A 57,671-nucleotide genomic window follows, 5' to 3' on the forward strand; every position below is an offset into this window, starting at 1 on the left:
AAGAAAACATAATACGGCGTCTGATCCTTTAACGTATGACGAAACCATTGCATCGGGTTCTGCCCCCTTCATCTGCTTGTTTGTCCAAAAAACAACCGTAGTCCGACGGCTGATGGCTAGAAATGGGGCAGCTTTCGCTACAAATCTAACATCACGAATGATGCGCCAAGCCAACGGCAGAGATATTTTATGGTTATGAACAAGCAGACGCTGATATGCCTTTTTAGGGAGACAAGACTTGACTAGGACACTTTACTAGGATTTCGCTATTTTTCCGTATGTTCCACCACCACCGGATACCAGCGCCAGGCGTCCTTCGCGTGAAAGCACAATCTGCTCTGCCAACACTTTACCAACGACCTCTGACAGTTCCTCCTGCGTAACCTCATGTAAAATATTCATTTCTGTTCCGAAGGCTGCTAACAGCTGGTTCAGCTTGGCTTTACCCAAGCCTGGAATAAATTCTAGCGGAATCTGGTAAATGTACGGAGGACGATGGGAGGGAATTACGGGCTGTTCACGATCGGCAATGCTCCAGATTCGATCGAGCACACCCCGCACCAGCTTGGTATGGCCACAGTTAGGGCAACGTTCGTCCGCCATCTGCTGCTCATCAATAATCGTACCGCAGCTTTGACAGTAAGAGCGATGGTATTTTCCAAGTTTGGGATTCAAACCGTAGTTGGCACACACTCGCCGTCCTTCACGCCGCTCCAAAGCCATCCTGAATTCATCAAAACTCGGCTTCGCCAATGATAATTTGTTGTACTCTCGTCCAATTTTCCCGAGTGAATGGGCATCTGAATTTGTGAGAAAGCTGAAACGATCCAGCTCCGAAATCAAACCAGCCATAGATGAATCTGCACTCAGCCCCAGTTCCACCCCGCTAATGAGCTCCATATCCAGCAGTTCCTCCATACGGGCTGCAGAACTGCCGTAAATGCCCTTATGCGGAGTGAACACATGCGCAGGCACCATAATGCCTCCACGACCGTAAATTTGCTGCTGCAACTCACGTGGCGGTGCGTAGATCCGTTGTGAGCTGAGATTGACATTTTTCATATGCTTACTCAGCCATTGGGTAAAATCCTCCATCGCAGCCAGATCAGGAAAATAGGCCAGTACATGTGCTTCGGGACGACCTTCAGCCCGTATTTCCAGCTCCGTGCCAAGTAGAATCACTGTATCCCTGTATGCGATGCCACCACCGCTGATTTCTTCCATTTCACCTGTATGCAAATAGCTACGAATATCTTCCTGTACATTAGGCGCATGGCAGTCAATAATCCCGATAAGCCCAATCCCTTTGCGACCGGAGGCTTCCTTGGCTATATTGGCAAACGTTAGATCACGGCTACCACTAATTTTGACTGGAGCTCCTTTCTCCGTTCTGCCAATATGAATATGCAAGTCTGCAAAGTAGTTGTTAAGTTCTATTATATTTGTATCCATCCGCTTAGAAGCTCCCTGTTTGTTGGCGAATTTGCCATGCATAGACGGCCAGAATCGTTTTGGCATCACTAATGCGTCCTTCACGAATAAGCGTGTGCGCTTCTTCCAGGGTCACCTCAAATAGCTCCAGAAATTCATCCTCATCCGGTTCCATCTCACCTCGCTCCAGGTCTTCGGCCACATACAGATGTATGATTTCATCCGCAAAGCCAGGAGATGTATAAAAAGAGTGAAGCAGCTTCAACGATTTGGCTGTATAACCTGTTTCTTCTCGCAATTCACGTCCCGCTGCTTCCATCGGGTCTTCACCTTGCTCCAGCTTGCCTGCGGGGATTTCAACCTCACATCGCCCCATAGCTTGTCTGTACTGATCCACCACCAGCATTTTCCCTTCATGCAGAGCCAAAACTGCCACCGCACCTGGATGCTTTACGATTTCACGCTTTCCAGTGGAACCATCGGGAAGCTCTACCGTGTCTACCTGTACCGTAATGACCTTTCCTTCAAAAATAGGCTGTGTGGACACGGTCTTTTCCTCCAGCGCAGGATTGGAAAAAGGCTTGCGAAGTGTATTGTTTGTTGGATTGTTCACTTGTTCGTTCGTTTGGTCGTTCATCAGACATGTTGCCTCCTTCGTCTTCTATCTTTCTTTCATTATTAATTATCTCCAACATTAGTCTAACTTGTCCACTTGGGACATATGCTGGGGGTAGTATATCAAAACTTCTGCTATAAGGAGATTTCAGAACATGAAAAGTTACCGAACTGAAACCACCCTTCATATTGTTGGCAAAGCCTGGCAGATACAAGCCCTCCTGCGTCAATGGCAAAAGGAATACGGACCTACAGCCACTATTGCTTCGCTAACTGTTCCAAAAAAGGTTCAGATCTAAAGGAGGAACACCGTTCCTGTCTTTAGCCTGAACCCTTTTTTCGGTATATTGTAAATGTAAGAAGTAAGTCTTACTTTGTAGTTTCTTGGATCAGAGCTACGACTACTTCAGCAACCTTCACTAGATCATCGGCCTTGATCTTTTCCTCTGTGGTGTGGATGTTCTGGTAGCCTACCGCCAAATTCACCGTTGGAATACCAAGCCCGTTGAATACATTGGCATCTGAGCCGCCACCGGAATGGAAGGTTGATGTTGCCATTCCCAGTCCTTGAATGGCACGCTGTGCAACCTGTACAACTTCATCATGCTCCGTAAAGCTGAATGCTGGATAGATGACTTCACTGCGGAACTCTCCCTGAGCACCAAATTCACGCGTAGTGGTTTCGAGCGCTTCACGCATATGCTGAATCTGATGATTAACCTTTTCCTGTACAATACTGCGAGCCTCCGCACGGATCAATACAAAATCGCAGACCACATTCGTCGCGCCGCCGCCCTCGAAACTGCCGATGTTAGCAGTCGTCTCCTTATCAATGCGTCCCAATTTCATTTTAGAAATTGCTTTAGAAGCGACTTGAATGGCACTAATGCCATCTTCAGGATTGACCCCCGCATGAGCGGACTTTCCAGTAATTCTCATTTCAATACGTGCCTGTGTGGGAGCAGCTATACAAATAGAACCGACTTCACCGTTCGAATCCAAAGCGTATCCGAAGTCAGAATCCAGGACTTCCGGCTTCATCGCCCGTGCACCCATTAAACCAGATTCCTCGCCAGCCGTAATCACGAACTGAATTTGACCATGGGGTATGTTCTGCTCGCGCACGACACGAATCGCCTCGAACAAAGCAGCAATCCCAGCCTTGTCGTCCGCACCCAGAATTGTTGAACCATCACTGCGAATCCAGCCATCCTCACCCAACTGCGGTTTGATTCCTTTGCCTGGAGTCACGGTATCCATGTGACAGGTGAAAAATATTTTGGGTGCTTGCTCCACACCTTCCGCTTTCCAGGTAACAATCAAATTGCCCGAACCATGTCCCGTTCTTTCGCGAGAATCATCTTCTACGACTTCCAGTCCTAGTGCATTAAACTTTTCTTTCAGAACACGTGATATTTCCTGTTCATGCTTCGTTTCACTATCCACCTGTACGAGTTCCACAAATTCCTGTACGATTCGGTCTTTTACTATCTCTACTGTCATTAAACTTTCCTCTCTTTCCCGATTACGTTACAATACGGATAGATGTTCTTATCTATGACTTAAACCTATCCTAAAGGAGTTACACATGTCTAACAAAAAATGGGTTCGTTTTTTCGTCTACGTTATGCTCGCAGCTATGATTGGTTCTACACTGTTCATGGTGATTGAGCCGTTTATTATGCCACTATAATAGCTATACCGCTCAAGGTTGAACTACTTCAAGATCCGTTGAAGCTATGTGTAGACGAGCTGCTGCACAAGCAAAGAGGCGGGCTCCCGTGTTAATTACACAATTGCCCGCCTGACCTTTATTGGAAGGAATGCGTTTGCCATTGCGCAGCAAATGAAAATTGCTGTTCAAAGTACGGTACAATTTCCTTCGCAATCTGTTCCACCGAAAAAGACTGCTGTGTACAGTCCTCTAATGATGTCACACCGTATTCCTGAATTCCGCACGGAACAATGCCTTCAAAGCCCTCATGCTGTATTCCTGACTTGATGTTAAAGGCAAAGCCATGGCTGGTTACGAAGCCTCGACGGTGCTTACATTTGTTAAATTTGACACCAATAGCCGCAATTTTAAGATTCCCGATCCATACCCCCGTATATTCAGGCTTACGGCTCCCTTCAATCCCATAAGATGCCAGCAACTGAATGATCACTTCTTCCAGACTTCGAAGGTATCCGTGCAGATTTAACGCCTCTCGGTTGCCAAGCACAAGTAGGGGATATCCGACAAGTTGCCCTGGTCCATGATATGTAATGTCTCCCCCACGATCAATCTGAAAGACGCTGATTCCCTGCTCTTTCAGCTGCTCTGGTGTAAGGAGCAAATGCTCAGGATGCCTCTGGGAACCAATGGTGTAGGTTGGTGGATGCTGGAGAAGCATAAGCGTTTCTCTCGCCTCCCCCGCATCCAGCTTTCCCACAATCTCCTTCTGGACATCCCAAGCATGGGCATATTCCATCCTATTCGTATAGGTTACATCAAGCGGTCGTCTATTCACGGCCTGTCACTTCCTCTCCGTCCATTTACCTAACTGTTCGGATGATTAGTACAGCTTCGTATCCAAGGTGTAGCCTTCTAGATTTTCTTTAACCCGTTGCAGGAATCGTCCGCAAATCACTCCATCTAAAATACGATGATCCAGCGACAGACACAGATTAGCCATTGAGCGCACCGCAATCATATCATCAATAACCACTGGTCTTTTGACAATGGATTCAAAGGTAAGAATTGCAGCCTGCGGATAATTAATCACCGGATAAGATAAAATTGAACCAAAGGAACCTGTGTTGTTGACGGTGAACGTTCCACCCTGCATGTCGTCCAGTTTGAGTGTACCTTCGCGAGTTTTACGTGCCAAATCGTCAATTTCACGAGCTAAGCCAGCAATATTTTTCTGATCGGCCTTTTTAATAACAGGAGTAAGAACGGAGTCCTCTGTACCTACGGCCAACGAAATATTGATGTCTCTTTTGATGATAATTTTATCCACTGCCCATACCGAATTCATGATCGGATATTCCTTGATTGCATTCACGACTGCTTTCATGAGAAAAGCAAGATACGTAATATTGATGCCTTCTTTTTGTTTGAACTCGTTTTTGATCTTGTTGCGGAGCATCACCAGATTGGTCACATCCACTTCAATCGTCGTCCAGGCATGAGGAATTTCCGAAACACTTTGCCGCATATTGCGGGCAATTGCACTACGAATGGGTGTAACATCAATAAAATACTCGGATCTGTTATTGTTGCCACCCTCAACTTCGATCATAGGAACTTTTGGAGCTTCCGTTAAATGAATGCCGCTGTTGCGCACCGGAATCGCAGGGTCCATATTTTGAACTGGTGCACTATGCTGAACGGCAGACTGCTGGAGTCCTGTAAAAGGAGATCCTTGTCCTTGCGTGGTTCCACTCGTCTGACCAGTCACTCCAGTTGGAGCAGAGCCGCCCTGCTGCACAAAATTCAACACGTCTTTGCGGGTAATTCTTCCCCCCATGCCTGTGCCTGGCACTCTGCTTAGGTCTACATTGTGCTCAGCAGCCAGTGTTTGGACCGCTGGAGAAAAACGTCCGCGCATGGACTGATCCGATCCAACACTCTGCTGGGATTGTGCTTGCACGTTGCTTTGAGATGCTGGTGCCGCAGGTGTCCCTCCTGTTGATGCTGTAGGTGCAGCCGACTTCGTCTGGATACGGCAAATCAACTCGCCTACCGCTACCGTCTGACCTTCCTCTGCCAACAGGTCACCCATAATCCCATCCAATGTGGAAGGAATTTCTGCGTTCACTTTATCTGTAATGACCTCGCAAATTGGCTCGAATTGCTCTACTGGATCACCAGGTTGTTTCAGCCATTTGGCGATTGTCGCTGATACGAGCGATTCAGCCAATTGCGGCATGGTCACGTCGTTCCATTGTGTTTGGTCTGACATTTTTTTCAACTCCTTAACATCATAGAAGGGCGCGTTTTATCGCTGCCCCACTACACTTTTGGAATGCTTTCGCCCGAATCTGCTCTATATTAATACATTGCGAGACGACGCATGGCTTCCTTCACTTTATCCTTGTTTAACATATAAAACTTCTCCATCGGTGGACTGATCGGCATGGCTGGCACATCAGGAGCGCACAGACGCTCAATCGGTGCATCCAGTTCGAACAGACACTCTTCATTAATAATAGCCGATACTTCGGCACCGATACCGCCCGTTTTGTTGTCCTCATGAACGATTAAAACCTTACCTGTATGTCGTGCAGCCTCAATAATGGCTTCGCGATCCAAAGGCTGGAGTGTGCGCAAATCCACAACATGTGCGGTAATGCCCTCTTCCTTCTCCAATTCCTCAGCTGCCTGCATAACAAAATGCAACGGCTGGCTATATCCGATGACCGTAATATCGTCACCCTCACGTAGCAGATTAGCCTTGCCAATTGGAACGATATAATCATCCTCAGGCACTTCACCCTTAATCAGCTTGTAGGATTTTTTATTTTCAAAAAACAGCACTGGATCAGGGTCACGAATGGCTGCTTTCAACAATCCTTTGGCATCATAAGGTGTAAATGGAGCAACAATTTTTAAACCCGGTGTACCAAAAAAGATAGATTCTGGACACTGAGAATGATATAAACCACCAAAAATACCGCCACCGATGGGGGCGCGGATCACCACAGGGCAATTCCAATCGTTGTTAGAGCGGTAGCGGATTTTAGCCGCTTCACTAATAATCTGATTCGTCGCTGGCAGCATGAAATCCGAATATTGCATTTCGGCAATCGGCTTCATTCCGTACATTGCCGCACCAATTGCAACGCCTGCAATCGCCGACTCTGCCAATGGCGTATCCATGACACGTTGCTCACCGAATTGGTCCATGAGCCCCTTAGTCGTTGTAAAAACACCGCCTTTTACGCCGACGTCCTCACCTAATACAAAAACCGTTTCATCCTGCTCCATTTCTTCTTTCATAGCAAGACGTATCGCATCAATATATTCCATAATCGCCATCGTTACCGACCCTCCCCATCGCTATCAGCATACACATGCAGCAGCGTATCTTCAGGCTTTGGAAAAGGCGCATTGTCTGCATATTCAATGGCTTCCTTGACTTCGAGCAGCAGCTCGGCCGACAGATCTGCATCTTTGGCCTCGTCCCAAATGCCGCATTCAATCAAGTAACTCTTCATGCGGGCTACGCCGTCCTTGGCCCAGTTTTCATCCACTTCCTCCTTGGTCCGGTAAGCCAGATCATTATCCGAGGTGGAGTGAGGGGACAGACGGTACATCATCGCTTCGATTAGCGTAGGACCTTCACCGCGGACAGCACGTTCACGTGCTTCCTTCACCGCGGCATATACGGCTAGCGCATCATTACCGTCGACACGAATACCAGGGAATCCGTAACCCAATGCCCGGTCGCTTACCTTGCCTGCCAACTGCTTATGAATCGGAACCGATATTGCATATTGATTGTTCTCACACATAATGATGACTGGCAGCTTCTGTACACCTGCAAAGTTACAGCCTTCGTGAAAATCCCCCTGATTGCTGGAGCCTTCCCCAAACGTAACAAACGATACAAAATCCTTTTTCTGCATCTTGGCGGCCAACGCTACCCCCACTGCATGTGGAACCTGTGTCGTCACTGGGCTGGAGCCTGTCACAATACGCAGCCGTTTACTACCAAAATGCCCTGGCATCTGGCGCCCTCCACTATTAGGGTCATCTGCCTTGGCAAATGCCGACAGCATCAATTCCCGCGGCGTCATGCCGACTGCAAGCACAAATCCGTAATCCCGGTAATAGGGAAGGAAATAGTCCTTTTCCCGGTCCAGAGCGAAAGCTGCACCTACTTGTGCCGCTTCCTGTCCAATGCCGGAAACGTGGAAATTAATTTTCCCTGCCCGTTGCAGGAGCATGTTGCGCTCGTCAAATCTTCTTGCGAGCAACATATATCTGTACATATCAATTACTTGTCCGTGAGTAAGTCCCAGCTGCTCATGTCTGAAGCCAGCGTCTACAGCGCCTTTAGAACTCATTGAGGCACCTCCTTAAATGTCAAACATCCTACTTTCAGCACCTAGTACCATCTTGTCTTAAAACCTGGTACTAAACTCTGACTAACCCCATTATAATCCTTTTCGCCCCAAAAAGAAAAGTACCGATTTATTTCGAACGTTTATATGCCTATCGCTTGTCCATCGACTGCCAGCATCGCTTCTCCCAAAATCTCCGACAACGTTGGATGCGGATGAATAAGCTGTCCGACTTCCCACGGCGTAGCATCCAGCAATTGCGCAAGAGCGGCCTCGCTGATCAGATCCGTTACATGCGTACCAATCATATGTACACCGAGAATATCATTGGTTTGCTGGTCCGCCACCACTTTCACGAAGCCGTCTCGACTACCGTATACTAACGATTTTCCGATAGCTTGGAAAGGGAACTTCCCTGTTTTCACCTGGTGCCCACGTTCACGGGCTTCCTGCTCCGTCAAGCCGACGCTTGCGGCTTCAGGACGTGTGTAAATACACCGCGGAATCATATAGTTGGGTACGCTGTGAAACTCTTCGCCCGCCAAATGATGAACTGCCTGCAAGCCTTCATGACTCGCGGCATGGGCCAGTTGTAAGCCGCCGATGCAATCCCCGATGGCGTAGATATGTGGCTCATTTGTCTGCAAATGCTCATTAACCGAGATAAAGCCACGCTCCACGCGGATATCCGTATTTTCCAACCCGATATTTTCGACATTCGCCTGACGACCTACAGAAATGAGCAGTTTGGAAGCACTGAGGGTTTCGGTTTCTTCACCTTTTTGCACGTCAATCTGTACGCCTTCCTCATCCTTGCCGTAGGTTTCAGCCTTCACCTGTGCCCCCGTCAGCACCTTGACACCACGCTTGGTTAACAAGCGCTGCATTTCACGCGAAACGTCCTCGTCCTCCGTAGGAATAAGTCGATTGGCGGCCTCAACCACCGTAACCTCCACGCCAAAATCATTTAGCATGGAAGCCCATTCCACGCCAATGACCCCACCACCTACGATAATCAGGGATGCTGGCAGGTTCTCCATAGTCAATGCTTCGTCACTACTCAGAATAAATTCGCCATCTGGCTCCAGTCCAGGCAGCACACGCGGACGTGATCCTGTTGCAATAATGAGGTGTGCCGGAACAATCGTCTCCATCTCACCATCTTCTAGCTCCACAGCCACTGCACCGCTTTTAGGAGAAAATATAGACGGTCCAATCACGCGTCCCTTACCGCTAAGCACCGTAATTTTATTTTTACGCATCAAAAATTGAACGCCCTGGTGTAGCTGCTCCACAACGGCTTCCTTACGTTCCTGAACCTTGGGAAATACAAGCTGTGCTCCAGATGTCTCAATACCATATTGCGCACTTTCCTTAATCGTTGCATATACTTCCGCACTGCGCAGCAAAGCCTTGCTCGGAATACAACCACGGTGCAGACAGGTTCCGCCGAGCTTGTCCTTTTCGATGATCACCACTTCCTTGCCGAGCTGGGCTGCGCGAATTGCTGCTACATACCCTCCGGTTCCTCCACCCAAAATAGCGACATCACAATGTATAGTCATGTTTCTCCTCCATTAACATTGATTATATATAGCTTATTGTACTCTCTTTATTTCACTGTACAAAATTTAGCGTTTAGGCATAGGCTGCAAATCATCATCTACCTAATCTAGATATCTCTCCATATCATTCATACAGTGCATCTCGTAATTTGGTAGACATTCTTGGACTTTGTGCTGATTTGGCTCGCAACGCCTTGCGAAACGATTCATTTTGCTTGCTCAGAAAATCAAGCTCTGTTTCCAACTCAATGATTAGCTCCAGAGCTTGCGGGCTAATCAGTCCTTGTTCCAGTAATGCTCTTTTTTTGGCACTATAATCCGTGTTTTTTTCGTCCATGCCTTCCACTCTTCCCTTCATTCCACTACGCTTCACCATATCATGCCCGCGGCGGCAGAGCAATGACGACCACATTTACGATTTAAGAATAGACATACAAAAACATGTCGAAAAACAATATATTTTCTCTAGTCTGTATGTGGCTCGTTATGGTAATCTATAATGGCGTTTTCTTTCGGAGATGAAGATTTACAGCGTTATGTACATGTTAAGAGAGGGGAATTCGCTTTGCCTACAGGACGAATTACGATTATTACAGGCCCCATGTTCAGCGAAAAATCCGGCGAATTGATTCGCCGTTGTCAGAAACTAATCCAATACGGGCATCGCAAGGTGGTCGCTTACAAACCAGCTGAAGATAACCGTTATGCAGAGGATGAAATTGTAAGCCGGATCGGATATCGGCTGCCCGCTATCTCTATTCCAAGAAAACTCACGGATGAGCTCGTTCAGCGTATTTTGCAAGAAACGAAAGATGCCGATGTGGTTGCCTTTGACGAAGTCCAGTTTTTCAGTCGGCATATTATGTCGCTCATACAAGAGTTAGCTTATTGCGGAAAGCATGTCATTGCCGATGGGCTAAATCTGGATTACCGAGGCAAGGAGTTCGGCTATGTCGGTGGTCTGCTCGCTATGGCAGATGACATCGAGAAACTGACTTCCTTCTGCGCTGTATGCGGCAGCTCGGAAGCAGTATTTACGCAGCGTATGGTCAATGGAAAACCTTCCACTGTAGGACCTATCGTGATGATCGGTGACTCTGAGGCTTATGAGCCTCGTTGTCGTAATTGCTTTATACCTCCTCATAAAGTGAACTGCGATTAGTAAGCTACATGGGTCGGCAAACTCCATACGCCCACTTGTTTTCCATTACTTTTTTCTTGCATTTTTTTTGGAACGGTTCAAGCTATTTCCCCGTATATCCGTTAAGCTGTACAAGTTTTTATTTTTTTTGTGCATAACATAACCATAAGATTATCGGGGGGACGGAATGATGAGTTTCTTTAACAAGATCTTAGCAAGTGCAGGAATCGGTTCAGCCAAAGTCGATACGTTGGTGGATCAGACTGTATATGTGCCTGGAGAAGAACTTAGTGGCATCATACGCATCAAGGGCGGTAAAATTGATCAGGAAATCGGCAAAATTGATATTGAACTCAAGACTGAATATATCGTAGAGCACGATGATAAAAAAACCGTCACCACCTGCTGCATTGCGCGGATCAAGGTATCTGATGGCTTTCATCTAAAGCAAGGACAGGAGCTTGAAACTCCCTTTTCCTTTAGGTTGCCTTTGGAAACCCCTGTTACTCATGCCAAACAGCCTGTCTGGCTGGAAACAGCATTGGACATTGGCATGGCTTTGGACCCGACCGATCGTGATTCACTCAAAATCGAGCCACATCCTTATATGAGTACGGTGTTTGAGGCGGTTCATCTGTTAGGCTTTCGATTCCGTTCCTCCACCTGTGAACGTCACCCCAAGCTTGGACGCGGTGTTCCATTCGTGCAGGAGTTTGAGTTTACGCCTGGCTCGGAGTATGCACGGGATATCGAGGAGCTAGAGCTGATTATGCAGTTGGAACCCGAGGGTGTGCATGTGCTTGTAGAAGTAGATCGTAGAGGCAGAGGCTTGTCCGGTTGGCTGGAAAATGCCTTTGATATGGATGAGCGTCATGCCTGGTTGAGCTTAAGCCGAGAAGAACTATCCTATGGACCAGATCATATAGCTGATGCGCTAGAGGAATTGATTGACAGGCAAATTCGCTAACAATGTAGTAAAACACTAACAAAAAAACTCCTAACCAATTTACTTACATACGGTTGGGAGTTTTTATTAATTATAAGAATTATTTAATGATGGTTCTCCATAGTCTGTATAGACTAAAGTGGCAGCATATCCTGTCTTTCCGCCTTATACTTACACTCTTTACATACCCCATACAGCGAACCATTATCATCGGCATAAAAGGTTAATTTTTCTTCTTTTTTACAAAAGGAGCATTTTTGTTTACTCGTGCTCTGAATGGAGTCAGACAGTCCAAATCCAGCTTGGGCCTGAATATCTACCGCTTTTGTATTAGCGCGTGTACCCGAAGACACTTTAGACTTCATTTCATTGCCAATGCGGGATTGTCGGGCGGGCTTACGAGGGCGAAATTCAACAACATTACTGTCCCGATGTTCATCCGCTTGTTGTTGATTGCCGCTACGTCCACGCCATGCCATAACAATCCAACCCAACGCCACCAACAACACGCCGACGATCACCCAAGTCAGACTATTCCACATGCTCTCATCCCCTCTTTGCTTTAAAATCTTTTACATCCATACCACTAGCCCGTTCAATGCGATGACTTTTGCCTATAACATATGATTGTATATATCCGTGTATACAGCCTCTGTGTTGTTCATTCGATTGATACCCATGTAAAAATCTACCCTCCAGGGCAACATCCGACTCTCCTCTTAACGAGACATTGATCACGTTCGGTAAATCTTGTTATGCCGAGGAGTATATTGATCCTTTTTACAAATTGTACATGATTCTTTTGAAAAACGGTAATATCCACTCCATGGACAGCGTTCTCCTTATTCATAATGCTTATCTACTTTCCAAAGGTGAGGACAAAAATGTCCCAGATGGCTACATTACTCCCCTTGATAATAAAAATCAATGAATCTTTTCGTCAACGGATTAAATTTATCAAAACGTTTGCGATGCGGTAAAAAGCCTGACTTATGTACTTGTTCTGCTAATGTTTCTACTTGTTCAAATCGCTTGAAAAAGGGCAACGTGAAAATGTAGATATCTGCCATAATCTCTTGGATCACTCGTTCTCTTTCTGCTTCTGTGGACACAAGGTAATCCCTGTTGCCCGTATATTTCTTGGTTAGAGCGATCAACTCACTGTGAAAACAAGCCCCTGTACTATACTTCTTTTTTATACTTTTGGATTCCACGGTAATGTAAACTTTTAATGCACTATATTGGGTCGCGCCGAAACAAATTTCAAATATAAATTCCTTGTTTTCTTTTTTCAAAACTTTTCTGCTTTTCAGATATTTAAAATCATTCAAAAATGGTGTAGCTATGATTTTGTCTACCGCTAACTGACGCAGGTCGCTTGCTTTAAGTTCAGTTTTATTGTCCATGATATCACTCCAACCCAAAAGAATTTCCCACCATTGTATCATATCTTTCCAATTACAGGCTCCGCATATCTCCATCTTTTAATCGCAAATATATTTATTAAAAAATGAATAGAAAAAGCCGCTCACAATAGAGCGGCTTTTCCCCTGAAATATAGAACCGGTATACGATTTATACTTTAAATTTACCAATTTGTCCTTGTAGGTCTTCTGCCATTTTGGACAGGTTTCTTGCAGAGGAAGCAATTTCCTCCATCGATGCCAATTGCTCTTGAGTCGCGGCAGATACGTGCTGCGTCCCAGCTGCAGCCTCTTCAGCAATCGCTGAAATTTGTCTAACAAAGCCAACAATCTCATCGGTACTTGCAGACATTTGCTCCGATCCAGCAGAGACCTCTTCAATTTCACTGGCCACTTTATTAACGGTTTCCTGAATAAGCTCAAAGGACGCACCCGCATTTTGTACGACTTCCCGACCTGTCATGACATCTCGCCCATTGGACGCTACCGCCTCAATAGCATGCGAGGTATCCTTTTGTATCAATCCCACCAGCTCCGTAATTTGTTGAGCAGAATGAGCCGATTGTTCAGCCAACTTACGCACTTCACCTGCAACTACAGCAAATCCGCTACCGTGATCTCCTGCGCGGGCTGCTTCAATAGCAGCGTTCAAGGCAAGAAGATTAGTTTGACTTGAAATATTGGTGATGACATCAATAATCTTCCCGATTTCATCTGAACGCTCTCCCAATCCAGCCATAAGATCAGCCAAGCTATTCATAGAGTCATTCACACTATTCATTTGGACAACAGCCTGCTGGATCATCTGATTACCTTCAGCTGATTTGTGAGCCGCATCCTGAGCTGATGCAAAAACATTTTGCGCACGGATTGCAATTTGTTCTACACCGATGGACATTTCCTCAATAGCCTGGGACGATTTGGTCACCATATCCACCTGGTCACCTGTCCCTGTAGCAACTTCTTGCACTGTTTCGGTGATTTGCGCAGTTGCTTGGCTATTTTGCTCTGCGCTGGCCGTCAATTCCTCCGAGGAAGTGGTTACCAGCTCGGTCGTACTACTTACAGACTGAATCAGTTGACGAAGATTTGCAACCATCGTATTAAAAGAATGGGCCAAAATACTAATCTCATCCTTGCCTTTCACGACAATGGCTTCCCCAGTAAGGTCACCGGACGCAATGCTTTCAGCAGCACGACTGATGCGCAAAATGGGCTTAGAAATAATTTGGGCTATAATGATCGCCATGATCAATGCTAGTATAACGGCTGCAATACTCAAAACGATAACTAATTGTCTGCCTGAAATAAAGTTGTCAACAGCTTCTTTCGTAATCAGTTTTGATCCATCTGCATTCAACTTAATGAGCTGACTGATCATATCGTTTGAACTATACCATAACTTATAGGATTCTTGGTGAAGGATGCTTGATTGAGTGTAATCATTAGCTCTCCCTGCTGCAATCATTTCTGGTAACTTAGTCAAATACTCCGTATAAGTTTTGGAGAATTGTTCATACATTTCACGTTCCTTAGGAGTAGCAATTAATTTTTCGTATGTTTTTCGGTCTTCTTCAACTTTCTTTAAAACCTTATCATATTCGGCCTGAACCTTCTCCATTTCCTCCGGGTCACGTTCTACAATAATGTTTAATGAGAGCCGCTCTACATCAGATACATCACCATTTAGTGTTCCGAGGATGGTCACACTTGGCATCCAATGGCTATCAATTTCCATTGAAGTATCGCCTAACTTTTTCATTCGCGAGATCGATACTGTACTAATCACAACCAACAGGATTATTACCGCAAGGAAACCCAATAACAATTTTGTTCGAATGTTAAATTTCATATATTCGCTCCTCAGTTCTCTTTATAATAGATATTATATCGACAAGAATCGACACATTGTTTATATCAAAATTAAAGAGAATTTCAGAACTGTTTACAAAAGGAAAATTTCTCTTCGTGATCGTTATATAATGATTGACGCTTATTTTATAAACCGCGTGAGAGTATTATTTTTCGTCCATCCAATTCATCCGTTAAAGCATTGCAAGCAAAAAAGAGATACCCCAAAGCGGGTATCTCTTTATGTTTTACTTCCTAGCTATAATCATAAATCGTTCTGCATTTGTCCTAATTCCTTTTGGAGTTTGGTTGTCCAGAATGAATTGTTGGAGTATTTCAAAATCCATTTGTTTTTGTCCAAAGTCAGGAATAATGGGAGTGTGTTTCAAAAGAAAACTAAGTCTGCAGGAGTCTGATAGTATTCGGTTGCATTAAATTCAAATGACTGAATATCGTTAAAGCCCGCTTCATTGAGATCTGTAATACATTGAGTTTTCAACGAGTCTTTCTTAGTACCCAATGCCTGCCCTCTTCCAAACGCTTTTTTAATGTTTAATTTGTCATTTTCGCTCACTTGCTGTGTTAAAAATATACCACCCTTAACTAACACCTTAGCTATTTCTTTTGCAGAGAAACACGAATGTCGAGAAGAGATTACATTAAAGAATTCCTTGGGAAAATTCAGATTTTCAGCATCCATCTGTAGAAAACGAACATTCGCTATGTCTGCTTCAGTAGAATTTTTTCTTGCCGTATCAATCATTCCAGCAGATTGGTCAATTCCGACTAAAAGTAATGCAGAAGCCGCTATTGACAAAATAGCTTCCCCGCCACCCGTGCCGATATCAAGCAATATGTCCGACTTCTCGCACGTCTTCGACACTTCATTATAGAAGTCCCATTTTACTCCTTCAGAAATACATTTCACATTGCTAAAATCCCATCCGTTGATTTTTCCAACCTTATCATAAAACTCTTTATATTCAATTGAATTCATTTTTATCCACCTTCAAATAAGATAATAAACTACAGAATAGCAGACCGAGATCATTCGAAATTTTAGTTTTGTAGTCAATGAGGCAGACTCCCCCCTTGACAGCTGGTACGCGTTTTTTCCAGCCCGGAAACTAAATACTTCGAACAATACGGAAAGACATCCATTCACCTCATTTGAAAGTTTGCTTTAATTATATTTCTAATCAGACATGCCACAGTAACCCATATAGAGACAAGTTTAACATAAAATTATAAAAATTTATTAAAAAAGTCTAAAGTAACCTGCGTAGAAAACTCATGTGTTACACCTCAACGTAATGTGAATACAAAATGTCCTCAAAACCCGCAGATGCGACAGAATTGCCTACAATAGTCGCTGACCGCATCTTACCTGTGATAGTATTGCCAGCTATTGAGATATTTTCTAGTCTGTTGGCTGTATTGGCCACTAGATTAACCCCTACACTATTTGCATTATTGAGTTTTATTTGATTGTTTTTAATGTTTGCAGTCAATATTGATGTATCTTCGTCCTTACCGATTGCTATTTGTGCTTTAGCTTTATTCAAGCAATTTATTGCATTTTTTACTACACGTATATCTCCTGCAATAGATTGATCATGCCCAAGTTGTAACACCAGTTCGGACATTGAGTTGATTTTGTTATTCTCTATAGTTATATTTTTTGGATTAGTTCCGTCAAGTAGCAACCCCCATATCCCTAGGTTTTTAGCTCGATCAACTTGAATTGTGGCCGTCCCATAGGTGTCTTGAAGATTATTACTGATAGAATCTCTCACGGTTATATTTCTCGAACCGCAAATGTCTACGAAATGTTGATCATGATTTAACGATTGGACACGCTCAATAAGTACATTATTCGCATGTCCCAACGCAATCAAGTCCCCGTAAGTCCTCGGCTTGGAGGTAACATCACCGTCTGTAATCGTGAAATTTCGTAACACGATATTTCCAGCTGCTTTAAATCCACCCTTTGTGTCGTAGCCTTTATTAACGAGCAATACGCCGTTTTGCTTCCGTTCACTACTAATCCGTTTGATGATGGTGACACCCATACCAGAGCCTTCTATAATCACTCCGGCGGGTATGACAATACATGCCTTACTGTGAATACTCTTAGCGATACTTAGGAGATACGTACCTTTGCCAAGGATAAGCTTACCGCCTCCCACTCTCTCGAGGTAGTCAAGTGCAGACTGGATAGCTTTTGTCTGATCAGTCCCGTCTCCACTGGCACCAAACATATTAGATGTAACCGTGTTTTTTATTCCTCTATCCAGTTTAGCTTGTAGATCAGAAATGCCGGTAGTGAAAAACCAAACAATCACTAACAAAATTATTGAAATTTTTACCCGCATCATCTAACAACCTTCCCTAGTAATAGTGTATGTTAATACCTTACATTTTAATGGGAAGTAAAGTCAATAATATAATAATATTGGCAGATTTACACTCTGATGCGCATAAGGAGATAGATTAGCATCATTTCGAAGTACGGTTTTGCTTAATGATATTCCTACTATAAATAAACTCTCCGCAATTACCTCGCTCGTAGTCTCTCCATAACCTTATTCATTAAATGCTTGGTATAATTCAACCTTGCATCTCTTAATTGCTCTTTGAACGTTCATACGATCAATCCAAGTATAGGGGCCCTCTATCGGTGAGTTACCCTAATTTGATGGATTTGCAAATTTGCGACATCTTACAAAAAAATAACGCCCACCTCCGAAGAGATAAGCGTTATTCAAATAATTTTTATTTTTTTAGTATTAGTTTCAGCAAAAATACCTATTGATATGTGTGTAAAGCGTAAAATTCAACTCAATTGCGAAGAGCTTCATCGGAACCTCCGCTGCAACGGCCGATAAATTATCGCGAACCTAAGTTCCCCTTACGTCCAATTTCCCGCGCCACGCCTACTTTCAGGACACCTTATTCTCAATCCGCAGCTTGTCTGCGACCATCGCTATAAATTCTGAGTTGGTTGGTTTGGACTTGCTGATATTGATAGTGTAACCGAACAGGTGGGAGATGCTGTCGATATTTCCACGGGTCCATGCTACCTCGATGGCATGGCGAATGGCGCGTTCTACGCGAGATGCCGTCGTTTTGAACTTTTCGGCAATTGCGGGATATAGGGTTTTGGTGATGGCTCCCAATATTTCGATATTATTGTACACCATCGTAATGGCTTCGCGTAGATATTGATAGCCCTTGATGTGAGCTGGTACGCCAATCTCATGGATGATAGCCGTGATGCTGGCATCCAGGTTTTTCGTCTTACCCATAGGCACAACGTTGGACCGCATGGATGAAACGGTTACCGGGCTATTGCTGACTAATTGCGGTCCTACCAATTGGCGTATACGGTTAGCAAGCACTTCCATGTCAAACGGCTTCAAAATATAATAAGATGCCCCGAGTTGAACGGCCCTCTGTGTAATATTTTCTTGACCGAATGCAGTCAGCATAATGATTTTCGGTTGTGGAGTCAGGTTCATTTCTCTTAAACGCTCCAATACACCGAGACCATCCAGATGAGGCATAATAATATCTAAAATAAGTACATCAGGTATGTTGCGGGATTCTGCGATGCGTTGGAGTACTTCTTCACCGTTGAAGGCGATTCCTGTAACTTCCATATCCTCCTGATCGGAAATATATTCAGCAAGCAAATTCGTAAATTCCCGGTTGTCATCAGCCAACAATACCTCAATTTTTTGCAATGTACTTCCTCCTTATTGAGTGTTATTCCATTGGGACATCTGTTTGCATTAAATAAATATTTCTTGTCGGAGTATATGATTTCGACATCGAATTATGAATTCCTTCTGTCGAAAATTATTTTTATTTATTTTTTTTATTAATTCAATTATAATTGAATTTTTATCTTGCAATTCTGAGTTATTCCCCTGCTTTTCGACAAAAAAATCTTAAGGCCACTAGCTCGCCTTAAGATTAGAGGATGACTTCAAGCTCAATTTATTATGCATGATTCCTGCATCACGCAACATCCATTCGATAAAACATCCGTAACCTGATTTAGGATCATTAACGAATACATGTGTTACAGCTCCGATCAGCTTACCATTTTGGATAATCGGACTCCCACTCATTCCTTGCACGATTCCGCCGGTCTTATCTAATAGCTTAGGATCTACAACCCGAATCACAAGCCCTTTGGTTGCCGGTTTATCCTGCTGAGAAATGTGTACAATTTCTGCCTGAAAACGCTGAATTTGTTGACCTTCCAATACAGTCAATATTTCTGCCGGTCCTTCTTTTACTTCATTCGCAAGTCCCACCGGAATGGGCGCCGAATACAATCCATTCTGCGGCTCATCTGACATTTTCCCAAATATTCCGAAGCTCGTATTGCGTTCAATATTTCCTAAGATCCGATGATCTTTGAGAAAATGAGCACGTTTTTCTCCGGGTTCCCCACTCTGGCTCTTCGCAATTGACGTCACATTGGATTGCACAATCTCTCCACTACCCACAACAATGGGAGTTTGAGTATTCATATCGGTAATTACATGACCCAAAGCCCCGTAAACCCCCTGGTCCGGTGCATAAAACGTTAATGTACCTACGCCTGCAGCCGAGTCTCTAATATACAACCCAAGCCGCCACGCTTTATCATCTTGATCATATGCTGGGGTTAACTTGGTGGAAATCGTCTGCTCACCTCGACAAAGCGTGATGTCCAGCGGCTTTTTGTTTTTACCTGCCTCGTCCACGGCTTCAGCTACCCTGGCGAGACTATTGAGGGGTTTGCCGTTCATGTGTGTAATCCGGTCCCCTAGGCGAATACCAGCTGTCTCACCAGGTGACACCTTACGATCATTGCTTTCCTGAATGATATGGTGACCTACGACAAGCACTCCTGAAGATTTTACTTTGACCCCGATCGTCTGCCCCCCTGGGTATACTTTCAAATCGGGAACCACGCTTTCTTGGGTTGTTTGCATGCTTTTAGTGCCGAACAAATCCAAAGAAGCTTGTAGAGGCAGCGCTGCTTGCACATGCTGAGCGTTACCGAGAGAACACATAAGAAAAACAAGCAAAAGACCGAGCAATTTGATCCTGGAGTAAAAATTCAATGGCTGTCACGCTCCCTTTGCTTCTTTCGCTTGACGAGTAAAGGTGGTCGCCAATTGCGTACCTATAAGGTAACCTTGCCCCCAGGCTTTTATAACTGTTAATCATTACGCCAGCCGCTCTTTTCAGGCTTTCTTTCCTTCCGCCAAATTCAGCATTTCCTGTGCGTGATGCAATGTTTTTTCGGTAATTTCTACCCCACCCAGCATCCGTGCCAATTCCTTAACACGACCTTCCTCCGTTAGTCCCTCAATTTGAGTCATGGTCCGTCCGTCATGAACATTTTTCTCAATCAGGTACTGATGATCGGCCATACATGCCACCTGCGGCAAATGAGTAATGGAAAACACCTGACAAACGGAAGACAAACGATAAAGCTTCTCGGCTATGGACTGAGCTGCACGACCACTTACCCCGGTATCCACCTCGTCAAAAATGAGCACCGGAATTTGATCATGACGCGCAAAAATACTTTTCATCGCCAACATGATACGTGATAACTCACCACCGGAAGCGATTTTACCGAGTGGGCGAAGTGGCTCACCTGGATTGGGCGAAATCAGAAATTCCGCATTATCTATCCCTTGCTTGGTAGGTCGTACCTTTAGACCTTTATATTCATATCCACGTGGATCTTCAATTGGATCAATACGCACCTTGAGTGACGTTCTTTCCATTTGAAGATCTTTTAATTCCTGCTCTACTTGCTCTGCAAGCTCTTCAGCACAAATTTCACGTGCCTCTGTAAGCTCTTCAGCAATCTCCAGCAAATTCGAAAGCAACTCATCCCGCTTTGCAATGAGCTGCTCCAGCCGCTCATCTTTATTTTCCAACAGATCGGTTTCCTGCTCAATACGGCTATAGTATTCCAAAATCTGCTCTATACTATCACCATATTTTCGCTGTAACCCGGTAATTTGATTCAAACGTTGCTCCACCTCATGCAGCTTGCCCGGATTAAATTCAATATCCTCACGATAAGAGCGTAATTGAAACGCTGCATCCTCCAACTGATAGAAAGCAGATTGAATCTGCTCCGCAATGGGCTGAAGGCTTTTACTGTCGTAGCTCTGAACATCATTTAATCTGGACAACACGTTATTGACCGTATCCAGACCACCTCTGCCACTTAACAGCTCGTATGCTCCTGATACTCCATCCATCATTTTCTCACTATGGGATAGCTTGACCCGTTCCTCTGCCAATAATTCATCTTCACCCAATTTTAACTCCGCCGCAGCGATCTCTTCCAATTGGAAGCGATACATGTCCAATAGCTGATAAGCCTTTTGACTGGAGCTTTGCAATTCTCTTACTTCTTTTTCCGCTTTGACAAAAGCATTGTAGCGCTCCCGGTAAAGCGCTTTGACTGGACCAATGACCGAGTCACCGAACGTATCCAGCAGCGCAAGATGGCGATCCGCACGCAGCAAGCTTTGATGCTCATGCTGCCCGTGGATATTAACGAGTTGCTCACCTACCTCACGCAGCATCGTTAAATTAACCATCTGACCGTTAATTCGAGATGAGCTTTTCCCCTGAACTGTAAGTTCTCGACGAATCAGCAAATGCTCTTCTGGATTAGCCTTAATCCCTTGTTCCTCCAACGTATTCCAAACGGGATGTTTGACCGGCAATTCAAACAAGGCTTCCATTTCAGCTTTATCACAACCGTAACGCACTAGGTCAGCAGATCCCCTGCCGCCCGCAATCAGCCCAAGTGCGTCGATAATAATGGATTTACCAGCACCAGTTTCTCCGCTCAATACATGAAATCCTTTATAAAAATGAACATCGACAGCTTCTACGACTGCCAAATTCCGTATAGACAAAGTGACCAGCATCGTTCTTTCACCTCTATGATGTACAAATTAAAACGCCTAATATGCGTACTTTATAATTAGGAAATGTAGCCCATAAGACGATTCACGATAGTTTCACTATTTTCTTCCGATCGGCAGATAATCAAAATGGTGTCATCCCCGCTGATCGTACCCATGACCTCAGACCATTCAATATTATCTAATAAAGCAGCAATCGAGTTAGCTGTTCCTGGCAGGCACTTCATCACAATCAGATTGGTTGTGTAGTCAATATGCAAAAAGTTGTCAACCAATGTACGTTTCAGTTTCTGCGTCGGATTGTAGCGCTGGTCTGAAGGCATCGAATATTTATATCTGCCGTCGTCCATTGGAACCTTTATGAGCAGCAGTTCTTTGATATCCCGGGATACAGTTGCCTGCGTGACCTGGAAACCAGCCTCACGCAATGCTTCAACTAAATCATCCTGCGTTTCAATCTCATGTTGTGAAATAATTTCCCTGATTTTAATATGTCGTTGACCCTTCATATAATCCTCCTATGGATTAACCTTCATATTCCTCTTCTTCGAGGTCTTCCACTAATGTAATAAGGCGAATACTTTTCTCGTCCGTATCAACGTACAATACCCCCGCACAGCCCGGATAGAGCAGCAAATAAGGCATAAGCCTGTCCCGTAAATCAGGACCGTTCCACTCCATCGGTTTCTTGCGGCGTGACGTTTTGACCATATATGTCGAACCGTTACGTACAGCTACGTAATCAATAAACAAACGGCTATACACGGTATGTCCATTCACTTTAAAAGCAAGCGGTATTTTCATTTTCCCGCCCACCACTTCATACCCTGCTTCTTCTAGTTGGTCCACAGCAGGTCCTTCGTTCAATTCCTCGTTAATTGGTATCGTTTTTAGCACAAGCGGTCCCGGCTCTTTTAACCAGGCACGCAGGCTATATAAAGCCCATATCCCTAATATCACCCCGATCACAGTGATGATAACCGTATCGTATCGCGTGTCCATGAACCGATCACCTCATGGACATATTCTAGGACAAGATATAAAATCCCTTTTCCTCATACAGGTACGCTGTACCTGCGACCGGATATTCAATTGGGTTCATCACATCTGTGTGAATGAAAATACATATCTGCAATTATACATCTCATTATAGGCGAACGTGAGTTCTACAATCAATCCCTCACACCAAAAAGAGGTTCTCTTAAGTTCACAGAACTCATGGAGAACCCCTGAATGTCACTTACGCGATGGGCCATTATTAAAAGTCTGACCTGCTTCCTGAACAGTTTGTTCAATCAGTGGACTGAAATCCATTTTCTCCAGCTGCGATTCTGCCGCCGGAAGCCCATTCAAACGCCAATGCGCTAAAAATTCAATATTTCCTTCGCCACCTGTTATGGGGGAATAGGCCAAGCCTTGCAATGAAAGTCCCAGCTCATGTGCAAACATCAAGATGGTCTGCAGCACTTCTTTATGCGTAGCAGGATCTCGAACCACGCCAGATTTCCCAACCTTTTCGCGTCCAGCTTCGAATTGAGGCTTAATTAGAGCTACAATATCAGCAGGTTGATGCAGCAGTGCAAGCAACGGTGGCAAAATAATTCGTAACGAAATAAAAGAAACATCAATACTTGCGAAATTAGGCACAGGACCGCCCAAATCTGCAGGTGTCATATATCTGAAATTTGTTTTCTCCATAACGCATACACGTTCATCATTACGAAGTGACCAATCCAGCTGATTATACCCCACATCAATGGCATACACGTACTCAACTCCATGCTGAAGCGCACAATCCGTAAAGCCTCCGGTTGACGAACCGATATCCAGCATCGTCCTGTCCTTCATGTCCAGCTCGAATTGACGGATGGCCTTTTCGAGCTTCAACCCTCCACGGCTTACATACGGATGCACCGACCCTTTAACTTTAAGCTCGCTGGAACGTGGTACTTTCATTCCTGCTTTCTCGATCCGTTCGCTGTCCGCCAACACTAGACCTGCCATGATTGCGGCTTTAGCTTTTTCACGGCTTTCAAAAAAACCTTGTTCTACAAGCAATACATCAATGCGTTCCTTCGGAACAGACATGTTAATCTCCCTTTAGGCAGCCAGGCTGCTCTTGTCATACTTTTTATAATATCATGTTGTTTACTTTAAGTTACCCTATACAGATTGCCCCATGCCATATGCTGGCTCAGCAGACCACTTACGCAGCTTTAAGCACACAGCTTCAACGGTAAGTCCCACTTCAGCGCGCTGCTCTTTGATGGAGCCGTGCTCCACAAACAGATCGGGAATCCCCATTAAGCGCACCTGTGCATCTTGTATTTCTTCTTTAGCGTAAAATTCCAGTACAGCGCTACCCAAACTTCCCGCTTCAGAAGCTTCTTCCAATACGATCAGCTTCGTATGCTGGCGGGCCAGTTCACGCAACATCTCCTCATCCAAAGGCTTGAGGAAGCGTGCATTCACAACGCCCACTTGCATACCCTCACGTTTCATCGCCTCCGCAGCCTCTGTCGCCACTTGGAGCATTGGTCCTGAAGCGATTACAGCGAAGCCCTCACCTTTACGCAGAAACTCCCAACTGCCGATGGGAATAGCCCGCAATTCATTATCCAATGGCACACCAACCACGTTAACACGTGGGTAACGATAAGCAATTGGACCGTCTTCGTAGTCAAGTGCTGTTTTCATCATATGGCGCAGCTCATTTTCATCCTTTGGCATCATAAGCACCAGATTCGGGATATGACGCAGAAATGCTATATCAAACACGCCATGATGAGTTTCACCATCAGCACCAACAAAACCAGCACGATCAATCGCGAACATCACGTTGGCATTATGACGACAAATATCGTGCACAATTTGGTCATATGCACGCTGCATAAAAGTGGAATACACCGCAAATACCGGCTTCATCCCTTCCATTGCTAACGCTGCACACATGGTTGCAGCATGCTGCTCAGCGATACCGACGTCAATCATACGTGTAGGAAACTCTTTACTAAACGGTACTAGCCCTGATCCACCAGGCATTGCAGGGGTGACCGCAATGATCCGCTCATCCTGTTCAGCCAGCTCAATCAGCGTTCTACCGAAAATTTCTGTATACATCGGATTGCCCACGGCTTTGAGTACCTGACCTGATTCAATTTTGTATGGACTGATGCCGTGCCACTTGTGCGAATCGGCCTCCGCAGGTTTATAGCCTTTACCCTTGGTGGTTACGACATGCACTAATACGGGGCCAGTAACGTTATCAGCCTGCTGAAAAGTCTCAATTAGCTTGGACAAATCATGTCCATCGACCGGACCAAGATACGTAAATCCCAGCTCCTCAAACAGCACACCTGGCACCATCATATATTTAAGACTGTCCTTGACACGGCCAGCCGATTTGGCAAGTTTACCGCCTATAGCGGGTATTTTTTTCAGCAAAACTTCCAGCTCATCCTTTGCCCGCAAATAGTGACGGTCCGAGCGAATTTTGCTCAAATAATTATGCATGGCCCCTACATTCGGGGCGATGGACATTTCATTATCATTCAGAATGACCATTAAATTTTTACGTTCATGACCAATATGGTTTAATGCTTCGAAGGCCATGCCCCCAGTCAATGCTCCGTCCCCGATCATTGCAATAACTTTATTGTCCTCGCCCTTTAAATCTCGTGCCAAGGCCATCCCCATTGCAGCCGAAAGGGAAGTGCTGCTATGTCCAGCTTCCCAAACATCATGCTCGCTCTCGCTTCTTTTTACAAAACCACAAAGTCCATCACGCTGACGAAGTGTATCAAAACGATCCATTCGCCCTGTCAATATTTTGTGCACGTAGGCTTGGTGCCCAACGTCATAAATCATCTTGTCCTTTGGACTGTTATAGCAATAATGCAGGGCGATCGTGAGCTCAACCACTCCCAGATTCGATGCCAGATGCCCCCCAGTCACGGACAGCTTCTCAATCAAAAAGCTCCTGATTTCCTCGGCTAGAGAAGCCAACTCCTCAACCGACAGTGATTTCAGATCGCCTGGTTGCTTTATGTGTGGAAGCAGCACGCATATCTCCCCGCTTTCCTTCAAGTTTGTGTGTAAAGTTAACAAGTATTATATCACACTTTTGGACTGTGCTTAAACGCAGACAAGTCAAACCAGTTCTAACGCTACTAATGATCACGCTTCATCAGGTAATCCGCTATCTCCAGCAAACGCGAAGAATCGGGAATACCACCTTCTGCAATCACTTTTTTGGCAGACACTGTGAGTTCCTCCACTTGTCGCAGAGATGCGTCCATACCGATGAAATACGGATAGGTAACCTTCTCTTGTTCAACATCACTCTGCGTTTTTTTTCCCATTTTGCTTTCATCGCCTACGAGATCCAATATATCGTCCTGAATTTGAAAGGCCAGGCCCAGATCTCGTCCAAAACAGCGAAGCGCCTCTAGTTGACTCTTGTCTGCCCCAGCAATCCGTCCACCTGCCAAGAGTGAGAAAATGATCAAATCAGCCGTTTTATGAAGGTGGATATATTCCAGTTCCTTGATCCCCGTCATTCCCTGCTCGCCTGACATATCTGCGACCTGTCCACCTACCATACCTCTGGCGCCGCTCATTTCGGATAAATCCTCAACTATGGACAATAGCGCATCGGAAGAAACACCGTGAAGACGACCTGCCTGCACGATGCAATAAAACGCATGGGTCAGCAAAGCATCGCCCGCAAGAACAGCAACCGCCTCGCCGTATACCTTATGATTCGTCAGCTTTCCTCGCCGATAATCATCATCATCCATCGCCGGCAAATCGTCGTGAATGAGGGAATACGTATGTACCATTTCTACCGCACATGCTACTGGCAACGCCGCTTCCCTGCTTCCACCAAATGCTTCCGCAGCGGCGATCACAAGCAGAGGCCGCAGCCGTTTTCCGCCTGCGGTCAGTGAATAGTTCATAGATTCTCGAAGGACATCTGGAATGTCCCAATGCGCCGGAAACTGCTCGGTCAATGCAGACGAAACTGCATCTGCCGTCACAGCCAAATATTCCTTGAACGACAGTCTATTCAAGCCCTTCACCGCCGTTTTCATCCAATCCGCCACCGAAAGGCTTCTTGCGCAAATCTCCATCCTCTTCCACAATCATTTCAATTTTACGTTCGACCTGTTCCAGCATCTGGCTGCAAAGCTGAGACAGCTTCATCCCCCGCTGGAACAAATCAATGGCTTGCTCCAGAGGAACGTCTCCATGCTCCAGTTGTCCGACAATTTCTTCAAGAGCGGCCATGGCCGCTTCAAAATTCAATTCCGCTTCATTCGCCACCGTGCTTCGCGTCCTCCTTCATTCCCCATACTTGACAGTCTAACTGCCCGTCACTCACTTTTATCTTGATGGAATCTCCCGGTTGTACATCTTTGAGCGACTTGATCAGCCGTTTCTCCTGCTCATCGTATACCAAGCTGTAGCCTCGGGCCATGACTTTGAGCGGACTCAGCGCATCCAGCTGACGAATTCCGGTATGCAGCTGCTGCCGTCCCGCTTTTGTGATCGCACGCATCGCAGACTCCAGCTGACGTTGTGCCATATCCGTCTGCTTGCGCGCCGAACGAATTTGTTCGCGCGGATTAAACCGCTCTAGTACCTGACGCATACGAGCATTTTTCTCTGCGTTTAAGCGTGAACGGTTAGCTGCTGCGCGGATCAGACGCTGATGCAGCATATCCATCCGCTCTGCATGCTGGAGCATGTAGCGGCGTGGATGCAGCAGCACTGGCGAACGCCGAAGCCTCAGCAAGCGTTCACGACTGGCTTCCAGCCGCTGCCTAAGGGCGTTGCGCAACCGTTGCTCCCGCTGGAGCAGCTGATCCCGAAGCTCTCCCTGGTGAGGCACAGCCAGCTCAGCTGCTGCGGTCGGCGTCGCTGCGCGTAAGTCAGCCACAAAATCGGCAATGGTAAAATCCGTTTCGTGTCCAACAGCCGAAATGACAGGAATGACCGATGCGTAAATGGCACGCGCAACCGCTTCCTCATTAAATGCCCACAGTTCTTCTAAGGAGCCACCGCCCCGTCCGACGATCATGACCTGAACCTCCTGCATACGATTCATGGATTCAATTGCCTTAACGATCGAGGGGGCAGCACCCTTTCCTTGCACAAGAACAGGATACAACACGATTCCAGCCTGCGGGTATCGGCGTTGAAGTGTGGTGATAATATCACGCACAGCCGCTCCGGTCGGTGACGTAATTACACCGATGGTTGCCGGGTGAGTGGGCAGATTCCGTTTGCGAGCGGTATCAAACAGCCCTTCTGCATCAAGCTTTTGTTTGAGTTGTTCATAAGCCAAATAAAGGCTGCCTATACCGTCAGGTTGCATTTGCGTCGCATAAAATTGATATTGACCATCCCGTTCATACACGGATACGTTTCCCCGGGCGATAACACGCGTACCTTCTTTCGGTACGAAAGGGAGCCGTCTATTATGGGTCGCAAACATAATCGAACGTATTCGGCTCCCCTCATCCTTGAGCGTAAAGTACATGTGACCACTCGAATGATGCGTAAAGTTAGAAATTTCCCCGCGTATCCATACATCAGACAGCACCTGATCGGATTCCAGTTTCATCCGGATATAACGATTCAGGTCCTTTATAGAATAAATACGTTGTTGTTCAGCCACAGGCAGCTGCCTTTATGCCAAACCGTACGACCGCTTGGCCGCTACGAGCGTATTTTGCATCAGCATTGTAATCGTCATTGGGCCTACTCCGCCGGGAACAGGCGTAATCGGACCGGATACTTGCTTTACGCTCTCAAAATCAACGTCACCCGCCAACTTTCCGTTCTCCAGACGATTCATTCCCACATCGATAACTACTGCGCCTGGTTTTACGAACGAAGCATCAATAAAATTGGCTTTGCCGATGGCAACGACCAAAATATCCGCTTGTCTGCTGAGCTCGGCCATATTCGCTGTACGAGAGTGACACATCGTAACCGTAGCATTTTCACGCTGCAGCAATAAAGAGACTGGCTTGCCCACGATATTACTGCGACCAATAACAACTGCATGTTTACCGGCTATCTCTACTCCAGCACGCTTGATTAACTCAATGACTCCAGCGGGAGTACAAGGCAGTAGGCTATCATCGCCGATGACCAGGTTTCCTACGTTTACCGGATGAAATCCGTCAACATCTTTCTCCACTGCAATCGCGTCAATGACAGATTTTTCCTGAATATGCTTTGGCAATGGCAGTTGCACCAATATCCCATGGATATTACTTTGATGATTCAGCTTATCCACCAGTTTAAGTAATGCTTCTTGCGAAGTATCTGCCGCCAGTCGATGAACCTCAGAGTAATAGCCGAGATCATGACACGCCTTCTCCTTATTTTTAACATACACCTGAGAAGCAGGATCTTCGCCTACCAGTACAACAGCCAGTCCGGGTTGAAAGCTGTGTTCTTTCAAACGAATGACCTCTTGCTGAATGCTTGCCCGGATATCCTGAGAGATTTGTTTACCATCAATGATCGGTGCTGACATGTTTAACCACTCCCCAACCTGATTCAGTAGTCTCTAATTAAAAACGTGCTTTCAATTGCTCCAGCTCTTGTATAACTCGTCCCAGCACACCATTAACAAATTTACCCGATTCCTCGGTACCAAAGTGCTTCGACAATTCAATGGCTTCATTGACTGCTACCTTGGCTGGAACATCCTCGCGGAAAATCATTTCATATACCGCAAGCCTCAAAATTTGACGATCCACACGTGAAAGTCGGCTGATCTGCCAGCCTTTCAGGTAATCCGCCAACAGCCCGTCAATAGCTTCCTTGTGCTCCCACGTGCCACGCACATGCTCCAAAACATATGCTCTTAACACTTCCGCGTTTTTAATCACAACTTCGGCTTCGTTTTCCTCAGCCGCTTCCTGAAGCAGCATGTCTACAGCTGCCGCCGCATCCACTTCATTCATTTCCATATGGTACATACTCTGTACCGCTAATTCCCTCGCCAGACGTCTTTTCATGCCCTGCCTCCTACGCTTGCCTATATCTATTTTTCATTCTAACCAATTTCCACAAAAAAACCTGTGAACGCATCCTCCAAAACCGTTGGGCGCAAATAAGCTACAGCTGTATTTTGGAGAACACGTATCACAGGGTTCATTTAAAAGGACGCCAACGTTGCGATAACCATTCGCTCCATTCTTTCCAAGGGAGGAATGAACCAAGCGCTGAATCGCTACGTCTTCCTAGCGTATATCCGATGAACACCATCAATGCAAAGAACAACATATTCCAAAAGCCTGCCCACAAATAAATAAAACCGAAAAAAATACCGGCCGTGATCCCCATGATCCGGCCCTTGTAACTTCCCCATATTTCTTTCCAGGGCATCAGGGAAAATCACCTCTATTCCACACGACTCTTAAAGCTTGGTGACTGAGAAACATTAGCGATGTACACCGACACATTGGATACTGGAATTCCTGTAATTTCTTCCACATGGTCGTGTACCCCCTTTTGTACCTCGGAGGTTAACACCGGAATGGAGCTTTCCCCGTCAACAATCGCCCGAATCGTAATATCAAGTCCCGATTCCAACACACGAACGCGTGCTTTCAGATCCTGCATCCCGCGAAATCGGGAAGCCGCTTTGAGGCACAGGTTTTCGATGGTATCCACCGAAATCTGAATGTCACCATATTCGGTTCGCTGATCAATAGAATGCTGTACGGTTTGGTTCCGTCGAATAGAGATATAAAAAAACCGAAGACTCAATAACAACAGAACTCCTGCAATAATCAAGCTGGTAAACCACACCACTCGCTCATCCTCAATGCTTAAAACATACGGAATGGCCCCGCTCAGGAGGAGGATGGCGAGAATGGAAATAATTCCGATACTTAAGCTGTACAAAAACAGCAGAAGTCTGTCCATAACTTTAGCCACGAAACGCACAGCCTCCTTAAATTAGAGTAAACCCTCGACCCATAAGGGTCGGGGGTTTGTACAAAGTATCGCTCTATTTAACCCGTCCGGCGCCCAGCACTTCCGGCTCTTCTACTTTTTCAGCATTTTTGAATTGAACATCATGAATTTGCACGTTCACTTCTACCACGTTAAGACCTGTCATGTTTTCAATGGAACGCTTAACATTATGCTGAATAGCAGCAGCCACCTCAGGCAGACGGTTACCATACTCAATAATGACGGAGACGTCTACAGCAGCTTCACGCTGTCCGACTTCCACTTTTACACCTTTAGATAAATTTTTGCGGCCTAGCAGTTCGGCAAATCCGCCAGCAAATCCGCCACTCATTCCCGCTACACCTGGTACTTCAACGGTAGCCAGTCCGGCAATGACTTCAATAACTTCCGGGGCAATTTGAATTTCCCCAATTTCTGTACGTTCGAATTCGGTTGGCACTGTGCTCATACCTTCAACACCTTTCGGTCAAAATAAGTTTCATTCCAGCTTTGGATATCAAAGCAGACATGCTCACTTATTATCCATACTATATCATTTGGCGTTCATTATGACAAACTGAGGAAATATACCGATTAAACTTCGTTTTCCTCCAAAAATTTAATATCAAAATCGCCTTCAATAAAGGTCGGATGCTCTAGCAAGCGCTGGTGAAAAGAAATCGTTGTGGGTATGCCCTCAATAGCAAACTCAGCTAAAGCACGCTTCATTTTGGCAATCGCCTCCTGCCGTGTAGGCGCCCATACAATCAGCTTGGCGATCATTGAGTCATAATAAGGCGGAATGCTATAGCCTGGATAAGCAGCGCTGTCTACCCGTACTCCAGGACCGCCTGGAGGCAGATAAAATCCGATTTTACCCGGTGCAGGCATAAAATTACGATCCGGGTCCTCAGCGTTAATGCGGCATTCGATTGCCCAGCCATTAATCGTGACTTCTTCCTGAGTAAAGGAAAGCGGATGCCCTTCAGCGACCGAAATCATTTCTTTAATCAGGTCTACACCGGTAATCATTTCTGTTACTGGATGTTCTACCTGAATACGTGTGTTCATTTCCATGAAATAGAATTTATTGTCCGGGCCAAGCAAAAATTCAAGCGTACCTGCGCCAGAGTATTGAACGGCCAAAGCTGCACGAACAGCTGCCTGTCCCATTTCTTCACGAACATCCTGCGAAAGTACTGGACATGGTGCTTCCTCCAACAACTTCTGACGACGACGCTGTACAGAGCAGTCCCGTTCGCCCAAATAGGCAACATTACCATGCTTGTCCGCGATGATCTGTATTTCCACGTGTTTCATACCGGTCAAATATTTTTCCAGATACACACCCGCATTGCCAAAGGCCTTTTGCGCTTCCTGCTGAGCAGTAGTGATTTGTTGAATAAGGTTATCCTCATCTTCGGCGATACGAATACCTTTACCACCACCACCTGCTGTGGCCTTGATAATGACCGGATATCCGATATCACGTGCGATGCTGATCGCATCCTGCACATCCTCAACCAGTCCGTCTGAACCTGGAATAACCGGAACCCCGGCATCCTTCATGGTCTGCTTGGCTACAGCCTTGTCTCCCATTTTGTTAATTGCTTCAGGAGAAGGTCCGATAAACGTAATATTGCATGATTCGCAAATTTCAGCGAAGTCTGCATTTTCCGCCAAAAATCCGTAACCTGGATGAATGGCATCACATTCAGTTAATGTAGCAACACTCATCAGGTTCGTAAAATTAAGGTAGCTGTCCTTAGACAACGTCGGTCCGATACAGTAAGCCTCATCTGCGAGACGCACATGTAGCGAATCCTTGTCAGCTTCCGAATAAACGGCAACTGTCGAGATATTCATTTCGCGGCAAGCGCGAATGATACGAACTGCAATTTCTCCACGGTTCGCGATCAATACTTTTTGAAATGTCATGACTTTATCCTCCCTGGGAGCAGTCTTGCCGAACCCTCAAAAAAGGGGACAAACAAGCTTTTTACTCCGGTTTCACAAGGAACAATGGCTGGCCATACTCAACCAACTGTCCGTTTTCGGCCAAAATTTCTACAATTTCGCCCTTTACTTCAGCTTCCAACTCGTTCATCAACTTCATCGCTTCAATAATACATACCGTTGTTTTATCGCCTACTTTACTGCCGATACTCACATACGGGGCCGTATCCGGGGATGAAGAACTATAGAAAGTGCCCACCATCGGAGATACGATTTTATGTAGATTGCTTGCATATTCCTTCGGTTCCCCAGCAGTTGCATGTCCAACATCGGACTGTGCTTGTGGATTCGGAATTGCAGCTTGTGGCGCCACTGTATAAGCAGGTGCTGTTACAGGAGCCTGTACCGTAACGATCTCGCTTTTGCCCGGTTTACGGATCATGAGGCGAGTTCCTTCATTTTCAATTTCAAGCTCATGCACAGACGTTTCATCCACCAGCTTGATCAATTCCTTAATCTCGCTTAATTTAAACATCTCTATTAATCACTCCTTCAGCATTTTGCCGGTTGCTGATAACATTTTTGAAACAGCTTTATGTATTATATCACAATCATTAAAAATAGAAAGAGCCCGGGATTGTGCAGAAATCCGGGCTTTTTCGCGTTTTTTGTCTTATTGTGTAACATACTGGACACTGATCTTGTCCTGCGTAACGTTTAATTCCTTCATGACTTTATCGACAATCGTTACCGCTTGCTTAGCATCCAATTTTTCACTCAGAACCACTACTTTGTATTTATCAGCATCTTCCTCGCGGACGACTGCATTGGCGAATTGCTGCTGTAGCTCTTCTTCGATACCGGTAATTTTGGCCTGTTTATCTTCAAGTACATGTAATTCCTTTTGCGCCTCTGCAGCTTTCTGAGGTGTACTATCATTCATTGCCGTAGTCAGCTCGTCATTTTTCTTTTGATTTTCCACATCCCGCTCCAGCAAATAGTTGTCAATCACAGCTGCCGCTGTTGGTTGGGCTGCTTGTTCGTTTGCTACTTGATCAAGTACCTGCTTGTCGGTTTTGGCGCTAGAAGCTGCTTTGTCATCACTTTTAGCTGTCGTGTCTGTCTTAGCTGTAGTTGTGTTTTGATCGGATGCAGTCGATTCAGTAGCAGGGGCGGCGGCTGTGTCTTTACCGGCTTTTGATGATTCTGTTGCTGGATCAGTTGTAGAAGCCGTGTCCTTTGTGGAAGTCCCTGCTGTTCCGTCAGTTACTTCTCCATTGGTTACCACTTCATTTACTTTCAGTTCGTTCATTTGTTCTTCTGCCTTTGACGTTGCTTCCTGGGCAGCATCCTGTTTAACCTTGCTCACCTGCTCGCTGTCTGCCACGGGCGGATTCGCCGGACTAGAGTCCTCCGTAAACAAATAATATGCAGACAGTACCACCATTAAACTCAGCATGGACACCAGCCAAACGGTTTGTCTTTTATTATTCATGTTCTGTCCTCCATATTCATAAGTGGTTTGCAATATTAACTTCTTTGTTCTTCAATTCCATATTACCCCTGCTTACGCGGAACGACTGATATTTTGTATGAAGGTACGTTCAGTCCCTTCTGCACAGCATCCACAATGAGCTGCTTCACCGTAGGGTTTTCTGCCCCCATAGCCACAACAAGCACTCCCCTTACCTGTGGTTTTACTTTTTTCGTAACAATCGGAGTATGCTGACCACCAGATGATTCATAGGTGACAATCTCACCATCGCGTGTATATTGAGTAGTGTGCCTTTGTCCACCATTAGCGTCCGTCTCGTTATTTTCTTCCTGCATGTCCTTCACATTCCGTTGAACGATCACTTCTTCGGTAGAGTCTACCGTAACCATGACATCGACGGTTCCTACGCCAACAATCTGCTCTAGCATCTGTTTCATATTGTCCTCAAAAGCCTTCTCGATTCCGGCAAAGGAACTGTCCTCACCTACCGTTGTTTCTAACGCAGGCTCATTTTTCATTACGCCAGGCGGTTCCCTCCCTACGTTTTCCGGGTCGACTTTTTTCACATTAACGAATGAATTAAAGAGCATGATCGCTACACCGATAAGGCCAAGAATAAGTAGCCAACGAAATGAATTGAACCTTTTCGCTCCGTCCCCCCCTCCACCCATCCATTGCTCCAGCTTTTTCCTCCATTTACCCATTTCGGTTCACCTCCTGTTACCATTCATGTGTTCCATCCTGCGAATTAATCACCTGAACATGTGTGCTGTCGATCCCCCATTTTTCACGTAGAATGCCTGTGATTAAGCCAAAAGCTTTCTGATCCGCAGGTTTGCCATCCTCTGTGGTTTCGTCAGGACTACCATCATCTTCTCGCGTTCCTTCATTATGATTAGAGGTTTTTGACTGTGTCGGCTCTACACGAATATTCACTGTCTTTTCAGTTACAGGCTCCACGATAACCGGCTTGATATCTGTATCCGGCGGGACGTTTGTGTTTTTTTCTTTTTCTGCCTTCTGCTCCGCCAATTTGACCACTACTGACTGAACACCCGTTCCTGCCTCTAGCCCCGATTCTTTCTGCTGAATCTGCGCAAGGGTCACCTGGACCGACTGAATTGCTAACCCAGTGTACTGCTCCAATTGCCCTTTCATTTCCTTAGCTACCTCTTTGCCTGCCCATTGCATGGAACTTTGTTCCTGCTGTTGCTTTAGCTTGTTGCCTTTGGCTAAGATTTCCTCCAATGTCGGTTCCCTGTTACCTGTCTCTGCCTGGCGTTGCAGATCCAATGCTCGCCCCAGAACCTCTGAGGGACTGCTGCTCAGCAAGCGCACAATCGGAGATAGCAATGTCAGCAAAACAAGCAGGCTGAGTACGAGTTTGACATACCTTTCCATAGATCGGCTCGGTAAGATCATATCGACAAAAGAAGCCAGCAGCACGATTAGCACTAGTTCCTTGAGCCAGCCTCCCAGCCAGGTCACGTCACTCGCCTCCCTCTCGTTGGATTATGTGCATGTATTCACCTCATCATGACCGTCATATTGCCTGCTGCGAGCATGACGGTAATCGCAAGGAAGGACATTAATCCCACTGCCGCCAGTGCCGCAAAAACATAAATCATACTCTTGCCGATGGCATCCAAACATTCCACAATAGGCGTATCTCCCAAAGGCTGCATGATTGCTGCGGTCACTTTATAAATGAGAGCTAGTGTCAGAATCTTGAGAGCAGGAAAAGCGCATAGGAACAAAATAATGATGACTCCCACAAGACCGATGGCATTTTTAACGAGCAGTGATGCCGAAATGACCGTATCAGTTGCATCTGCCAGCGCCTTGCCTACCACTGGAACAAAGCTACCTGTAATATATTTAGCTGTACGGATTGTTAATCCGTCAGTAACCGAAGAGGTTAATCCCTGTACCGAAATGACTCCTAGAAAAATAGTCAGAAGCACTCCCAGCACGGCAACACCAGCGTTCCGCAGTAGGTCAGCTAACTGGGTCAGCTTGTATTTGCCCGTGAGCGAGTTGACCAAGTACAGCACAGCCGAGAAGAAAAGCAGCGGGAAAACAAGCGTATGAATGACTGTTCCGACCGTGTTGATCATAAATACAATCAGCGGGTGGGTCACCGAAACTGTGACAACGTTACCCATCGAGGCCAACATGGTAAACAGCAAGGGCAACATCGCCATCATGAAATGAATCATGCTGTCAATTGCTTCTTTGGCATAACCAATCGCTACACTAAAGCTATTAATCGCCAAAATGATAATGACCATGTAAACAATAGCGTAGGCAACTTTGCTGACCTGCTTGCTTTCAAAAGCGCTTTGCAGCGTTTCCAGCACCATACTCATAATGCTGAGCATGACGATGGTGACGAGCAGCTTGGCATTCACCCGGATTTCATGGATGAAAAAATCAGCTATAGCCATCAACACACCTTTTATGGTGAATCCTTCACCACCCGGAAGCAGCATGTCCATGAAAGAAGGCGTTTTCTGGTCAGGGAAAAATCCGCCGTATTGCTTCATGAGTCCGTCCCAATAATGTTCAACATCATCTTTGGGCATTTGCTCCGCCTGTTGTCTGATCCATTCGTTTGTAGGTGTATCTGCGAAGAGGACCGCAGCCGAGGCGCACCAGAGACATAGCAGCAAAATCACAATAACTTTGAGATTCGGCATGCCCCCCAGCCTTTTCATGGCATCACCCCCTCAGGCGGGCATCAGCTTCAGAATGGTATCAATAATAATGCTGATAATCGGGATTGCGAGTACCATGATGAGTACCTTTCCAGTAAGCTCTATCTTGGAAGCAATACCGTCTTGTCCCGCATCCCGTACGATCTGTGCTCCAAATTCAGCAATATAAGCGATACCGATTATTTTTAATACGGTTTTAAAATAAATCATGTCCATGCCTGAAGACCTGGCCAGTCGCTCCAGCACGGCAACCACAGATCCGATCTTGCCAATCAGCAGCAAAAAAATGACGATTCCCGCAGCTGTTGCAATCAAAAAGGCAAACATCGGCTTCTGTTCCTTGATAACTAAGATGAGGACTGTGGCAACGAGGGCGAAGCCCACCACTTGAATGATTTCCATGTGTTCACCTACTGAAAAAGAAAAATAGATTTGATCTCTTGCAGAAGGTTATCCAGCATTCGCACCACCATGAACAGCACTACAACGAAACCGATGACCGTCACCCAATGGGCCATGTCTTCCTTGCCCATTTGCTTTAGTACGGTATGAATCATAGCGATAATAATGCCAATTCCGGCAATCTGGAAAATTGCGTTCACTTCTAAATTCATTCGAGCACCCCGCTAATAGATCAAAATGACGATCAATGCTCCGATCAGCAGTCCCAGGCTTCTGCTCATACGCTCGTATCTCACCTGATCTGCCTGCGCCTGCGCTTCTTCATGGGATAACTGCTGGATGGTCAGCGCAATGTGCTTGATCTGGTCCTCACGGTCGCTGGTTCCAAGGCTGTAAGCAAGCTGACGCATCGCTTCCTTCTCGGCCTGCTTCATAGAGGAACGGCTCCACGAGACTTCAATCGCTTTATGCAAGCTTTCTCTGGCGGTCAGGCCAAACGAGGGGTGCATCCAGCGTGAGGCTTGCTGAAACAGAGAGCGCAGCGGCTCTCGCAAGGGCTCTCCTGTCTTGGCGAAAGCATCTGGTAACGGAGACACCCCGTAAGAAACCTCGGTGGTCAGTCTTTGCAGTGCGAGAATTAACTCTCTGATTTGCCGCGGCCTCATGGCAAATTGCCTTGCCCGCTGCCAGCCTGCCAGTGTGGTGGCTAGTATAACCAAGACAGCTCCCAGCAGCTTAAGCATAGGAGATGCCCCCGTTCTGCCCTTCCCCAGGCAGTGTCAGCCTGCGCTGCTTGGCATCTGCCAGACGAAAAGAGAGGCCCCGGCTCGTCCGCTCCAGCATGACGTAGAGCTGGAACAGCTCCTGTCCTGTAGCTAATCCAGCAAAGGCAGATCGGCTCGCCATTTCAGCCACATCGCGACCATGTGCGGAAGCAATGACTGCGATGCCTGCGTGAAGTGCTTCACGCACCGCCTCTGCATCTTCTGGCCGCCCGATTTCATCAACAATCAGGACATCCGGTGACATCGAGCGAATCATCATCATCATGCCCTCTGCTTTCGGGCATCCGTCCAATACATCGGTGCGAGGTCCGACATCAAAACCGGGGATGCCCTTGTGACTGCCAGCAATCTCAGAGCGTTCATCTATAATACCCACCTTAAGTCCATTTCGTCGCCCTCCGTTGCTTTCCATCCCTCCGTAACTCAGTTGCCGAGCCAAGTCCCTAAGCAACGTCGTCTTGCCATGCTGAGGCGGTGACAAGATGAGCGTATGCCGTATCATTCCAGATTTTCGATCCGCTACATAAGGCAATATCCGATCAGCTATGCCAGGAATGGCCCGAGCAATTCGTACATTAAAGCTGCTTATATCTCGCAAATGCTCTACTCGCCCTCGGTTGAGCACGGTTCTCCCTGCCAAGCCAATACGATGACCGCCAGGGATCGTAATAAACCCTTTGCGAAGCTCCTCTTCCATGGTGTACAGGGAATGATTACTGATAAAATCCAGTAATCGGTGGGCATCCTCGCGGTTAGGCTTATAGGCTTCAACAGGATTCAAAGTCAGCCGACCAGAAGTCGTAACAAAATGATGATCACCATTCGCATTAACTTCCAGCGGCCTTCCTTCCCGGATCCGGATTTCTTCCAGTTGCTTAAATACGGTTTCTGGAAGCCTTCCGAGTATACCGTGCAACGGTTCCGGAAATAACTCCAGCCAGTCCATACCAGTGCCGCCCCCTCACAGTTGTCCTTTTTCTTTAAGACAAGTCTATGGCTGACTCTCGCTTTTTATGCCGAAAATATATTGAAAATTCAGTCGAACATTTGCTCACTCCTATCCACGCTCAGCGGACCTTTCCCCCGCTCATTCAAGCCCCTTTCCCTGCTTTATATAATAAAAAAAGGCTCCCTCTAAGCCTTGGCGGCTAAGGGATACCCTTAAATAAAAAAGCTAGATTTAGAGCAAAAAGAGGCTGCTCCACAGTCTGACTCTCACTGATGGAACAACCTCTTAACCTACTGCTGTATTCTATGATTTATCCATCTATAACTAGGGAGCGTATAATATATTCCCCGTTATAGCGTTTCTCTAAATCATTTGATGTTATTAACGACGGTCTTTAGGTCCGCCCACAAACGCTTGCTCCTCGGTATCCAGATTATAAGCTGTATGCAACGCTTGAATAACCTCATGAAGCTTTCCAGCTTCAATTACACACGATACCTTGATTTCGGATGTGCTTACCATTTTAATGCTAACGCCTTGCTCGGCCAGCACGGCAAACATTTGCGCTGCAACACCCGGGTGGCTAACCATTCCCGCACCTACAATGGATACCTTTACCAGATTTTCCTCAGACGTTACTTCACGGTATGGAAGCTCTCCGCGAATACCTTCCAGTGTCTTAAGTGCAGCTTCACGATCCGTCAGAGCTACTGTAAAGGAGAAATCTGCTTTTCCAGCTTCAACCCCGCTCTGCACAATAATGTCTACATCAATTTTGGCTGCTGCCAGTGTTCCGAAAACTTTTGCCAGTACACCAGGGATATCTGCAACGCCCAAAATACTGATTCTTGCTACATTTTTATCATATGCAATTCCACTGACTACAACGCCTTGCTCCATTACTGCATCCTCCTTTACGACTGTTCCTTCATTATGGTTAAAACTGGACCGCACAATCAACGGTACCCGGTTATGTTTGGCATACTCTACCGCACGGGGATGTAAAACAGCCGCACCTAAATTGGCTAATTCCAGCATCTCATCATAAGAAATTTCTTTTAGCTTACGTGCCACCTTCACGATTCGTGGATCTGTTGAATATATGCCGTCCACATCCGTGTAAATTTCACAGGCATCCGCTTGAATCGCCGCCGCCAGCGCAACGGCCGTCGTATCAGAACCACCACGTCCCAGCGTAGTAATATCTCCATCTGCAGACATCCCCTGGAAACCAGCTACAACAACAATCTTGTTGCTGCTCAGTGCATCCAGCACACGCTGAGGTTGAATATCCGTAATCCGTGCCCGACCAAAGTCAGATTCAGTACGGAAGCCAGCCTGCCATCCTGTAAACGATACAGCTTCATGACCCAGCTGCTGAATAGCCATCGACAACAATGCGATTGAAATTTGCTCGCCTGTCGTCATCAACATATCCAGCTCACGTGCAGGCAACTGCTCATTTAATAATTTAGCCTGGTCAATCAATTCGTCTGTCGTGTCTCCCATTGCGGAAACGACCACTACACATTGATGCCCTTCACTCTGTTTCTCAACGACGCGTTTTGCCACGCGTTTCATGCGCTCCGTGTCACCGACGGAACTGCCTCCGAATTTCATGACATACAAAGACAACGATATTCACTCCCTCAGACTCACAGTATGTAACCTTGAGATGGCACCAAACGATTTGAACGTGACATCCTGCGGCATAACTTTAGTACAGTATAATACGAAAGTGCTGTGTGGAGCCAATGTTTTTTAATATTCCTATATATAAAAATATCCCCCGCCCTTAACAAGGACAGAGGATACCAGAAACTGTAAATTCTATGCGCGTGACATGTATTTCCCGTCACGAGTATCAATTAACAATACGTCATCTTGGTTAATAAACAGAGGAACTTGAACATTCAAACCTGTTTCCAGTTTGGCATTTTTGGTTGCACCTGTAGCTGTATTCCCTTTAATACCTGGTTCTGTTTCAATTACTTTGAGCTCCACGCTGGTAGGCAAGTTGATACCCAGGATTTCTCCGTTGTAACTTATGATGTTTACATTCATGTTTTCTTTCAGGAAGTTAAGCTCCCATTTCAGTTGATCGCTGGACAATGTAAATTGATCATATGTTTCGTTGTCCATGAATGTGTGATCGTCTGCACTAGCATACAGATAAGATACACCACGATTTTCGATTTGCGCCCGGCCAATTGTTTCACCCGCACGGAATGTACGTTCAACCGTATTACCGTTACGCAGGTTTTTCAACTTGGAGCGTACGAATGCTGCGCCTTTACCTGGTTTTACGTGTTGAAAATCCAGAACTGTAAAAATATCTCCGTCTACCTCGACGGTCAAACCTGTTTTAAAATCATTAACGTTAATCACTAAAATACCCCTCCTACAGGACTGTTATCGTTATTAAACGACTGTAAATTCTTTGCTCGAATGCGTTAATACTTTGATGCCGCTATCTGTAATAACGATATCATCCTCGATCCGTACACCGCCCAATCCAGGCACATAGATACCTGGTTCGACCGTTACAACCATGCCCGGCTCCAGAATATCATCACTTGCCTTCGACAGACGTGTAGATTCATGCACTTCAAGACCCAGACCATGACCTGTACTGTGTCCGAAATTGTCTCCATAGCCATGGCTCGCAATAATATCCCGGGTCAACGCATCCGCTTCACGGCCTGTCATGCCCGGCTTAATATGTTCGAGTGCGTGAAGCTGCGCCTTAAGTACAATATCATAGATCTCGCGCAACTGAGGCGCCAAATCCCCTTGTGTAGCCACTGTACGGGTCAAATCGGAGCAATAGCCATCCAGCAACGCACCAAAATCAAACGTAATCAGCTCACCTGCTTGTACTAACTTTGCACTGGCTACTCCATGAGGCAATGCCGAACGAACTCCGGATGCCACAATCGTGTCAAATGAAGAAGAAGTAGCTCCCTGCTTGCGCATGAAGAATTCCATTTCCAGATCCAGCTCACGCTCGCTGACTCCTGGTTTGATGTAAGGTAAAATGTGTGCAAATGTAGCATCTGCCAAATCCGCTGCCCGTTGCATCACTTCCAGCTCTTCCGCATCCTTGTACACCCGCAGCTTTTCCACAATGCCCGATACCGGAACCAGCTTAATAGGTGACAAATCTTCGCTGTAAGCTTTATGTGTCGCAACAGTTACATCATCCTGCTCAAAGCCTGTTTCGCTAATCTGATGGGAGGACAGCAATTCTTTTACTGTTTCCATGACCTGCGCAGCGTGCTGCACTACCGTAAAGCCTTGGGCTTGTTCGGTCGCTTGTGTCATATAACGAAAGTCAGTCAGCAAATAGCTATGGGATTCTGTAATCAGCACATAACCCGCTGAACCTGTGAAGCCTGTCAAATATCGACGATTGACAGGGCTAGTAATCAGCATAGCCCGCAGATTATGCTCGCCCAGCGCCTGCCGCAACTTTAGCACCCGGTCATTCTTCATCTTCATTCCGCTCCCCTCTGTCAAATAACCAAATGCTATTTTAACACAGGGGATAGGCGCTTGAGAAGTTTTTGTTACGTTCTGCCCCCAGCCTTCTCAGGCTCGCGCATTCTTTCATCCGTATACTCGACTGCAACGGTATATCCGATAAATAGTCCCCACAGTATAAATACACAAACTTCCGTATATATGGAATTCCATGTTAACCGATAAGGAGGGTTCATCATCCCTAACTTAGGACCTGTTAACACAAATAAAACAACCCACCAAATCAGACCGTATATAATACCGGGTATAGGGCCATTAAACCTGCGCAAAATCAAAGTGTACACCAATGACGCTACAACGGACAATGCAATAAAAAACAGCAGCCCTACCAAATGCCCTGCCATGGTGTTCATGAACGAATGCTTAAAAAACGGCTCTGCCAGAAAGCCAGGCGCCACTACTGTAAAGTGCAGCGTATAAAACAGCCAGCGCAGCAATCCCCAGAGCAAACCCGCAAAAAAACCCAGCTCAAGTGCAAAGGGAATAAGCGGTGTATGTACTTTGCCTGACTGTTGTCTGCCTCTACTACTGTTGTCATTATGATTACGTTGATCTTGAGATTCGCGAGACTGTTCCTGGTCATGACCTATTTTCGGTATAGAGTAAGTTTCACTCATGTGGTTGGATCTCCTTTCAAAATGCATAAATTTTCTCATGGTAAAGACTCATTGTTATAAAGAAAAGCATGTGTACTTCCACCAGATTCGTGCCTATCCATTTTGAGAGGTAGTATGCTCCAGTGGGGGGTATTTTAACAATGAAATTGAATGGATTTTGTATTCTTTTCATTGACAAAAATTCAATCCTGTTTCACAATATAATGATGAAAATGATAATCATTATCATTTTATAATACGTTTATACAGGAGAACGCAATCTATGAAAAAGGGATTTATCGGATTCTTATTGTTACTGACTTTTATGCTCACACTGGCAGGTTGTGGAGCAACTGACAATGCAGCGAATAAAGGCCAGACAGCTACGTCGGGTAGCAAACCTACTAAAGCAGCGACCGGTCCTGTGACAGTAAAGCATAACCGTGGTGAGCTCACGCTTGACAAGCCCGCTCAGCGTGTCGTAGTACTGGAATGGACATTCACGGAGGATTTGATTGCATTGGGCGTGCAGCCGGTTGGTAATGCGGACAATGCCAACTATAAGGTGTATGTGACTCCAGAGGCAGCTCTGGACAGTAACGTGGTCGATGTCGGTACACGCAACGAGCCTAATTTGGAGGCGATTGCTGCATTAAAGCCGGATCTCATCATCTCCAACTTTGATGGGAATGAAGCAATCTATGAGCAACTCAAGGCTATCGCACCGACGATTGAATATAATCTGAACGATGGTAACGGCTACGACTATGATAAGATGGTAGAGATTTTTAATAGTATCGCAGTCGCTCTTGGAAAAGAGGATAAAGCTAAGCAGGTGCTTGCCGATCTGGATCAGCATTATGCCGAAGCCAAACAAAAGCTCGCCGCTGCAGACAAGTCGGATTTTCATTTTATACTGACACAGGCTTTCACTTCCCAAAATGCAGCCAGCCTGCGTATGTTTTCAGATAATTCAGTCGTCGTGGGAACATTGGCGAAGATCGGTTTGGTCAACGATTGGAAACCGAGCAAGGTTGAATCATATGGCTTTTCAACTGTAGGCATTGAAGCTCTGTCAGCTGTTCAGGACAGTAACTTTATCTATATTGTGCAGCCGGACGATAATGTTTTCGGCTCATCTATGAAAAATAATTCTGTTTGGAACGGTTTGAAATTCGTCAAAGAAAAACGTACTTATCCGTTGGCCAGTACAACATGGACGTTTGGCGGTCCGGTCTCGTCAAAGGGACTGGTTGATGGAGTAGTAGGGGCAATCACGCAATAAATTTCATGTTGACGATTCCGTCTGGATTTATAACTGACGATAATAAGCATTTATGGGGGCAGTTTGACCGCTCTCATAAATGCTTTTTTAAACCTATGGTATGAGTCTCCCCCACACACTACAAGGATTTCCATCTTCTCCGTTATGACTAATTAGCCTTTTCAAATGATAAAATTAGCAGTCACCACATCCCATTTTCGTCTAACTAGATATTCCCTTCCAAATTCGATACAATATACAAAAAAGCATGTATTAAGAGAGGTGAGACGGTTGTCACAAGCATCCAAGCCTGTGAGCTACGGCGGTCAGGCAGTCATTGAAGGTGTCATGTTCGGCGGCAAGCGTGTCAATGTCACGGCAGTTCGCCGCAAATCTGGCGAAATCACATATTTGGAAGTACCACGCAAGGAGCAATCCTGGGTGTCCAAATTCCGCAGAATTCCGTTATTGCGGGGGATTGTCAGCATCATCGACTCCAGTGCCAAGGGTACCAAGCATTTGAACTATTCAGCCGATGCGTATGCTGATGATGAAGTAGATCCAGAAGAACGCGCTGAACAAAAGAAAAAAGAGGAATCCCGTTGGAGCCTGAGCATGATGATCGGCGTGGCTGCGGTCGGTATATTGTCCTTCCTCTTTGGCAAAATTGTATTAACCCTCGTTCCAGTTGTTGTGGAGAGTTTCCTGTTTGACGGTTTGTTTCACAACCAGATTTTGCATAATCTCGCTGAAGGAGCTATTAAGCTGATTTTGCTGCTGGCTTATTTATGGGGTATTTCCCAGACTCCGTTAATCAAGCGACTGTTTCAATATCACGGCGCGGAGCATAAAGTGATTACTGCATTTGAAGCAGGGGAAGAACTAACTCCAGCCAACGTACAAAAATATAGTCGACTGCATTACCGCTGCGGCAGCAGCTTTATTATGCTCACCGTGATTATCGGGGTACTTGTCTATTCCCTGTTTACCTACGATAATCTGTGGGAGCGCATGGGGCAACGTCTTTTACTGCTTCCGATCGTATTGGGTCTTTCTTTTGAATTCCTCAAGCTGACCAATGCACTTCGGGAAATTCCAGTGCTTCGTTATCTAGGTTACCCCGGCCTATGGCTGCAGTTGCTTACCACCAAAGAACCGACCGATGATCAAGTCGAGGTATCGATTGCCTCATTTAAGCGTATGCTTGAATTGGATGCTGAGTTGGAAAATGTACCTGTAAAGGAGACCCTCAACAGTCCGGTCCTTGATCCTGTGAAAGGATGAGTGAATGATGTACAGACATGCCGTTATTTTCTGGCTTACCCTTGCTTTGGGCGCATATGGAATTATAGATATGCTATGGAAAGGTAGCTGGGGCTTTCTCATTAGTTTACTAATCCCTGTTTTTATTTTTGCAGTTATATTTCTGCTGTACAAATACCAGCCTGGACAACGCAAGCGAACTCCCAAAATTAAGCCCTCTGTGCGCACCATGGCCAAAACAGCCAGCACACGTAAGCAGCAAACTACAAGCAAACGCAAAACTTATCCTTTTCATGTGATTGAAGGGTCCAAGGGTAAAAATGAAGAGGAACAGCCAAAGTACCATTAATAATCATTTCCTTTAAAATGTAGCACAAAGGAGCCATCACCCGTGTTTTGAAATATGACCGGGAAGAGGCTCCTTTTTTACTTTCATTAAATTACTTCACCTGCCAGTAAGTGGTGCTTATTTCATGGCGTACATGGTATCTTTCATCAATTGATACTTACTATACTGCTGCTGGTAAGAAGTGATACTCCATTTGTGGAAAAAAGCTTCTCCTGCCTGCACACCGGAAGCATATAACAAATCACTTTGCTCTAGTGAAATGCTGAATTGTGCTGTGCGGATACCTAAAGTTGGAATTTTAATGGTCCGATACCGATTCTCCTGCTCAATATACCGTTCATCATGTGCCGATAGCATTGTATCAAAAATAGCCTGCAGCATGGTCAATGGGCCTCGTATATAAGAAACTTTGGTCTCCGTCCCTGTTTTGCCCACCATTTGAAACCCTACCGTTGGAATCGTTTTGGCCTCACGTTCATTTACAGGCTCATCAAAAAGCCACAAAGGCAAATTACTGAGCAAGGCCCCGTCAACTACAAATACAAATTGCTGGGAAAAGGTTTTTCCCTTGGCAAGTGCAGAATCAAGTCTTAACATAACAGGATCAAAAAAATAAGGGATACTGGTGCTCATCCGAATGGCCTTGGCTACCTCCAGCGAAGAGGGGTTTATACCAAAACGTTTGATGTCTTCAGGAAGCACCAAAATGCGTCCATTCGTAATGTCTGATGCAATAATGCGCAGCTTGCCAGGAGGTAGATCCGCGAACGTACGCACTCCTTTAGCTCGTAACAGCTCGCGTACCCAATGCTCCAGTGCCTCCCCTGAGTAGAGCCCTTTTTTAAGAAAGATACGTGCTGCTGGCCCAACCCACTTAATGTTGAATACTGGAGAACGTCGTAACAACTTGACCAAGGGGGTTTTCTCAATTACGGCTTTCATTTCATCCGCCGTATATCCCGCAGCCAATAAAGCAGCTACAATAGCACCTGATGATGTACCTGCCAAACGATTGAATACAATATCATGATCCTCGGCAGCCTTAACTGCACCCGCCAGCGATATTCCCTTAACCCCTCCACCCTGGAACACAGCATTGATCAGCATAGATCAAAAAACCTCCGTTCTCTTGGGAGTAAGCAGTTCTACTGCTTATCTATGAGAACGGAGGTCCATATAGAACCTAAATGATCCAATTTATATCATAATTGATAATAATTTTGAAGAAGTTGAATGAGTCCGTATGGATTTTTGCGCAAATGCTGTGCACTAAAATAAATATCCCCATTAACCTGTTTATAATTCTCGTTCAGTTCAAGCTGCTTAATTAACTCTTGAGCTGATTGCCACCCTTTTTCAGGGGTGCCGATTTTATAAGGAGAATGACCGATATACAGCTTAACATCTGAATTTTTGACCTCATTGGACCACCATGCGACAAGCTTGTCATATCCAGCCGCTGGAAAGCCGATACTCCAGTAAATTTGTGGAGCTACATAATCAATCCATTCTTTATTAATCCAGGTTCTTACATCCGCAAATGTCGTGTCATATGCAGTAACGCCTGCCTTGGTGTCTGAACCCGTTATGTCCTGAGACTTGTTGCGCCACACCCCAAAAGGACTAATCCCGAATTGAACTTTCGACTTGCTGGTATGAATGCTTTTGCCCAAATCGCGAACAAAACTATTCACATTATCTCTCCGCCAGTCACCTTTATTAGAGATTTTGTTGGCGTTATATGCTTTGAAGGTTGCATCATCATCAAAAGTCCCGCTGTAAGGATAAAAATAATCGTCCAAATGGACTCCGTCAATATCGTATCCGTTTACGACTTCCATAATCGCATCAATGACATGCTGACGTGCAGCCGGGATTCCGGGGTTGATGTACAACTGGCTGCCATTTTTAACAATCCAATCTGGATGTTGATTAGCCACATGGTTGGCTGCTAAACCGCTAGTTGTTCCTGTAGAATTCGCACGGAACGGATTAAACCAGGCATGGAATTCCATCCCTCGCTTGTGTGATTCGCTAATCATATATTTCAGGGGATCATAGCCAGGATTTTTCCCCTGGGTATTGGTCAAATACTTGCTCCATGGCACAAGATCAGACGGATAAAGCGCATCTCCGCTGGCACGAACCTGAACGAATACCGCGTTAATGCCCATGCCCTGCAAATCATCGAGCATTTTTGTAAACTCCTGCTTTTGCTTCTCGGAGCTGCTTCGGGCAGCCGAAGAAGGCCAATCTCCATTAATGGTGGAAATCCATGCTCCACGCATAGAGGTAGCCTTCACGTGAGCCATATTTCCCTGTGAGGAACCTGAACCTCCCTCATTGGTAGAGGTAGACGGTGAGGTGACGGCGTCCTGTCCATCATCATTGGCTCCCTGATCCGTACTAACACTTTCCTGATTGCCAGATGTTGAGTTATTTGATGTTGAACTACTGCTTCCCACTGAAGTGTTTCCACCAGTAGAGGCACCTTCCTTACCACTGCTTAACGTAATGACCCGTTCTGAGGCTTGCCAGTCTACTTTTAATCCCAACTCTTCCCCAACAAAACGCAGTGGTACCATAACTCTCCCACTTGACATACGCGCAGATGCGTCCAAGCGAACCGACTTACCATTCACAGTAGCGCTTTGTGCACCATTATCCATAGATATATTTTTGTTCTGTGCTGTAATCGTTACCGTACCAGACGATGCCGACCAGTTAACCTGAGCGCCTAATCCCTCACTAATCACTCGCAAAGGAACCATCGTGACATTCGCTCCCTGTACAATGTACGGTGACGCATCATTTTGCAGGGACTGTCCGTCCAATATAATCTCAATCTCACCAGTTGGTGCCGCTTGAACTCCAGGCACGATGGCAGTCTGTACTGCTAAGAGTAGACCCGCAGCCATGAGCCCTATTTTCTTACGATTCATATCTTTATAATCCTCCACTACCCCTGTTAATTTTAACCCCTATCTTGTCCTGCTATATAATGGATAGACGCTATTAACCGGATATTTGTTGCGGTCAGGACAAATAAAAAAAGCATCGTCCGTAAGGACAGATGCTTTTAGGAATCTCCACTTAATTCCTTGTGTATGTCATGAAGCTGGCGCAAGCGATCTTCATCCCGGCGGAAATATTCAACCAATGTCTCGATACGGGTGATGGAATCCCAGCTCAAATGGTGTTCAATACCTTCCACATCTTTATATATCAGGTCCTTGTCAACCCCAATCATATCCAGAAATTGCTCTAGTAGCTGGTGGCGGTCAACCAACCGTTTGCCAACCTTTTTCCCTTTTGGTGTCAAAATCAGTCCCCGATACTTCTCATATACAAGATAATCGTCCTTATCCAACTTCTGAATCATCTTGGTGACGGACGAAGGATGCACTTCCAAACCTTCTGCGATATCCGAGACACGAGCATATCCCTTCTCATCGATCAGTTGGTAAATGCGCTCCAAATAATCTTCCATGCTTGGCGTTGGCACTTGTTTCCCTCTTTTCTGTTATTGAACGGGCGCTTACCGCCTTCATTTCCTGCATTAAACCTACTATGTAATGATACATGTTATCATCGCCCATTGGCAAGTCTCGTCCCTCCACTCACATCTATTGCCACGATTTGTTCAATTTAAGCAGGGTACACTAATGTTGTCGCCCCTGTCTCGTTGCTTTCTGCGGAGATACTTTAGAGTTGGACACCAGAGCACAGAGGATTTATTTCGAAAGGAGCGTTAGCCATGTCTACGCTTGAGCGTACTCCTGTCCAAACCAGAGGAACCAAGCCATTCATGCCTGATCTGGTGTTTTTTGAGCCAGACGCACTAAATTATCCCAAAGGCCAGCGTATTATGGATTGGGTCAAAGCTAAGGATATTCCGTATCGTATGACGACCTCTCACAACCGAATTACCAATTTACCAGGTGAAACTGAAGTTGAAAAGTACCGAATGGCAAAAAAGACACTGGTTGTCGGAATCCGTAAAACATTAACTTTTGACCAATCCAAACCCTCTGCCGAATATGCCATTCCTATTTCGACCGGCTGCATGGGGCACTGTCACTACTGTTATTTACAAACAACCTTGGGAGCGAAACCGTATATTCGCATCTATGTCAACACTGACGATATCATATCAGCAGCTAAAGGCTATATTGAGGAGCGAGTGCCTGAAATTACTCGTTTTGAAGCAGCTTGTACCTCTGATCCGGTTGGTTTGGAGCATATCACCGGATCGCTTGGAGACTTGATTCGTTTCATGGCAGATGAGGAATTTGGCCGACTTCGTTTTGTTACTAAATATCATCATGTGGATCCATTGCTGGATATTAAACATAATGGTCATACTCGCATCCGCTTTAGCATTAATTCCGATTATGTTATTAAACAGTTTGAACCTGCAACTTCTCGCTTCGAGGAACGTATTGAAGCAGCGGGCAAAATCGCACGGGCTGGTTATCCGCTGGGATTCATCATTGCACCCATCATTTGGTATGACGGCTGGGAAGCAGGTTACGGAGAGCTTCTGCGTAGATTGGGAGAAACCTTGCCCCAACATGCTACAAAGGATCTGACATTCGAACTAATTCAGCATCGCTTTACCAAAACATCCAAAGCGGTTATCGAGAAGCGTTACCCGAAAACCAAACTGGAAATGGACATAGAGAAACGTAAGAAAAAATGGGGCCGCTGGGGACAGAATAAATATGTTTATCCTGATGAACAGCAAAATGCACTGCGGGAATTTATTACTGAACGCATTTTTGAACATTTTCCTTTAAGTCGTATTGAATATTTCACATAACTAGCATCCAATCCGGGGTAATCCGTTGTAAAAAAAGCGTTACATCTGTCATATGATCCGTTACCAACAAAACGCCGGTGATCACAAGTAACATGCCACCTATTTGGAGAAGTATGGAAGTATAACGGGACGATAACTTAACAGAGCCTGCCAGCAAAGCCAATACAAAAAACGGAATCGCAAAACCAAGCGCGTAGCCAGTAATCAACTTGAACCACATGTGATGCTCTACTGCCGCCAAAGCGATAATAGCTGTTAGCATAGGACCGATACAGGGGGACCAGCCTGCCGCAAACCCAATTCCGATTACAAAGGAACCGGCGTATCCGGCAGGCTTCCATGTCCAGCGCAGCTTATGCTCTCTCATTAGAAACAATGGACGGACGAAACCAAGAGATACCAGACCCATGAGTATAATAAGCAGCCCTGCTACGATTCTTAGCGTATCCCCATAATTGGCAAACCATTCTCCGAGCAACCCGACACTTGCCCCCAGTGAATAGAAAACAACCGAAAAGCCTAATACAAAAGCAAGTGTGTGCCCCATCGTACGATAGCGAATTTCTGCCTTGTGCCGTCCTTCAGCCAGTTCACGTGCCGACATTCCTGTTATATACGATAAATATGATGGATATAGTGGCAAGCAGCACGGTGAAAAAAAAGAAACCAGTCCGGCAACGATGGCCAACCCGGCGTTGACATCTGACATCATTATTTCCTCCCACCTGTCTTAGTGAACACGCAGAGCAGATACAAGCCCTGCCTACTAAAACATACGTATAAACAGAGAAAAATATGATGCAAGCCAAAAAGCGTATGCCTGGGGAGAATAACCCCAAGCATACGCTTTTTACGTTCTTTTATTTTATATAGCCTCTTATTTTACAATCGCACCATTCGGCATACCTTCCGGTACAGTGGCCAATGTAAGCTGATCCCCATGTGATGCTGCCAAAATCATACCCTGCGACAGCTCACCCCGAAGTTTTACTGGCTTAAGATTGGTCACACAGATCACCTTACGCCCAATGATATCTTCAGGGGTATAAAATTTTGCAATTCCCGACACCACCTGCCGCTGCTCATAGCCAAGATCGAGCTGTAGCTTTAACAGTTTATCAGCCTTCTTCACAGGCTCACAGGCAACAACCTGAGCAACGCGCAGCTCTACCTTGGCAAAATCCTCAATGCCAATCTCTTCTTTCGCTTCTGGTGCTTCCTGGCTCGCCTCAGATGCATTCAGCGGTTGAGCTTGTGTCGCAGCTTCCTCCAGTTTCTTACCTCCAGTCATTGCTTCTACAATAAAAGCAACCTCTTGCTCAGAGTCCAGACGAGGGAAGATCGGATTCCCTTTAACCAACTGCGTTCCTTCTGGAATACGCCCAAATTGCTTACCGCTATCCCATGTAGTCAGCTCTCCTTGACGAATACCGAGTTGTTCCCAAATTTGGTGAGGCGCACGTGTCAAGAAAGGCTGAAGTAAAATGGAAGCAATACGCAAGCTTTCTACCAAATGCACCATAACAGATGCCAATTCGCTACGTTTTGCCTCATCCTTAGCCAGACTCCACGGTTGAGTCTCGTCAATATACTTGTTGCTGCGGCTAATAAATTGGCTAATCGCCGTTAAAGCCACGGAAAATTCCATATTTTCCATAGCTTCTTCAACTTTACTATAAGTCGATGTTGCCATATCTACCAAAGTTGCGTCGAATGAGGTAACTTTGGCTTCATAAGCGGGAACTTTACCGTCAAAATATTTGTCTACCATCGCTACAGTACGATTCAACAAGTTGCCCAGATCATTGGCCAAATCTGAATTTACACGATCTACAAAACTTTCAGGTGTGAATGTTCCATCCGCTCCAAATGGCACCTCGCGCAGCAAGTAGTACCGAAGTTGATCCAGACCATAACGGTCAATCAACGTTACCGGGTCTACCACATTGCCTTTAGATTTCGACATTTTACCATCTTTCATGAGTAACCAACCATGTGCAAATACTTTTTTAGGCAACGGAAGATCCAGTGCCATCAGCATGATTGGCCAATATATCGTGTGGAACCGTACAATCTCTTTCCCTACGATATGCACATTTGCTGGCCAAAATTTATCGTACAGCTCAGTATTAGAAGAGCCATACCCCAAGGCTGTGATGTAGTTGGAAAGTGCGTCAATCCACACGTATACGACATGCTTCGGGTCTCCCTTAACCTTAACTCCCCAATCAAACGTTGTACGGGAAACAGCCAGATCCTCTAGCCCCGGCTTGATGAAGTTGTTAATCATTTCTTTTTTCCGGGATTCCGGTTGGATAAACTGCGGGTTCTCTTCATAAAATTGCAGCAACCGATCAGCATACTTGCTCATGCGGAAAAAGTAGCTCTCTTCCTTGACTAGTTCTACAGGGTGTCCACTATCTGGGCTCTTACCTCCAGTGACATTGCCTTCAGCGTCCTTCACTACGTCAACGAGCTGAGTTTCTGTGTAGTAAGTCTCGTCAGGAATGCTGTACCAACCTTCATATTCTCCCTTGTAAATATCGCCTTGTTTTAATAAACGATCAAAGATTTCCTGTACGACAGCCTTATGACGTTCCTCCGTAGTACGGATAAAGTCGTCATTGGAAATGTCAAGCTTCCGCCACAGGTCTTGGATACCTGCCACAATGTCATCTACGAAACGTTGCGGCGTTTTCCCAGTTGCACTTGCCTTTTGCTCAATCTTCTGACCATGCTCATCCGTTCCTGTCAAATAACGAACCTCATAGCCCCGTAGCCTCTTATAGCGAGCCATCGCATCACCCGCTACCGTCGTGTAGGCATGACCTATATGGAGCTTGTCACTGGGATAATAGATCGGTGTTGTAATGTAAAATGTGTTCTCACTAGACATGTATGTTCCTCCTGTTTTGTTCACGGCTGCAAAAGATTTGCTACCATGATAGGTACTCCAATTCATGAATTTGACACAAATTGGGCACAAAAAAGACCCCCGCCCCTATGGGACGAGAGTCACCTCACGCGTTACCACCCAAATTCCCTGTACCCTCGCAGAATACAGGCTTCACCGGTCACATCTGACCGCCCATTAACGCTGGATCACGCCTCTTCCTTACGATTGCCTCTTGAACACAGCTTCACTGTGGCAAATACGCTCGAAAAAGGTTCCTCCAGGACCATATTCAGGCTTCACTCCAGACCGGTTTTCAGCTAACTCCGGCTCTCTGTACTGGACGACTTACCTTACTCATCCCTTCACAGGAAAACAATATTAACCAAAATATAACCAAATCGGCATGGCGCTGTCAAGTCAGACCCTTCTCGGTATGGGTAGCCAAACGATCTTTGTCAGACTTATCTACCCCTTTTTTTGCAGGAGGGACCAAATCTACGCCGCCGGGATGAAATGGATGGCATTTAGCTATACGCTTTGCAGCCAGCCATGAGCCTTTGACTGCACCATGCACTTCTACCGCCTCCAGCGCATACGCCGAACACGTCGGATAGAACCTGCAGCTAGCAGGTTTTAATGGGGAAATGTAAGCACGATAAAACTGAATCGGAGCCTGTACCACTCTGCGTGTGGTGATTTTCATTTCAGTAGCCCCCGTGGCTGTGAGTGTGACTGCTCGTCTGTTTGAAACCCCCGTCCGAATTACTCTCAGTATGCCCATTCTTCTGCTGGCAGTCTTTGCAATAACCAAAAATTTCAAACTTATGCTCGACGATTTGGAATTGATCTGTTGTATCTGTCATTTGCATTGGACAAAAAGAAATCGGCAATGTTTTCTGACAACTCAAGCAAATCATATGGTGGTGGTGGTGATGTTCATTACAGCTCACCTTGAACTTCATTCCATCCTCAAAAGATACCTGCTCCAGTACACCCAATTCCTGCATTACACGCAGATTGCGATAAACTGTATCAAAGCTAAGTCCGCTGTACTTCTTACCCATATATTCATAAACGTCTTTGGGGGACAGATACCCTTCATTCTCGGAAAACAACGTGGCCAACGTCTTGCGCTGATCTGTAATACGCAGCCCCTGAGCGGACATTGTTGCGATAATCTCATCCTTTGTCAGCATGCGTTTCACCCTCCCCTGTCTATAGTTTCAGGTTTTCTGATGCAGGCTTAGGCTTGCATCTATTCATTATACCACGATTAAAGTCAATATTATAAGAGATATTCGTGCTACTCATAAGAAAAAGACGTTCTCCAGTGCTGCAACCAAGTTCGCAACGGGAGAACGCCTATATTCTGTAAGTGACATCGACTTTTAAAACGGTGAATGATGAGACTCAAGTGGTCTAAGCCGGTAAACAGCACCGGTTATTTCAAATTAATTTTTAATAGCTGGTAAAGGCATAACTACTACGGAAACTGGCAGATTACTACCAGCAGCTGCAGTGAAATACATCTCTACACTCTCTTCGATATGACCTGTGCGATACAGTACACTCATTTCATTCGGAGCCCATACAGAACCATTTGTCGGTATACCCACAACCTGATTGTTAACCATCGCATAGCCGGAATATTCGCCTCCCCGCGGGTTAAACGTAATCAGTGAATATGGCGCTACATGGTCCAACTTAACCTTATATACAACACCAAAGTTACCGGCATTGGAAGCAGAAGAACCGTCCAGACCGTCGGTACCAATCAGGTTCGGGTCTACCTTATTATCACCAAGAACGATACGTTGAGCTGTTTTACCAACCTCTTCGGTATAATTGAGTGAAATATCCGAATTTGCGTACGTTCCACGGTTATGAATACCGTCCTTAGGCAGTTTTGCCAGAGTAGGCAACGCAGTCAACGGATCTACATTTGCATCCAGCACAACCACCGTATATTGAATAGGTTGATCCGTATACAAATCAGATAACAAAGAAATAACTTGTTTTTGCTTGATTTTTTGCGCGTTCAAATCTTCCAAAATAACACGGCTTTCGCCTGGGTTCAGAACCGTGCTGGAACGTTTGCTTCCGTCCAGCATAGATTGAAAATACCGTTGAATCGAAACTTTACCCGCAGCTGTGGCAAATTCAGATGGTCCAGCAAAACCGGAATTTTCAACATTTATGTTGGTTGGAGCAAGATTGTTGTTCGTCGCAATCACGTACATCTTCACATCTCGACCTGTTTCGTTAACATGATGGACGAGTATGCGTGTGCTGCCTGAGCCGGTTTCCTGATACACGATACCATCCTGGAACACACGCTCTGGGCTGTTAGCACGAATCAGAAGACGTGGTGAAGAAGTGCTTGTCACCGGAATAGTGGCCATAGTAGGCACTTGGCTGCCATCTACACTGTATTTATCGCCATATGGCGTGAAAATTTTGTTGAAATCATCTTCGTTGTATAGCAGTTCATTCGTAATTTTAATTGTTTCACTTTTTTCATTTGTTAAGCCGTGCTTATCAGTCACGGTCAGGGTAATTGTTACATCTCCTGGTTGGAAGAAAGCAAGTTTTTTATTCACCCAATCGCGCTTAGTAATAGCATTCTCATCATCAGTACTCAGGTCGGTAATAGTGATTTTTTCACCCATCTTGTATTCTTTTTTATCCGTTGTAAACAGAGCCACTGGCGGCTGGTTTGGTGGTCTTACTGTAATTGTTACTGAGTAAGGATCACTCCAGTTCCCAGCAGAGTCAAGAACGGAATAGGTAACTACATATGTACCCGGCTCCTGAAATACGTCCTGCTTCCCTTCCCAACGTTGATTTACAATCGGAAGACCTGTAGGAGAAGATTCCTTGGTCAAATACGTAACTTGGGTTTCACCCGCGTAGATATCCTTTTGCTGAACCGTAAAAGAAGCTTTTGGTTTCTGATTCAAATCCATGATAACTTGTTTAGTTGTATTATTCACGGTATAAGGAATATTTAAGGCCTGTGTAATCGAGGTCAACGGCACCATAAATACGTTCTTTTGCTGGAAAGCCGGCCCCTTCATTTGTCTAGCTTCACCATTAACCGTATAAACCTTGCTGTCTGTTTTGAAGCGCAGAACATTTGTTCCTTGGGTGATTACGGTTTCTTTAGTGGCAGTGTCATAGCTAAACTGCAATCCGACACGACTGACAAGAGAACGGATAGCTACATAGGAAACTCCGTCTTTGACTGTCATCGGCTGAGTTGCTGTATATACCTGTCCGTTTTGTTCCATTTTAGCACTGTTCAAATACAAAATCAGTTGATTCGCATTCATGGATGTTGGAGCTCCACCAGGATTGGTAATCGTTCCGTCTCCACCGTATACATCATTGGTTACGTTCGATCCGTTAGTAGTATCTGTAGGCAGACCAGTCAATGGATCATTGGATACACCTGTGTTATTAGGTGTTACCGTATTATTTTGTGTGCTTGTTCCATCTTGATCTCCGATACTATTCTGAACGCCGGAATCAGCAACATTGGTCTGAGCCTGCTGTGCGCTAACCGAATCGGTGGATTGAACGGTTGTTGATGCTGCTTCTGCTCCTACAGGGGCTACCGCAGCCACCTGAGCTACCGCCAGAGCGGTGAGCATGGTCCATTTCTTG

The 57,671-nt window shown here is 45.6% G+C and carries 59 protein-coding genes and 1 pseudogene (2 of these 60 cut by a window edge); 8 read left to right on the top strand and 52 right to left on the bottom strand.

Features of this window, described 5'->3' with window-relative positions; genetic code table 11:
- From spoIIM to ACU1JV_RS02320, 3 genes are all read right to left on the bottom strand, one after another.
- Window positions 1-53, bottom strand: the start of a protein-coding gene (gene spoIIM / locus ACU1JV_RS02310; protein WP_013371743.1) for a stage II sporulation protein M. Its footprint begins 601 nt before the window's first position; the window shows 53 of its 654 coding nt (coding positions 1-53); its start codon is at window positions 51-53; its stop codon lies off the left edge, out of view.
- A 202-nt stretch (window positions 54-255) separates the two neighbouring features.
- Window positions 256-1,452: an endonuclease Q family protein gene (locus tag ACU1JV_RS02315; protein WP_165082303.1), complete on the bottom strand. Its 1,197-nt coding sequence runs from the start codon at window positions 1,450-1,452 to the stop codon at window positions 256-258.
- Between the two features lie 4 nt (window positions 1,453-1,456).
- On the bottom strand, window positions 1,457-2,068 hold the full coding sequence (locus tag ACU1JV_RS02320) for an NUDIX domain-containing protein (protein WP_165082301.1): 612 nt from the start codon (window positions 2,066-2,068) through the stop codon (window positions 1,457-1,459).
- 133 nt (window positions 2,069-2,201) lie between these two features.
- On the opposite strand from ACU1JV_RS02320, the gene mciZ reads away from it, so the two are divergent.
- A complete protein-coding gene (gene mciZ, locus ACU1JV_RS02325) occupies window positions 2,202-2,345 on the top strand; it encodes a Z-ring formation inhibitor MciZ (protein WP_013371746.1) in 144 nt (47 codons plus the stop codon).
- Between the two features lie 70 nt (window positions 2,346-2,415).
- On the opposite strand, the gene ACU1JV_RS02330 is transcribed toward mciZ, so the two are convergent.
- Complete coding sequence (locus tag ACU1JV_RS02330; protein ID WP_025675625.1) at window positions 2,416-3,549, bottom strand: tripeptidase T; 1,134 nt, start codon at window positions 3,547-3,549, stop codon at window positions 2,416-2,418.
- An 85-nt stretch (window positions 3,550-3,634) separates the two neighbouring features.
- On the opposite strand from ACU1JV_RS02330, the gene prli42 reads away from it, so the two are divergent.
- Window positions 3,635-3,739 carry a stressosome-associated protein Prli42 gene (prli42, locus tag ACU1JV_RS02335; RefSeq protein WP_016822268.1) on the top strand — a complete coding sequence of 35 codons (105 nt, stop codon included), beginning with the start codon at window positions 3,635-3,637 and terminating at the stop codon, window positions 3,737-3,739.
- 118 nt (window positions 3,740-3,857) lie between these two features.
- On the opposite strand, the gene lipB is transcribed toward prli42, so the two are convergent.
- From lipB to ACU1JV_RS02365, 6 genes are all read right to left on the bottom strand, one after another.
- Entirely contained in the window at window positions 3,858-4,556 is a 699-nt protein-coding gene (gene lipB, locus ACU1JV_RS02340; RefSeq protein ID WP_025675624.1) for a lipoyl(octanoyl) transferase LipB, read from the bottom strand.
- Window positions 4,557-4,601: 45 nt separating this feature from the next.
- Window positions 4,602-5,993 carry a dihydrolipoamide acetyltransferase family protein gene (locus ACU1JV_RS02345; RefSeq protein ID WP_013371749.1) on the bottom strand — a complete coding sequence of 464 codons (1,392 nt, stop codon included), beginning with the start codon at window positions 5,991-5,993 and terminating at the stop codon, window positions 4,602-4,604.
- Between the two features lie 89 nt (window positions 5,994-6,082).
- A complete protein-coding gene (locus tag ACU1JV_RS02350; protein WP_013310796.1) occupies window positions 6,083-7,069 on the bottom strand; it encodes an alpha-ketoacid dehydrogenase subunit beta in 987 nt (328 codons plus the stop codon).
- A gap of 2 nt (window positions 7,070-7,071) precedes the next feature.
- Window positions 7,072-8,100, bottom strand: a complete 1,029-nt coding sequence (locus tag ACU1JV_RS02355) for a thiamine pyrophosphate-dependent dehydrogenase E1 component subunit alpha (RefSeq protein ID WP_013371751.1) — start codon at window positions 8,098-8,100, stop codon at window positions 7,072-7,074.
- Between the two features lie 140 nt (window positions 8,101-8,240).
- Window positions 8,241-9,662, bottom strand: a complete 1,422-nt coding sequence (gene lpdA / locus ACU1JV_RS02360; RefSeq protein WP_165082297.1) for a dihydrolipoyl dehydrogenase — start codon at window positions 9,660-9,662, stop codon at window positions 8,241-8,243.
- Window positions 9,663-9,786: 124 nt separating this feature from the next.
- Window positions 9,787-10,020, bottom strand: a complete 234-nt coding sequence (locus ACU1JV_RS02365; RefSeq protein WP_040103867.1) for a hypothetical protein — start codon at window positions 10,018-10,020, stop codon at window positions 9,787-9,789.
- Between the two features lie 207 nt (window positions 10,021-10,227).
- On the opposite strand from ACU1JV_RS02365, the gene ACU1JV_RS02370 reads away from it, so the two are divergent.
- Window positions 10,228-10,824 (top strand): thymidine kinase, encoded by a 597-nt coding sequence (locus tag ACU1JV_RS02370; RefSeq protein ID WP_176702349.1) that lies wholly within the window; start codon window positions 10,228-10,230, stop codon window positions 10,822-10,824.
- Window positions 10,825-10,993: 169 nt separating this feature from the next.
- Window positions 10,994-11,770, top strand: a complete 777-nt coding sequence (locus ACU1JV_RS02375; RefSeq protein ID WP_017427508.1) for a sporulation protein — start codon at window positions 10,994-10,996, stop codon at window positions 11,768-11,770.
- Between the two features lie 113 nt (window positions 11,771-11,883).
- Here the strand turns inward: ACU1JV_RS02375 and ACU1JV_RS02380 are convergent, their stop codons facing one another.
- The 34 genes and pseudogenes from ACU1JV_RS02380 to ACU1JV_RS02545 form a co-directional block, all read right to left on the bottom strand.
- Window positions 11,884-12,291 carry a hypothetical protein gene (locus ACU1JV_RS02380; protein ID WP_413986575.1) on the bottom strand — a complete coding sequence of 136 codons (408 nt, stop codon included), beginning with the start codon at window positions 12,289-12,291 and terminating at the stop codon, window positions 11,884-11,886.
- Between the two features lie 360 nt (window positions 12,292-12,651).
- A complete protein-coding gene (locus tag ACU1JV_RS02385) occupies window positions 12,652-13,155 on the bottom strand; it encodes a hypothetical protein (protein WP_413986576.1) in 504 nt (167 codons plus the stop codon).
- 169 nt (window positions 13,156-13,324) lie between these two features.
- Complete coding sequence (locus ACU1JV_RS02390; protein ID WP_025675620.1) at window positions 13,325-15,025, bottom strand: methyl-accepting chemotaxis protein; 1,701 nt, start codon at window positions 15,023-15,025, stop codon at window positions 13,325-13,327.
- 247 nt (window positions 15,026-15,272) lie between these two features.
- Window positions 15,273-16,021: pseudogene (locus ACU1JV_RS02395) on the bottom strand (class I SAM-dependent methyltransferase).
- 301 nt (window positions 16,022-16,322) lie between these two features.
- Window positions 16,323-17,402: a hypothetical protein gene (locus tag ACU1JV_RS02400; protein ID WP_413986577.1), complete on the bottom strand. Its 1,080-nt coding sequence runs from the start codon at window positions 17,400-17,402 to the stop codon at window positions 16,323-16,325.
- A gap of 564 nt (window positions 17,403-17,966) precedes the next feature.
- Window positions 17,967-18,770 (bottom strand): sporulation transcription factor Spo0A, encoded by an 804-nt coding sequence (gene spo0A, locus ACU1JV_RS02405; protein ID WP_013371763.1) that lies wholly within the window; start codon window positions 18,768-18,770, stop codon window positions 17,967-17,969.
- Between the two features lie 216 nt (window positions 18,771-18,986).
- Window positions 18,987-20,147 (bottom strand): SpoIVB peptidase, encoded by a 1,161-nt coding sequence (spoIVB, locus tag ACU1JV_RS02410; protein ID WP_137078798.1) that lies wholly within the window; start codon window positions 20,145-20,147, stop codon window positions 18,987-18,989.
- Between the two features lie 123 nt (window positions 20,148-20,270).
- A complete protein-coding gene (recN, locus tag ACU1JV_RS02415) occupies window positions 20,271-21,989 on the bottom strand; it encodes a DNA repair protein RecN (RefSeq protein WP_025675616.1) in 1,719 nt (572 codons plus the stop codon).
- Between the two features lie 56 nt (window positions 21,990-22,045).
- A complete protein-coding gene (gene ahrC, locus ACU1JV_RS02420) occupies window positions 22,046-22,495 on the bottom strand; it encodes a transcriptional regulator AhrC/ArgR (RefSeq protein WP_013371768.1) in 450 nt (149 codons plus the stop codon).
- A 16-nt stretch (window positions 22,496-22,511) separates the two neighbouring features.
- On the bottom strand, window positions 22,512-22,988 hold the full coding sequence (locus ACU1JV_RS02425) for a hypothetical protein (protein ID WP_058711534.1): 477 nt from the start codon (window positions 22,986-22,988) through the stop codon (window positions 22,512-22,514).
- A gap of 234 nt (window positions 22,989-23,222) precedes the next feature.
- Window positions 23,223-24,074 (bottom strand): TlyA family RNA methyltransferase, encoded by an 852-nt coding sequence (locus tag ACU1JV_RS02430; RefSeq protein ID WP_413986578.1) that lies wholly within the window; start codon window positions 24,072-24,074, stop codon window positions 23,223-23,225.
- 75 nt (window positions 24,075-24,149) lie between these two features.
- Window positions 24,150-26,048: a 1-deoxy-D-xylulose-5-phosphate synthase gene (dxs, locus tag ACU1JV_RS02435; protein ID WP_413986579.1), complete on the bottom strand. Its 1,899-nt coding sequence runs from the start codon at window positions 26,046-26,048 to the stop codon at window positions 24,150-24,152.
- Between the two features lie 107 nt (window positions 26,049-26,155).
- Window positions 26,156-27,079, bottom strand: coding sequence for a polyprenyl synthetase family protein (locus tag ACU1JV_RS02440; protein WP_052452900.1), 924 nt, complete (start codon window positions 27,077-27,079; stop codon window positions 26,156-26,158).
- On the bottom strand, window positions 27,051-27,311 hold the full coding sequence (xseB, locus tag ACU1JV_RS02445; RefSeq protein WP_413986580.1) for an exodeoxyribonuclease VII small subunit: 261 nt from the start codon (window positions 27,309-27,311) through the stop codon (window positions 27,051-27,053). Before xseB ends, ACU1JV_RS02440 begins: the two co-directional genes overlap by 29 nt.
- The gene (gene xseA, locus ACU1JV_RS02450; RefSeq protein ID WP_434954102.1) at window positions 27,301-28,614 is read right to left on the bottom strand and encodes an exodeoxyribonuclease VII large subunit; all 1,314 of its coding nucleotides are present in this window, start codon (window positions 28,612-28,614) and stop codon (window positions 27,301-27,303) included. The genes xseB and xseA overlap by 11 nt, the downstream gene beginning before the upstream one ends.
- 66 nt (window positions 28,615-28,680) lie before the next feature.
- Complete coding sequence (gene folD, locus ACU1JV_RS02455; protein ID WP_413986581.1) at window positions 28,681-29,538, bottom strand: bifunctional methylenetetrahydrofolate dehydrogenase/methenyltetrahydrofolate cyclohydrolase FolD; 858 nt, start codon at window positions 29,536-29,538, stop codon at window positions 28,681-28,683.
- A gap of 37 nt (window positions 29,539-29,575) precedes the next feature.
- Window positions 29,576-30,025, bottom strand: coding sequence for a transcription antitermination factor NusB (gene nusB, locus ACU1JV_RS02460; RefSeq protein WP_013371776.1), 450 nt, complete (start codon window positions 30,023-30,025; stop codon window positions 29,576-29,578).
- Window positions 30,026-30,161: 136 nt separating this feature from the next.
- Window positions 30,162-30,395 (bottom strand): DUF2273 domain-containing protein, encoded by a 234-nt coding sequence (locus ACU1JV_RS02465; protein WP_013371777.1) that lies wholly within the window; start codon window positions 30,393-30,395, stop codon window positions 30,162-30,164.
- A 15-nt stretch (window positions 30,396-30,410) separates the two neighbouring features.
- The gene (gene amaP / locus ACU1JV_RS02470; RefSeq protein ID WP_040103448.1) at window positions 30,411-30,950 is read right to left on the bottom strand and encodes an alkaline shock response membrane anchor protein AmaP; all 540 of its coding nucleotides are present in this window, start codon (window positions 30,948-30,950) and stop codon (window positions 30,411-30,413) included.
- Between the two features lie 73 nt (window positions 30,951-31,023).
- Entirely contained in the window at window positions 31,024-31,437 is a 414-nt protein-coding gene (locus ACU1JV_RS02475; RefSeq protein WP_013310820.1) for an Asp23/Gls24 family envelope stress response protein, read from the bottom strand.
- Window positions 31,438-31,562: 125 nt separating this feature from the next.
- Window positions 31,563-32,906 carry an acetyl-CoA carboxylase biotin carboxylase subunit gene (gene accC, locus ACU1JV_RS02480; protein ID WP_013371779.1) on the bottom strand — a complete coding sequence of 448 codons (1,344 nt, stop codon included), beginning with the start codon at window positions 32,904-32,906 and terminating at the stop codon, window positions 31,563-31,565.
- Between the two features lie 61 nt (window positions 32,907-32,967).
- Window positions 32,968-33,459 carry an acetyl-CoA carboxylase biotin carboxyl carrier protein gene (accB, locus tag ACU1JV_RS02485; protein WP_013371780.1) on the bottom strand — a complete coding sequence of 164 codons (492 nt, stop codon included), beginning with the start codon at window positions 33,457-33,459 and terminating at the stop codon, window positions 32,968-32,970.
- 138 nt (window positions 33,460-33,597) lie between these two features.
- Window positions 33,598-34,419 carry a SpoIIIAH-like family protein gene (locus ACU1JV_RS02490; protein ID WP_058711536.1) on the bottom strand — a complete coding sequence of 274 codons (822 nt, stop codon included), beginning with the start codon at window positions 34,417-34,419 and terminating at the stop codon, window positions 33,598-33,600.
- 62 nt (window positions 34,420-34,481) lie between these two features.
- Window positions 34,482-35,123, bottom strand: a complete 642-nt coding sequence (spoIIIAG, locus tag ACU1JV_RS02495) for a stage III sporulation protein AG (RefSeq protein ID WP_413986582.1) — start codon at window positions 35,121-35,123, stop codon at window positions 34,482-34,484.
- A 16-nt stretch (window positions 35,124-35,139) separates the two neighbouring features.
- Complete coding sequence (locus tag ACU1JV_RS02500) at window positions 35,140-35,907, bottom strand: stage III sporulation protein AF (RefSeq protein WP_413986583.1); 768 nt, start codon at window positions 35,905-35,907, stop codon at window positions 35,140-35,142.
- A 38-nt stretch (window positions 35,908-35,945) separates the two neighbouring features.
- On the bottom strand, window positions 35,946-37,136 hold the full coding sequence (gene spoIIIAE / locus ACU1JV_RS02505; protein WP_013371784.1) for a stage III sporulation protein AE: 1,191 nt from the start codon (window positions 37,134-37,136) through the stop codon (window positions 35,946-35,948).
- A 12-nt stretch (window positions 37,137-37,148) separates the two neighbouring features.
- A complete protein-coding gene (gene spoIIIAD, locus ACU1JV_RS02510) occupies window positions 37,149-37,538 on the bottom strand; it encodes a stage III sporulation protein AD (RefSeq protein ID WP_013371785.1) in 390 nt (129 codons plus the stop codon).
- An 8-nt stretch (window positions 37,539-37,546) separates the two neighbouring features.
- Complete coding sequence (spoIIIAC, locus tag ACU1JV_RS02515) at window positions 37,547-37,750, bottom strand: stage III sporulation protein AC (RefSeq protein ID WP_010345636.1); 204 nt, start codon at window positions 37,748-37,750, stop codon at window positions 37,547-37,549.
- Between the two features lie 12 nt (window positions 37,751-37,762).
- Window positions 37,763-38,281 carry a stage III sporulation protein SpoIIIAB gene (gene spoIIIAB / locus ACU1JV_RS02520; RefSeq protein ID WP_013371786.1) on the bottom strand — a complete coding sequence of 173 codons (519 nt, stop codon included), beginning with the start codon at window positions 38,279-38,281 and terminating at the stop codon, window positions 37,763-37,765.
- Window positions 38,274-39,269 (bottom strand): stage III sporulation protein AA, encoded by a 996-nt coding sequence (spoIIIAA, locus tag ACU1JV_RS02525; protein ID WP_413986584.1) that lies wholly within the window; start codon window positions 39,267-39,269, stop codon window positions 38,274-38,276. The genes spoIIIAB and spoIIIAA overlap by 8 nt, the downstream gene beginning before the upstream one ends.
- Window positions 39,270-39,653: 384 nt before the next feature.
- Entirely contained in the window at window positions 39,654-40,907 is a 1,254-nt protein-coding gene (locus tag ACU1JV_RS02530) for an aspartate kinase (RefSeq protein ID WP_013371788.1), read from the bottom strand.
- A gap of 195 nt (window positions 40,908-41,102) precedes the next feature.
- Window positions 41,103-41,660, bottom strand: a complete 558-nt coding sequence (efp, locus tag ACU1JV_RS02535) for an elongation factor P (RefSeq protein ID WP_013371789.1) — start codon at window positions 41,658-41,660, stop codon at window positions 41,103-41,105.
- A gap of 33 nt (window positions 41,661-41,693) precedes the next feature.
- The gene (locus tag ACU1JV_RS02540; RefSeq protein WP_040103444.1) at window positions 41,694-42,767 is read right to left on the bottom strand and encodes a M24 family metallopeptidase; all 1,074 of its coding nucleotides are present in this window, start codon (window positions 42,765-42,767) and stop codon (window positions 41,694-41,696) included.
- Between the two features lie 74 nt (window positions 42,768-42,841).
- Entirely contained in the window at window positions 42,842-43,432 is a 591-nt protein-coding gene (locus ACU1JV_RS02545; protein WP_058829765.1) for a YqhR family membrane protein, read from the bottom strand.
- Window positions 43,433-43,694: 262 nt separating this feature from the next.
- Between ACU1JV_RS02545 and ACU1JV_RS02550 the strand changes: the two genes are divergently transcribed.
- The 3 genes from ACU1JV_RS02550 (at window position 43,695) to ACU1JV_RS02560 (ending at window position 46,287) form a co-directional block, all read left to right on the top strand.
- The gene (locus tag ACU1JV_RS02550; RefSeq protein WP_025675009.1) at window positions 43,695-44,696 is read left to right on the top strand and encodes an ABC transporter substrate-binding protein; all 1,002 of its coding nucleotides are present in this window, start codon (window positions 43,695-43,697) and stop codon (window positions 44,694-44,696) included.
- 270 nt (window positions 44,697-44,966) lie between these two features.
- The gene (locus ACU1JV_RS02555) at window positions 44,967-45,959 is read left to right on the top strand and encodes a DUF1385 domain-containing protein (RefSeq protein ID WP_013371793.1); all 993 of its coding nucleotides are present in this window, start codon (window positions 44,967-44,969) and stop codon (window positions 45,957-45,959) included.
- Window positions 45,960-45,966: 7 nt separating this feature from the next.
- Window positions 45,967-46,287 carry a hypothetical protein gene (locus ACU1JV_RS02560; protein WP_170973184.1) on the top strand — a complete coding sequence of 107 codons (321 nt, stop codon included), beginning with the start codon at window positions 45,967-45,969 and terminating at the stop codon, window positions 46,285-46,287.
- A gap of 117 nt (window positions 46,288-46,404) precedes the next feature.
- Here the strand turns inward: ACU1JV_RS02560 and ACU1JV_RS02565 are convergent, their stop codons facing one another.
- From ACU1JV_RS02565 to mntR, 3 genes are all read right to left on the bottom strand, one after another.
- A complete protein-coding gene (locus ACU1JV_RS02565) occupies window positions 46,405-47,394 on the bottom strand; it encodes a patatin-like phospholipase family protein (protein WP_013371795.1) in 990 nt (329 codons plus the stop codon).
- 95 nt (window positions 47,395-47,489) lie between these two features.
- Window positions 47,490-49,229, bottom strand: a complete 1,740-nt coding sequence (locus ACU1JV_RS02570; RefSeq protein ID WP_413986585.1) for a family 10 glycosylhydrolase — start codon at window positions 49,227-49,229, stop codon at window positions 47,490-47,492.
- A gap of 137 nt (window positions 49,230-49,366) precedes the next feature.
- Window positions 49,367-49,792 (bottom strand): transcriptional regulator MntR, encoded by a 426-nt coding sequence (mntR, locus tag ACU1JV_RS02575; RefSeq protein ID WP_007430946.1) that lies wholly within the window; start codon window positions 49,790-49,792, stop codon window positions 49,367-49,369.
- A gap of 252 nt (window positions 49,793-50,044) precedes the next feature.
- Between mntR and splB the strand changes: the two genes are divergently transcribed.
- Window positions 50,045-51,109 carry a spore photoproduct lyase gene (splB, locus tag ACU1JV_RS02580; protein WP_058829768.1) on the top strand — a complete coding sequence of 355 codons (1,065 nt, stop codon included), beginning with the start codon at window positions 50,045-50,047 and terminating at the stop codon, window positions 51,107-51,109.
- Here splB and ACU1JV_RS02585 read toward each other — a convergent pair.
- The 5 genes from ACU1JV_RS02585 to ACU1JV_RS02605 form a co-directional block, all read right to left on the bottom strand.
- Window positions 51,102-51,818, bottom strand: coding sequence for a cytochrome c biogenesis CcdA family protein (locus ACU1JV_RS02585; protein ID WP_058829769.1), 717 nt, complete (start codon window positions 51,816-51,818; stop codon window positions 51,102-51,104). The two genes, splB and ACU1JV_RS02585, sit on opposite strands and share 8 nt — an antisense overlap.
- A 168-nt stretch (window positions 51,819-51,986) precedes the next feature.
- Complete coding sequence (gene metG, locus ACU1JV_RS02590) at window positions 51,987-54,005, bottom strand: methionine--tRNA ligase (protein WP_058829770.1); 2,019 nt, start codon at window positions 54,003-54,005, stop codon at window positions 51,987-51,989.
- A 412-nt stretch (window positions 54,006-54,417) separates the two neighbouring features.
- Window positions 54,418-54,708, bottom strand: coding sequence for a membrane protein insertion efficiency factor YidD (yidD, locus tag ACU1JV_RS02595; RefSeq protein WP_058829771.1), 291 nt, complete (start codon window positions 54,706-54,708; stop codon window positions 54,418-54,420).
- Between the two features lies 1 nt (window position 54,709).
- Window positions 54,710-55,201, bottom strand: coding sequence for a Fur family transcriptional regulator (locus ACU1JV_RS02600; protein ID WP_016822309.1), 492 nt, complete (start codon window positions 55,199-55,201; stop codon window positions 54,710-54,712).
- A 255-nt stretch (window positions 55,202-55,456) separates the two neighbouring features.
- Window positions 55,457-57,671: the 3' portion of a copper amine oxidase N-terminal domain-containing protein gene (locus tag ACU1JV_RS02605; protein ID WP_413986586.1), read on the bottom strand. It continues 8 nt past the right edge of the window; the window shows 2,215 of its 2,223 coding nt (coding positions 9-2,223); its start codon lies beyond the right edge, outside the window; the stop codon is at window positions 55,457-55,459.

The organism is Paenibacillus sp. T2-29 (assembly GCF_052921365.1).

Coding starts and splice junctions, on each gene's coding strand:
- ACU1JV_RS02315 (WP_165082303.1), bottom strand. CDS start 1,452: ATGGATACAAATATAATAGAACTTAACAACTACTTTGCAGACTTGCAT.
- ACU1JV_RS02320 (WP_165082301.1), bottom strand. CDS start 2,068: ATGAACGACCAAACGAACGAACAAGTGAACAATCCAACAAACAATACA.
- mciZ (WP_013371746.1), top strand. CDS start 2,202: ATGAAAAGTTACCGAACTGAAACCACCCTTCATATTGTTGGCAAAGCC.
- ACU1JV_RS02330 (WP_025675625.1), bottom strand. CDS start 3,549: ATGACAGTAGAGATAGTAAAAGACCGAATCGTACAGGAATTTGTGGAA.
- prli42 (WP_016822268.1), top strand. CDS start 3,635: ATGTCTAACAAAAAATGGGTTCGTTTTTTCGTCTACGTTATGCTCGCA.
- ACU1JV_RS02345 (WP_013371749.1), bottom strand. CDS start 5,993: ATGTCAGACCAAACACAATGGAACGACGTGACCATGCCGCAATTGGCT.
- ACU1JV_RS02350 (WP_013310796.1), bottom strand. CDS start 7,069: ATGGCGATTATGGAATATATTGATGCGATACGTCTTGCTATGAAAGAA.
- ACU1JV_RS02355 (WP_013371751.1), bottom strand. CDS start 8,100: ATGAGTTCTAAAGGCGCTGTAGACGCTGGCTTCAGACATGAGCAGCTG.
- lpdA (WP_165082297.1), bottom strand. CDS start 9,662: ATGACTATACATTGTGATGTCGCTATTTTGGGTGGAGGAACCGGAGGG.
- ACU1JV_RS02365 (WP_040103867.1), bottom strand. CDS start 10,020: ATGAAGGGAAGAGTGGAAGGCATGGACGAAAAAAACACGGATTATAGT.
- ACU1JV_RS02375 (WP_017427508.1), top strand. CDS start 10,994: ATGAGTTTCTTTAACAAGATCTTAGCAAGTGCAGGAATCGGTTCAGCC.
- ACU1JV_RS02380 (WP_413986575.1), bottom strand. CDS start 12,291: ATGTGGAATAGTCTGACTTGGGTGATCGTCGGCGTGTTGTTGGTGGCG.
- ACU1JV_RS02385 (WP_413986576.1), bottom strand. CDS start 13,155: ATGGACAATAAAACTGAACTTAAAGCAAGCGACCTGCGTCAGTTAGCG.
- ACU1JV_RS02390 (WP_025675620.1), bottom strand. CDS start 15,025: ATGAAATTTAACATTCGAACAAAATTGTTATTGGGTTTCCTTGCGGTA.
- ACU1JV_RS02400 (WP_413986577.1), bottom strand. CDS start 17,402: ATGATGCGGGTAAAAATTTCAATAATTTTGTTAGTGATTGTTTGGTTT.
- recN (WP_025675616.1), bottom strand. CDS start 21,989: ATGCTGGTCACTTTGTCTATACGGAATTTGGCAGTCGTAGAAGCTGTC.
- ahrC (WP_013371768.1), bottom strand. CDS start 22,495: ATGAAGGGTCAACGACATATTAAAATCAGGGAAATTATTTCACAACAT.
- ACU1JV_RS02425 (WP_058711534.1), bottom strand. CDS start 22,988: ATGGACACGCGATACGATACGGTTATCATCACTGTGATCGGGGTGATA.
- ACU1JV_RS02430 (WP_413986578.1), bottom strand. CDS start 24,074: ATGTCTGTTCCGAAGGAACGCATTGATGTATTGCTTGTAGAACAAGGT.
- ACU1JV_RS02440 (WP_052452900.1), bottom strand. CDS start 27,079: ATGAAAACGGCGGTGAAGGGCTTGAATAGACTGTCGTTCAAGGAATAT.
- xseA (WP_434954102.1), bottom strand. CDS start 28,614: ATGAAACTGGAATCCGATCAGGTGCTGTCTGATGTATGGATACGCGGG.
- folD (WP_413986581.1), bottom strand. CDS start 29,538: ATGTCAGCACCGATCATTGATGGTAAACAAATCTCTCAGGATATCCGG.
- nusB (WP_013371776.1), bottom strand. CDS start 30,025: ATGAAAAGACGTCTGGCGAGGGAATTAGCGGTACAGAGTATGTACCAT.
- ACU1JV_RS02465 (WP_013371777.1), bottom strand. CDS start 30,395: ATGCCCTGGAAAGAAATATGGGGAAGTTACAAGGGCCGGATCATGGGG.
- ACU1JV_RS02475 (WP_013310820.1), bottom strand. CDS start 31,437: ATGAGCACAGTGCCAACCGAATTCGAACGTACAGAAATTGGGGAAATT.
- accC (WP_013371779.1), bottom strand. CDS start 32,906: ATGACATTTCAAAAAGTATTGATCGCGAACCGTGGAGAAATTGCAGTT.
- accB (WP_013371780.1), bottom strand. CDS start 33,459: ATGTTTAAATTAAGCGAGATTAAGGAATTGATCAAGCTGGTGGATGAA.
- ACU1JV_RS02490 (WP_058711536.1), bottom strand. CDS start 34,419: ATGAATAATAAAAGACAAACCGTTTGGCTGGTGTCCATGCTGAGTTTA.
- spoIIIAG (WP_413986582.1), bottom strand. CDS start 35,123: ATGGGTAAATGGAGGAAAAAGCTGGAGCAATGGATGGGTGGAGGGGGG.
- spoIIIAE (WP_013371784.1), bottom strand. CDS start 37,136: ATGAAAAGGCTGGGGGGCATGCCGAATCTCAAAGTTATTGTGATTTTG.
- spoIIIAD (WP_013371785.1), bottom strand. CDS start 37,538: ATGGAAATCATTCAAGTGGTGGGCTTCGCCCTCGTTGCCACAGTCCTC.
- spoIIIAC (WP_010345636.1), bottom strand. CDS start 37,750: ATGAATTTAGAAGTGAACGCAATTTTCCAGATTGCCGGAATTGGCATT.
- spoIIIAB (WP_013371786.1), bottom strand. CDS start 38,281: ATGCTTAAGCTGCTGGGAGCTGTCTTGGTTATACTAGCCACCACACTG.
- spoIIIAA (WP_413986584.1), bottom strand. CDS start 39,269: ATGGACTGGCTGGAGTTATTTCCGGAACCGTTGCACGGTATACTCGGA.
- ACU1JV_RS02540 (WP_040103444.1), bottom strand. CDS start 42,767: ATGAAGAATGACCGGGTGCTAAAGTTGCGGCAGGCGCTGGGCGAGCAT.
- ACU1JV_RS02545 (WP_058829765.1), bottom strand. CDS start 43,432: ATGAGTGAAACTTACTCTATACCGAAAATAGGTCATGACCAGGAACAG.
- ACU1JV_RS02550 (WP_025675009.1), top strand. CDS start 43,695: ATGAAAAAGGGATTTATCGGATTCTTATTGTTACTGACTTTTATGCTC.
- ACU1JV_RS02560 (WP_170973184.1), top strand. CDS start 45,967: ATGTACAGACATGCCGTTATTTTCTGGCTTACCCTTGCTTTGGGCGCA.
- ACU1JV_RS02565 (WP_013371795.1), bottom strand. CDS start 47,394: ATGCTGATCAATGCTGTGTTCCAGGGTGGAGGGGTTAAGGGAATATCG.
- ACU1JV_RS02570 (WP_413986585.1), bottom strand. CDS start 49,229: ATGAATCGTAAGAAAATAGGGCTCATGGCTGCGGGTCTACTCTTAGCA.
- splB (WP_058829768.1), top strand. CDS start 50,045: ATGTCTACGCTTGAGCGTACTCCTGTCCAAACCAGAGGAACCAAGCCA.
- ACU1JV_RS02585 (WP_058829769.1), bottom strand. CDS start 51,818: ATGTCAGATGTCAACGCCGGGTTGGCCATCGTTGCCGGACTGGTTTCT.
- metG (WP_058829770.1), bottom strand. CDS start 54,005: ATGTCTAGTGAGAACACATTTTACATTACAACACCGATCTATTATCCC.
- yidD (WP_058829771.1), bottom strand. CDS start 54,708: ATGAAAATCACCACACGCAGAGTGGTACAGGCTCCGATTCAGTTTTAT.
- ACU1JV_RS02600 (WP_016822309.1), bottom strand. CDS start 55,201: ATGCTGACAAAGGATGAGATTATCGCAACAATGTCCGCTCAGGGGCTG.